This window comes from Photobacterium kagoshimensis (genome assembly GCF_050337045.1).
Classification (GTDB): Bacteria; Pseudomonadota; Gammaproteobacteria; order Enterobacterales; family Vibrionaceae; genus Photobacterium; species Photobacterium kagoshimensis.
This window is the reverse complement of the sequence record NZ_JAKJSO010000028.1, coordinates 1-55,284: the sequence shown is the minus strand read 5'-3', so window position 1 is coordinate 55,284 and position 55,284 is coordinate 1. Positions and strand designations below refer to the sequence as shown.

At 45.3% G+C, this 55,284-nt stretch carries 51 protein-coding genes, 10 tRNA genes and 1 rRNA gene; 42 read left to right on the top strand and 20 right to left on the bottom strand.

Annotation, left to right across the window (positions count from 1 at the left end; genetic code table 11):
• Positions 1-29 precede the first annotated feature (29 nt).
• The 8 genes from L4C35_RS21720 to L4C35_RS21685 all read left to right on the top strand — a co-directional run bounded on the left by L4C35_RS21720 (position 30) and on the right by L4C35_RS21685 (position 1,204).
• Positions 30-104 (top strand) — tRNA-Gln (locus L4C35_RS21720).
• Between the two features lie 52 nt (positions 105-156).
• Positions 157-241: transfer RNA gene (locus L4C35_RS21715), tRNA-Leu, on the top strand.
• Positions 242-361: 120 nt separating this feature from the next.
• A tRNA-Leu gene (locus tag L4C35_RS21710) sits at positions 362-446 on the top strand.
• Positions 447-511: 65 nt separating this feature from the next.
• Positions 512-586: transfer RNA gene (locus L4C35_RS21705), tRNA-Gln, on the top strand.
• A 52-nt stretch (positions 587-638) separates the two neighbouring features.
• A tRNA-Leu gene (locus L4C35_RS21700) sits at positions 639-723 on the top strand.
• A 121-nt stretch (positions 724-844) separates the two neighbouring features.
• Positions 845-929 (top strand) — tRNA-Leu (locus tag L4C35_RS21695).
• A gap of 63 nt (positions 930-992) precedes the next feature.
• Positions 993-1,067 (top strand) — tRNA-Gln (locus L4C35_RS21690).
• A 52-nt stretch (positions 1,068-1,119) separates the two neighbouring features.
• A tRNA-Leu gene (locus L4C35_RS21685) sits at positions 1,120-1,204 on the top strand.
• 293 nt (positions 1,205-1,497) lie between these two features.
• On the opposite strand, the gene L4C35_RS21680 is transcribed toward L4C35_RS21685, so the two are convergent.
• Positions 1,498-2,658, bottom strand: coding sequence for a 2-octaprenyl-3-methyl-6-methoxy-1,4-benzoquinol hydroxylase (locus tag L4C35_RS21680; RefSeq protein ID WP_428464845.1), 1,161 nt, complete (start codon positions 2,656-2,658; stop codon positions 1,498-1,500).
• A 247-nt stretch (positions 2,659-2,905) separates the two neighbouring features.
• On the opposite strand from L4C35_RS21680, the gene miaB reads away from it, so the two are divergent.
• The 6 genes from miaB (at position 2,906) to L4C35_RS21650 (ending at position 9,284) form a co-directional block, all read left to right on the top strand.
• The gene (gene miaB, locus L4C35_RS21675) at positions 2,906-4,330 is read left to right on the top strand and encodes a tRNA (N6-isopentenyl adenosine(37)-C2)-methylthiotransferase MiaB (RefSeq protein WP_428464844.1); all 1,425 of its coding nucleotides are present in this window, start codon (positions 2,906-2,908) and stop codon (positions 4,328-4,330) included.
• 92 nt (positions 4,331-4,422) lie between these two features.
• Complete coding sequence (locus tag L4C35_RS21670; RefSeq protein WP_428464843.1) at positions 4,423-5,505, top strand: PhoH family protein; 1,083 nt, start codon at positions 4,423-4,425, stop codon at positions 5,503-5,505.
• Positions 5,505-5,969 (top strand): rRNA maturation RNase YbeY, encoded by a 465-nt coding sequence (gene ybeY, locus L4C35_RS21665; RefSeq protein ID WP_428464842.1) that lies wholly within the window; start codon positions 5,505-5,507, stop codon positions 5,967-5,969. The genes L4C35_RS21670 and ybeY overlap by 1 nt, the downstream gene beginning before the upstream one ends.
• A 77-nt stretch (positions 5,970-6,046) precedes the next feature.
• Positions 6,047-6,919 carry a CNNM family magnesium/cobalt transport protein CorC gene (gene corC / locus L4C35_RS21660; RefSeq protein WP_428464841.1) on the top strand — a complete coding sequence of 291 codons (873 nt, stop codon included), beginning with the start codon at positions 6,047-6,049 and terminating at the stop codon, positions 6,917-6,919.
• A gap of 12 nt (positions 6,920-6,931) precedes the next feature.
• Positions 6,932-8,482: an apolipoprotein N-acyltransferase gene (lnt, locus tag L4C35_RS21655; RefSeq protein WP_428464847.1), complete on the top strand. Its 1,551-nt coding sequence runs from the start codon at positions 6,932-6,934 to the stop codon at positions 8,480-8,482.
• 88 nt (positions 8,483-8,570) lie between these two features.
• A complete protein-coding gene (locus L4C35_RS21650) occupies positions 8,571-9,284 on the top strand; it encodes a lipid-binding SYLF domain-containing protein (protein ID WP_428464840.1) in 714 nt (237 codons plus the stop codon).
• A gap of 55 nt (positions 9,285-9,339) precedes the next feature.
• On the opposite strand, the gene L4C35_RS21645 is transcribed toward L4C35_RS21650, so the two are convergent.
• Positions 9,340-9,822, bottom strand: a complete 483-nt coding sequence (locus L4C35_RS21645) for a zinc ribbon-containing protein (RefSeq protein ID WP_428464839.1) — start codon at positions 9,820-9,822, stop codon at positions 9,340-9,342.
• A 184-nt stretch (positions 9,823-10,006) separates the two neighbouring features.
• On the opposite strand from L4C35_RS21645, the gene leuS reads away from it, so the two are divergent.
• The 12 genes from leuS (at position 10,007) to lipA (ending at position 22,763) form a co-directional block, all read left to right on the top strand.
• Positions 10,007-12,583 (top strand): leucine--tRNA ligase, encoded by a 2,577-nt coding sequence (leuS, locus tag L4C35_RS21640; RefSeq protein ID WP_428464838.1) that lies wholly within the window; start codon positions 10,007-10,009, stop codon positions 12,581-12,583.
• Between the two features lie 148 nt (positions 12,584-12,731).
• Positions 12,732-13,415 carry an LPS-assembly lipoprotein LptE gene (locus L4C35_RS21635; RefSeq protein ID WP_428464846.1) on the top strand — a complete coding sequence of 228 codons (684 nt, stop codon included), beginning with the start codon at positions 12,732-12,734 and terminating at the stop codon, positions 13,413-13,415.
• A complete protein-coding gene (gene holA, locus L4C35_RS21630) occupies positions 13,412-14,443 on the top strand; it encodes a DNA polymerase III subunit delta (RefSeq protein ID WP_428464837.1) in 1,032 nt (343 codons plus the stop codon). Before L4C35_RS21635 ends, holA begins: the two co-directional genes overlap by 4 nt.
• Positions 14,444-14,550: 107 nt before the next feature.
• Positions 14,551-14,868 (top strand): ribosome silencing factor, encoded by a 318-nt coding sequence (gene rsfS, locus L4C35_RS21625; protein ID WP_428464836.1) that lies wholly within the window; start codon positions 14,551-14,553, stop codon positions 14,866-14,868.
• 6 nt (positions 14,869-14,874) lie between these two features.
• On the top strand, positions 14,875-15,345 hold the full coding sequence (rlmH, locus tag L4C35_RS21620; protein ID WP_048900731.1) for a 23S rRNA (pseudouridine(1915)-N(3))-methyltransferase RlmH: 471 nt from the start codon (positions 14,875-14,877) through the stop codon (positions 15,343-15,345).
• Between the two features lie 6 nt (positions 15,346-15,351).
• Entirely contained in the window at positions 15,352-17,283 is a 1,932-nt protein-coding gene (mrdA, locus tag L4C35_RS21615) for a penicillin-binding protein 2 (protein ID WP_428464835.1), read from the top strand.
• Positions 17,280-18,401: a peptidoglycan glycosyltransferase MrdB gene (gene mrdB, locus L4C35_RS21610; protein WP_428464834.1), complete on the top strand. Its 1,122-nt coding sequence runs from the start codon at positions 17,280-17,282 to the stop codon at positions 18,399-18,401. Before mrdA ends, mrdB begins: the two co-directional genes overlap by 4 nt.
• On the top strand, positions 18,402-19,205 hold the full coding sequence (locus L4C35_RS21605) for a septal ring lytic transglycosylase RlpA family protein (RefSeq protein WP_428464833.1): 804 nt from the start codon (positions 18,402-18,404) through the stop codon (positions 19,203-19,205). It begins immediately after the preceding gene.
• Between the two features lie 222 nt (positions 19,206-19,427).
• Positions 19,428-20,603 carry a serine hydrolase gene (locus L4C35_RS21600; protein ID WP_428464832.1) on the top strand — a complete coding sequence of 392 codons (1,176 nt, stop codon included), beginning with the start codon at positions 19,428-19,430 and terminating at the stop codon, positions 20,601-20,603.
• Between the two features lie 156 nt (positions 20,604-20,759).
• A complete protein-coding gene (gene ybeD / locus L4C35_RS21595; protein ID WP_428464831.1) occupies positions 20,760-21,035 on the top strand; it encodes a DUF493 family protein YbeD in 276 nt (91 codons plus the stop codon).
• Positions 21,036-21,144: 109 nt separating this feature from the next.
• Positions 21,145-21,789, top strand: a complete 645-nt coding sequence (gene lipB / locus L4C35_RS21590; protein WP_428464830.1) for a lipoyl(octanoyl) transferase LipB — start codon at positions 21,145-21,147, stop codon at positions 21,787-21,789.
• A 2-nt stretch (positions 21,790-21,791) separates the two neighbouring features.
• Complete coding sequence (gene lipA, locus L4C35_RS21585; protein ID WP_428464829.1) at positions 21,792-22,763, top strand: lipoyl synthase; 972 nt, start codon at positions 21,792-21,794, stop codon at positions 22,761-22,763.
• An 85-nt stretch (positions 22,764-22,848) separates the two neighbouring features.
• Here lipA and bamC read toward each other — a convergent pair whose 3' ends face one another.
• Both bamC and dapA read right to left on the bottom strand, forming a co-directional pair.
• Positions 22,849-23,880, bottom strand: coding sequence for an outer membrane protein assembly factor BamC (gene bamC, locus L4C35_RS21580; RefSeq protein WP_428464828.1), 1,032 nt, complete (start codon positions 23,878-23,880; stop codon positions 22,849-22,851).
• Positions 23,881-23,910: 30 nt separating this feature from the next.
• Positions 23,911-24,792 (bottom strand): 4-hydroxy-tetrahydrodipicolinate synthase, encoded by an 882-nt coding sequence (gene dapA / locus L4C35_RS21575; protein ID WP_428464827.1) that lies wholly within the window; start codon positions 24,790-24,792, stop codon positions 23,911-23,913.
• A gap of 182 nt (positions 24,793-24,974) precedes the next feature.
• Between dapA and L4C35_RS21570 the strand changes: the two genes are divergently transcribed.
• From L4C35_RS21570 to L4C35_RS21560, 3 genes are all read left to right on the top strand, one after another.
• Positions 24,975-25,514 (top strand): ACT domain-containing protein, encoded by a 540-nt coding sequence (locus tag L4C35_RS21570; RefSeq protein WP_428464826.1) that lies wholly within the window; start codon positions 24,975-24,977, stop codon positions 25,512-25,514.
• 9 nt (positions 25,515-25,523) lie between these two features.
• Positions 25,524-26,000 (top strand): thioredoxin-dependent thiol peroxidase, encoded by a 477-nt coding sequence (gene bcp / locus L4C35_RS21565; RefSeq protein ID WP_428464825.1) that lies wholly within the window; start codon positions 25,524-25,526, stop codon positions 25,998-26,000.
• A gap of 306 nt (positions 26,001-26,306) precedes the next feature.
• Positions 26,307-26,726, top strand: coding sequence for a MarR family winged helix-turn-helix transcriptional regulator (locus tag L4C35_RS21560; RefSeq protein ID WP_428464824.1), 420 nt, complete (start codon positions 26,307-26,309; stop codon positions 26,724-26,726).
• Between the two features lie 116 nt (positions 26,727-26,842).
• Here the strand turns inward: L4C35_RS21560 and L4C35_RS21555 are convergent, their stop codons facing one another.
• Entirely contained in the window at positions 26,843-27,916 is a 1,074-nt protein-coding gene (locus tag L4C35_RS21555) for an AI-2E family transporter (RefSeq protein WP_428464823.1), read from the bottom strand.
• Positions 27,917-27,924: 8 nt separating this feature from the next.
• Positions 27,925-28,155, bottom strand: coding sequence for a sulfurtransferase TusA family protein (locus tag L4C35_RS21550; RefSeq protein WP_048900717.1), 231 nt, complete (start codon positions 28,153-28,155; stop codon positions 27,925-27,927).
• 159 nt (positions 28,156-28,314) lie between these two features.
• Between L4C35_RS21550 and bepA the strand changes: the two genes are divergently transcribed.
• From bepA to L4C35_RS21530, 4 genes are all read left to right on the top strand, one after another.
• Positions 28,315-29,769: a beta-barrel assembly-enhancing protease gene (gene bepA / locus L4C35_RS21545; protein ID WP_428464822.1), complete on the top strand. Its 1,455-nt coding sequence runs from the start codon at positions 28,315-28,317 to the stop codon at positions 29,767-29,769.
• A 176-nt stretch (positions 29,770-29,945) separates the two neighbouring features.
• Complete coding sequence (gene arsC, locus L4C35_RS21540; RefSeq protein WP_428464821.1) at positions 29,946-30,296, top strand: arsenate reductase (glutaredoxin); 351 nt, start codon at positions 29,946-29,948, stop codon at positions 30,294-30,296.
• The gene (gene wrbA, locus L4C35_RS21535) at positions 30,296-30,874 is read left to right on the top strand and encodes an NAD(P)H:quinone oxidoreductase (protein ID WP_428464820.1); all 579 of its coding nucleotides are present in this window, start codon (positions 30,296-30,298) and stop codon (positions 30,872-30,874) included. Before arsC ends, wrbA begins: the two co-directional genes overlap by 1 nt.
• Before the next feature lie 86 nt (positions 30,875-30,960).
• On the top strand, positions 30,961-31,386 hold the full coding sequence (locus tag L4C35_RS21530; RefSeq protein WP_428464819.1) for a DUF2069 domain-containing protein: 426 nt from the start codon (positions 30,961-30,963) through the stop codon (positions 31,384-31,386).
• Between the two features lie 103 nt (positions 31,387-31,489).
• Here L4C35_RS21530 and L4C35_RS21525 read toward each other — a convergent pair whose 3' ends face one another.
• Positions 31,490-32,734 (bottom strand): DUF2066 domain-containing protein, encoded by a 1,245-nt coding sequence (locus tag L4C35_RS21525; protein ID WP_428464818.1) that lies wholly within the window; start codon positions 32,732-32,734, stop codon positions 31,490-31,492.
• Between the two features lie 346 nt (positions 32,735-33,080).
• Here L4C35_RS21525 and L4C35_RS21520 point away from each other — a divergent pair, with 346 nt between their 5' ends.
• Complete coding sequence (locus tag L4C35_RS21520; protein WP_428464817.1) at positions 33,081-34,331, top strand: uracil-xanthine permease family protein; 1,251 nt, start codon at positions 33,081-33,083, stop codon at positions 34,329-34,331.
• Between the two features lie 175 nt (positions 34,332-34,506).
• Here the strand turns inward: L4C35_RS21520 and upp are convergent, their stop codons facing one another.
• Both upp and L4C35_RS21510 read right to left on the bottom strand, forming a co-directional pair.
• Entirely contained in the window at positions 34,507-35,133 is a 627-nt protein-coding gene (gene upp / locus L4C35_RS21515) for a uracil phosphoribosyltransferase (protein WP_428464816.1), read from the bottom strand.
• Positions 35,134-35,284: 151 nt separating this feature from the next.
• Positions 35,285-35,500, bottom strand: coding sequence for a hypothetical protein (locus L4C35_RS21510; protein ID WP_428464815.1), 216 nt, complete (start codon positions 35,498-35,500; stop codon positions 35,285-35,287).
• 68 nt (positions 35,501-35,568) lie between these two features.
• On the opposite strand from L4C35_RS21510, the gene purM reads away from it, so the two are divergent.
• Together purM and purN are read left to right on the top strand one after the other, a co-directional pair.
• A complete protein-coding gene (gene purM, locus L4C35_RS21505; protein ID WP_428464814.1) occupies positions 35,569-36,609 on the top strand; it encodes a phosphoribosylformylglycinamidine cyclo-ligase in 1,041 nt (346 codons plus the stop codon).
• 12 nt (positions 36,610-36,621) lie between these two features.
• On the top strand, positions 36,622-37,266 hold the full coding sequence (purN, locus tag L4C35_RS21500; protein WP_428464813.1) for a phosphoribosylglycinamide formyltransferase: 645 nt from the start codon (positions 36,622-36,624) through the stop codon (positions 37,264-37,266).
• Positions 37,267-37,401: 135 nt separating this feature from the next.
• On the opposite strand, the gene L4C35_RS21495 is transcribed toward purN, so the two are convergent.
• The 3 genes from L4C35_RS21495 to dauA all read right to left on the bottom strand — a co-directional run bounded on the left by L4C35_RS21495 (position 37,402) and on the right by dauA (position 40,652).
• Positions 37,402-38,187: a class II glutamine amidotransferase gene (locus L4C35_RS21495; RefSeq protein ID WP_428464812.1), complete on the bottom strand. Its 786-nt coding sequence runs from the start codon at positions 38,185-38,187 to the stop codon at positions 37,402-37,404.
• Positions 38,188-38,280: 93 nt separating this feature from the next.
• Positions 38,281-38,862: a D-sedoheptulose 7-phosphate isomerase gene (lpcA, locus tag L4C35_RS21490; protein ID WP_428464811.1), complete on the bottom strand. Its 582-nt coding sequence runs from the start codon at positions 38,860-38,862 to the stop codon at positions 38,281-38,283.
• A 65-nt stretch (positions 38,863-38,927) separates the two neighbouring features.
• Complete coding sequence (gene dauA / locus L4C35_RS21485) at positions 38,928-40,652, bottom strand: C4-dicarboxylic acid transporter DauA (RefSeq protein ID WP_428464810.1); 1,725 nt, start codon at positions 40,650-40,652, stop codon at positions 38,928-38,930.
• A gap of 490 nt (positions 40,653-41,142) precedes the next feature.
• Here dauA and fadE point away from each other — a divergent pair, with 490 nt between their 5' ends.
• Complete coding sequence (fadE, locus tag L4C35_RS21480) at positions 41,143-43,596, top strand: acyl-CoA dehydrogenase FadE (RefSeq protein WP_428464809.1); 2,454 nt, start codon at positions 41,143-41,145, stop codon at positions 43,594-43,596.
• Between the two features lie 111 nt (positions 43,597-43,707).
• On the opposite strand, the gene L4C35_RS21475 is transcribed toward fadE, so the two are convergent.
• Together L4C35_RS21475 and dnaQ are read right to left on the bottom strand one after the other, a co-directional pair.
• Positions 43,708-44,976 carry a TIGR03503 family protein gene (locus L4C35_RS21475; protein WP_428464808.1) on the bottom strand — a complete coding sequence of 423 codons (1,269 nt, stop codon included), beginning with the start codon at positions 44,974-44,976 and terminating at the stop codon, positions 43,708-43,710.
• 7 nt (positions 44,977-44,983) lie between these two features.
• The gene (gene dnaQ / locus L4C35_RS21470; protein ID WP_428464807.1) at positions 44,984-45,706 is read right to left on the bottom strand and encodes a DNA polymerase III subunit epsilon; all 723 of its coding nucleotides are present in this window, start codon (positions 45,704-45,706) and stop codon (positions 44,984-44,986) included.
• 51 nt (positions 45,707-45,757) lie between these two features.
• Here dnaQ and rnhA point away from each other — a divergent pair, with 51 nt between their 5' ends.
• The gene (gene rnhA / locus L4C35_RS21465; RefSeq protein WP_428464806.1) at positions 45,758-46,222 is read left to right on the top strand and encodes a ribonuclease HI; all 465 of its coding nucleotides are present in this window, start codon (positions 45,758-45,760) and stop codon (positions 46,220-46,222) included.
• Positions 46,223-46,245: 23 nt separating this feature from the next.
• On the opposite strand, the gene L4C35_RS21460 is transcribed toward rnhA, so the two are convergent.
• Complete coding sequence (locus tag L4C35_RS21460; protein ID WP_428464805.1) at positions 46,246-46,956, bottom strand: methyltransferase domain-containing protein; 711 nt, start codon at positions 46,954-46,956, stop codon at positions 46,246-46,248.
• A gap of 39 nt (positions 46,957-46,995) precedes the next feature.
• On the opposite strand from L4C35_RS21460, the gene gloB reads away from it, so the two are divergent.
• From gloB to L4C35_RS21445, 3 genes are all read left to right on the top strand, one after another.
• On the top strand, positions 46,996-47,754 hold the full coding sequence (gene gloB, locus L4C35_RS21455) for a hydroxyacylglutathione hydrolase (protein ID WP_428464804.1): 759 nt from the start codon (positions 46,996-46,998) through the stop codon (positions 47,752-47,754).
• A gap of 70 nt (positions 47,755-47,824) precedes the next feature.
• Positions 47,825-49,393: a LysM peptidoglycan-binding domain-containing protein gene (locus tag L4C35_RS21450; protein WP_428464803.1), complete on the top strand. Its 1,569-nt coding sequence runs from the start codon at positions 47,825-47,827 to the stop codon at positions 49,391-49,393.
• Positions 49,390-50,079: a YIP1 family protein gene (locus tag L4C35_RS21445; RefSeq protein ID WP_428464802.1), complete on the top strand. Its 690-nt coding sequence runs from the start codon at positions 49,390-49,392 to the stop codon at positions 50,077-50,079. Before L4C35_RS21450 ends, L4C35_RS21445 begins: the two co-directional genes overlap by 4 nt.
• Here L4C35_RS21445 and L4C35_RS21440 read toward each other — a convergent pair.
• Together L4C35_RS21440 and L4C35_RS21435 are read right to left on the bottom strand one after the other, a co-directional pair.
• Entirely contained in the window at positions 50,042-50,923 is an 882-nt protein-coding gene (locus L4C35_RS21440; protein ID WP_428464801.1) for an endonuclease/exonuclease/phosphatase family protein, read from the bottom strand. The genes L4C35_RS21445 and L4C35_RS21440 overlap by 38 nt on opposite strands.
• 86 nt (positions 50,924-51,009) lie before the next feature.
• Positions 51,010-51,345 (bottom strand): DUF1904 domain-containing protein, encoded by a 336-nt coding sequence (locus L4C35_RS21435; protein WP_428464800.1) that lies wholly within the window; start codon positions 51,343-51,345, stop codon positions 51,010-51,012.
• Between the two features lie 485 nt (positions 51,346-51,830).
• Between L4C35_RS21435 and L4C35_RS21430 the strand changes: the two genes are divergently transcribed.
• Positions 51,831-53,678, top strand: a complete 1,848-nt coding sequence (locus L4C35_RS21430) for a sulfatase-like hydrolase/transferase (protein WP_428464799.1) — start codon at positions 51,831-51,833, stop codon at positions 53,676-53,678.
• Positions 53,679-54,731: 1,053 nt separating this feature from the next.
• On the opposite strand, the gene L4C35_RS21425 is transcribed toward L4C35_RS21430, so the two are convergent.
• The 3 genes from L4C35_RS21425 to rrf form a co-directional block, all read right to left on the bottom strand.
• A tRNA-Trp gene (locus L4C35_RS21425) sits at positions 54,732-54,808 on the bottom strand.
• 37 nt (positions 54,809-54,845) lie between these two features.
• Positions 54,846-54,922 (bottom strand) — tRNA-Asp (locus L4C35_RS21420).
• A gap of 67 nt (positions 54,923-54,989) precedes the next feature.
• A 5S ribosomal RNA gene (gene rrf / locus L4C35_RS21415) occupies positions 54,990-55,105 on the bottom strand.
• Positions 55,106-55,284 lie beyond the last annotated feature (179 nt).

The following is a 55,284-nucleotide window of genomic DNA, read 5'->3' as shown; positions in this document are numbered from 1 at the left end:
AATTCGTTCTCTTAATCGAGTAACGCTGTAGGGCTATCGCCAAGCGGTAAGGCAGCGGCTTTTGATGCCGCCATCCCCTGGTTCGAATCCAGGTAGCCCTGCCACCATTTAACTTAATGGTGTGCACAACGTAAGTTGATGAACATCTTTGAGTATGCGGACGTGGCGGAATTGGTAGACGCACCAGATTTAGGTTCTGGCGCCGMRAGGTGTGAGAGTTCAAGTCTCTCCGTCCGCACCATATTCTTCATTCACTTTATAAGTGCGTGAAGTAAAAAAGATCGTAATCATGCTAACCAATTGCAGATTATGTGACTAAGTAAGTTAGAGACAATTCGTTAAGCAATTAACGATATAAAATGCGGACGTGGCGGAATTGGTAGACGCACCAGATTTAGGTTCTGGCGCCGCGAGGTGTGAGAGTTCAAGTCTCTCCGTCCGCACCATTTTCTCTTAACTTATTTATTTCTCCTCGCCGAGAAAATTCGTTCTCTTAATCGAGTAACGCTGTAGGGCTATCGCCAAGCGGTAAGGCAGCGGCTTTTGATGCCGCCATCCCCTGGTTCGAATCCAGGTAGCCCTGCCACCATTTAACTTAATGGTGTGCACAACGTAAGTTGATGAACATCTTTGAGTATGCGGACGTGGCGGAATTGGTAGACGCACCAGATTTAGGTTCTGGCGCCGCAAGGTGTGAGAGTTCAAGTCTCTCCGTCCGCACCATATTCTTTGTACTCTTTCACTAGAGCTCAAAGTAAAAAAGATCATAATCACGCTCACCAATTGCAGATTATGTGACTTAATAAGTTAGAGACAATTCGTTAAGCAATTAACGATATAAAATGCGGACGTGGCGGAATTGGTAGACGCACCAGATTTAGGTTCTGGCGCCGCGAGGTGTGAGAGTTCAAGTCTCTCCGTCCGCACCATTTCTCTTAACTTATTCTTTCTCCTCGCCGAGAAAATTCGTTCTCTTAATCGAGTAACGCTGTAGGGCTATCGCCAAGCGGTAAGGCAGCGGCTTTTGATGCCGCCATCCCCTGGTTCGAATCCAGGTAGCCCTGCCACCATTTAACTTAATGGTGTGCACAACGTAAGTTGATGAACATCTTTGAGTATGCGGACGTGGCGGAATTGGTAGACGCACCAGATTTAGGTTCTGGCGCCGCAAGGTGTGAGAGTTCAAGTCTCTCCGTCCGCACCATCATTTAGAAACCCACCTTTTGGTGGGTTTTCTTTTGCCTGTTGCAAGCTAAAGATACAACTATCAATTGGTGATTAACCATTAATGATGTGTATCTTTTGCAGAAGACTTAGAGTGGCTTTCCACTCTTTTTACAACCTAAAAAATCGTATCTCTCTGGTTGTTAAGCCGAATGTTTTTAATAACATTCGGCTTTTTCTTTATCTGGCTATTAGTTCCCCCAAGAAATGGATATAAAAAAGACGAGCACTCAGGCTCGCCTCTTTCTGTAAAGTCGTTATTTTATGCGACAGTTACATTCCCATCGCATACTTCAATACTTGTTTTTTTATTGGGCCGGCTTTCTCTGCCACTTTCAAACCAATGTTACGAGCAATTTTCAGCGGCAATAAATCATTACTAAATGTGGTGTAGAAAAAGTCCATGCCTGTTTGCATGATCAGATTATCAGGACGACGACGGCGTTCATACTTCTTAAGTACCTCTTGCTCTGCCCAGCTTTTGCCCGCTTTCTCTACTTCATGCAACAATACATCGACATCTTTAAAACCGAGGTTAACCCCCTGACCGGCTAATGGATTGATTGTATGCGCGGCATCCCCTAATAGCACAACATTATCTTGGTAATACTGTTGAGCGTGACGGCGGGTTAACGGGAAGCTCCCCCAATTAACAACAGTAAACTCGCCCACTTCAGCAGGAAAGTGTAACGTCACTTCAACCGCAAGCTGCTCTGCTGTCATGGCTGACAGTTGCTTGATGCGCTGTGGGCTGTCGTACCACACCAGTGATCCTTGATGACCAACAAGAGGTAAGAACGAACGAGGGCCTTTAGGTGTAAACCACTGCCAGGTGATATCTTGTTGAGGTAACGCTGTTTTTATATTGATCAGCATACAATGCTGTCGGTAATCCCAGGCCGTGATACCAATCCCAGCTTGCTGACGCACCTGTGAGTTCGCGCCATCTGCGCCCACAAGTAACTTCGCTTGCAATTGACGACCATCGTCTAACGTGACGAGAACCCCATCAGCCACCTTCTCACTGTGTGTCATTCTGGTTGGGCATAGCAAAGTCAGGTTAGGGTAATCCGCAAACTGCTGCCAAAGACCAAGCTGAATCAAACGGTTTTCCACAATGAAGCCTAAACGATCCAGTTGCATCTCATCAGCGCTAAATCGCGTACGGCACTCAGGGTGATCCCAGGTTTCTAATCGCTTAAACGGGCACACACGCATCGCTTGAATGGCATCCCACGCCCCGAGTCGGCTCAATAATCCGACCGAGTTAGGCGAAATTGCCGACACCCGTAAATCCATCGGCTGGCTTGCATCAAATTGTTGGGGTTGTTGGCCTTCAAGCACTGCCACACGTAGGCCATATTGCGCCATACCAACAGCCGTTGCGGCCCCTACCATGCCGCCACCGGCAATCACTACATCAAACTGTTCCATACACTTATCTCATTGTTTGGCTGCTGATATTTTACCTTGCTAGAACCATAATGCGAGCATTCAACCTTGGCAACTGAACACAGGCCAAAAAACCACAATTTATTCGGGGTGGCGAGGATCTAGTCAGACACCAGATAAAGCAGTACAATACGCGGCTTGCTGGCGGTCCCGCTCTCAAATATGAGGCCTACCGCCTTTCGAGCAATGTTGAATGCAATAATTGAACACTACGAGCGAAGAGTTAGACATGGCGAAGAAACTGCTTATTAAAACCTGGGGCTGCCAGATGAACGAATACGATTCATCGAAAATGGCCGATCTTCTCAATGCCTCAAACGGCTTCGAGCTAACGGAAATCCCAGAAGAAGCAGATGTTCTGCTACTGAATACCTGCTCAATCCGTGAAAAGGCTCAAGAAAAAGTTTTCCACCAGCTAGGTCGTTGGAAAACCCTAAAAGATAAAAAACCTGATCTTGTGATTGGTGTAGGCGGTTGTGTAGCAACCCAAGAAGGCGATTCTATTCGCAAACGTGCACCATACGTTGATGTTATTTTTGGCCCACAAACCCTACACCGTTTGCCAGAAATGATTAAGCGTTCAGGTACCGATCACGCACCAGTTATGGATATTTCTTTCCCTGAAATTGAAAAATTCGATAACCTGCCTGAACCTCGCGCTGACGGTGCGACAGCTTTCGTTTCTATCATGGAAGGCTGTTCTAAATACTGTACTTACTGTGTTGTACCTTATACGCGCGGTGAAGAAGTTAGCCGTCCACTAGACGATGTGCTATTTGAAATCGCACAGCTTGCAGAGCAAGGCGTACGTGAAGTCAACCTACTGGGTCAAAACGTTAACGCATACCGTGGCGCAACCCACGACGATGAGCTTGCAACCTTTGCTGAACTATTACGTTTAGTGGCAGCCATTGATGGTATCGATCGTATTCGTTACACCACCAGCCACCCTATCGAGTTCACTGACGATATTATCGAAGTGTACAAAGATACACCTGAAGTGGTGAGCTTCCTTCACTTACCAGTACAAAGTGGTTCAGACCGCATTCTGGCTAACATGAAGCGCCCACATACTGCGATCGAGTACAAATCGAAAATCCGTAAGCTGCGTAAAGCGCGCCCGGATATTACGATCAGCTCTGATTTCATCGTGGCATTCCCAGGTGAAAGTGATCAAGACTTCCAAGATACCATGAAGCTGATCCGCGAAATTGATTTCGATATGAGCTTTAGCTTCATCTTCTCAGCACGTCCAGGTACGCCTGCTGCGGATTATCCGTGTGATCTTCCTGAAGAAGTGAAGAAAGAACGCTTGTATGAACTACAGCAACAGATCAATACTCAAGCTATGCGTTACTCACGTCAAATGCTAGGTACTGAACAACGTATCCTTGTTGAAGGCCCATCACGCAAAAACATCATGGAACTTCGCGGCCGTACCGAGAATAGCCGTGTTGTGAACTTTGAAGGTTCTGCTGAACTGATTGGTCAATTTGTTGATGTGAAAATTACGGATGTGTTCACAAACTCACTACGTGGTGAAGTCGTACGCACCGAAGCTGAAATGAATCTACGTATTGCTGTCTCTCCGACCGAGATGATGGAAAAAACACGTAAAGAAGATGAATTGGGTGTTGGCGTATATACTCCATAGTATATAGTGCGCGTCCTAAAGCTTGTCTTTAGGCCAATGCCCTGATAAGAAAGCCGCCCGTTGCTGTGGGCGGCTACAATGAGAGGCAAACCTTGAGCAAAATTATTACTGTTGAATTAAACCTGGAACCTATCGATAACCAGCGCCTTTCCAGCCTTTGCGGCCCTTTCGACGATAATATTAAACAACTAGAACGCCGTTTGGGTGTCGAAATCAACCATCGCAGCAGCCATTTCTCTGTTGTTGGCCAACCTCATACCGCCGACGCCGCTGCTGAAATACTGAAAAACCTATACGTCGATACCGCGCCTGTTCGCAATACGATTCCCGATATCGAACCAGACCAGATCCACCTTGCGATCAAAGAGTCAGGTGTATTAGAGCAAGCGACTGAGTCATCAATCCCTTACGGTAAAGAAATTAATATCAAAACCAAAAAGGGGATCATTAAGCCACGTACGCCAAACCAAGCGCAGTACATCGCTAACATGGTGACCCATGATATTACCTTTGGTGTTGGCCCTGCTGGTACAGGTAAAACCTACCTCGCAGTAGCCGCGGCTGTAGATGCGTTAGAACGCCAAGAGATCCGTCGTATCTTACTAACACGCCCTGCTGTTGAAGCGGGGGAAAAATTAGGTTTCTTACCAGGTGATTTAAGCCAGAAGGTCGATCCGTATTTACGACCACTGTATGACGCACTGTTTGAAATGCTAGGCTTTGAGCGCGTTGAAAAGTTAATTGAACGAAATGTGATTGAAGTTGCCCCATTAGCTTATATGCGTGGTCGTACTCTTAACGATGCCTTCATCATTTTGGATGAGAGCCAGAACACCACAGTGGAACAAATGAAAATGTTCCTAACGCGTATTGGTTTCAATTCTCGCGCGGTTATTACCGGTGATGTGACCCAAATCGATTTACCGCGTGGCGCCCGTTCAGGTTTACGTCATGCGATTGAAGTATTATCGGAAGTTGATGAAATCAGTTTTAACTTCTTCCAAGCTGACGACGTTGTCCGCCACCCTGTGGTTGCCCGTATTGTTCAGGCTTATGAAGTGTGGGAAACCGCCGATCAAAAGCAACGCAAACAAGCAGAACAACGCCGACGTGATGAACAAGCTGCACTGCTTGCAGCCGCGACACCAACAGTAGAACCAGAAAAGAGTAACTAATGGCTATTTATCTCGACCTGCAACATGCAACCGAAAATCAAGCAGGCTTACCAAGCGAAGCTGATTTTCAGCAATGGCTAGCTGCAGCTGTCACCCTATTTAAAGCCGATGCGGAAGTCACTATCCGCTTGGTTGACGAAGAAGAAAGCCATACGCTAAACCATGAGTACCGCGGTAAAGACAAATCAACCAATGTGTTGTCTTTCCCATTTGAAGCGCCTCCTGGTGTAGAGCTTGATCTGCTAGGTGACCTTATCATCTGCCGTCAGGTTGTTGAGAAAGAAGCAAAAGAGCAGAATAAACCGCTAAATGCCCACTGGGCACATATGGTTGTACACGGCAGTCTCCATCTGCTAGGTTATGACCATATTGATGACGAAGAAGCAGAAGAAATGGAAGCGCTGGAAACAGAAATCATGCAAAACATGGGATTTGCTGATCCTTACGCTGACGACAATCTGTAACTCGTTACACCAATCGCTATCCATCATTCAGATGGATAGCTACCGTGGCTTAGACCACTTAATTGACATGAAAAGTGATGAACGAAGATAACTCGCAAAATTCTGAAGGTCCGAGTAGAAAGTCCTTCTTTGAACGTATTGGCCAATTGTTTCAAGGTGAACCACAAAACCGAGAAGAACTGGTCGAGGTATTCCGCGATTCGGAAGAAAATGATTTGATTGACCACGACACCCGCGACATGCTCGAAGGTGTAATGGAGATAGCAGAAATGCGTGTGCGGGACATCATGATCCCACGCTCTCAAATGGTCACCATCGAACGTTCTCAGAAGCTTGAAGACCTTATTGATTTAATTGTTGATGCTCAACACTCACGCTACCCTGTGATCAGTGACGACAAAGACCATGTAGAAGGTATTCTACTGGCTAAAGATTTACTGCGTTACTTGATCCCAGACTCTGAACCTTTCGATATGGACAAAGTCCTCCGCCCTGCGGTGGTTGTGCCTGAAAGCAAACGAGTTGATCGTCTACTCAAAGAATTCCGCGAAGAACGCTATCACATGGCGATCGTTGTTGATGAATTTGGGGGGGTATCGGGTGTTATCACTATCGAAGATATTCTTGAGCAAATCGTTGGCGAAATCGAAGACGAATTCGACGATGAAGAAGAACAAGATATCCGTCAGCTAAGCAAACATACCTATTCGGTAAAAGCACTGGCGACCATCGAAGACTTTAACGACTTATTCCAAACCGCATTCTGTGATGACGAGGTCGACACTATCGGAGGCTTGGTGATGACCAGCTTTGGTCACTTACCTGCCCGTGGTGAAGTTGTTGAACTGGATGGTTACTCGTTTAAAGTTACGTCTGCTGACAACCGTCGCGTGATCCAGCTTCAAGTGACCATTCCTCATGAAGCGCATCAGCCAACGACGACAACTTAATAGTTCTAAATGATGAATAAAGCCTTTTTCATCTCCCTTGGGCGGCCTTTATTGGCCGCTTTTGCGGGAGCTTTAGCGACCTTATCGTTCGCACCTTATAATATCTGGCTTCTTGCCCCTGTATCACTCACTCTCTTTTTCTTACTGCTCCTCAATCAAACAGTTAAGCGATCTGCTGTTATCGGCTTTAGCTGGGGCTTAGGCTTGTTTGGGACGGGGATCAGCTGGGTCCATGTCAGCATAGATACTTTTGGTGGAATGCCAAAAATCGCCAGTGTCTTCCTCATGACCTCACTGATCAGCTATCTGGCACTCTATCCGCTGTTTTTTGGTGCGCTGTTCAACCGCTTTAATCGCGGTCGCCCTTTCCACCAGCTACTGCTAAGTGGGCCGGTATTATGGCTATTACTTGATTGGATTCGCGGCTGGGCATTTACTGGTTTCCCATGGCTATGGATGGGCTATGGTCAAATTGACTCTCCGCTTTCAGGCTTAGCTCCTATCTTTGGGGTAGAAGGGATCACGCTCGCTTTGGTGTTGATCAGTGCTGGTATTGCAGCGGCTATTTCGGCGAAAAACTGGAAACCATTGATGGTACCCGCCATCGTTACGGGCCTCGCTTGGGCGGCTCATGGTATTCAATGGGTGACACCCAATCCCGACAAAACGCTTGATGTTGCCTTAGTACAAGGGAATGTACCGCAAGAGCTAAAATGGCTTCCTAGCGAACGCTGGCCAACCTTGATGAAATACATCGATTTGACCCGCGAAAACTGGGATGCCGATTTAATCATTTGGCCTGAAGCTGCCATCCCTGCGCTTGAAGCACATCTGCCATCATTCTTACAAAACTTGGATGAAGTGGCGCGCAAAAATGACAGCACAGTGATCACTGGCGTGTTGGATCAAAAAGACAATGGCGAGTTTTTTAATAACATTCTGACGCTCGGTAAAAATAACGACGATGGTTACGATTACGATACGGCAACCCGCTACAGTAAATATCACCTACTGCCTTTCGGAGAGTTTGTTCCATTCGGTGATTTACTACGACCTATCGCGCCATTTTTTAACTTGCCGATGTCATCTTTTAGCCGTGGTGACTTTGTTCAGCCAAACTTAGAGGCCAATGGTTATCACCTTGCGCCTGCTTTATGTTATGAAGTCGCGTTTAGTGAACAAGTGCGCCAGAACGTTAATATTGATACCGATTTATTATTAACCCTATCGAATGATGCGTGGTTTGGCACCTCTATTGGTCCTTTCCAACACATGGAAATCGCACAAATGCGCTCACTTGAACTAGGTAAACCATTATTACGCGCTACCAATACCGGTGTGACGGCCGTGGTTGATCATATGGGACAAATTACCAAGCAGATCCCACAGTTTGAAACCGCAGTACTGCGCGCTAAAGTTACGCCAACAGATGGTCTAACGCCCTACACCAGCTTAGGGACTTGGCCGCTCTATGGCTATGTGTTGTGGTCACTGGCGTTATCTATGATCTTGATCCGCCGCCAACGTGGTGGATTTAGAGAGATCCAGACCGAACAACCTTAATAGCACCTTAAAAGACGAAGATTAACCCTTCGTCTTTTTTTTCATCTTGCTAAGATAGAAATAATTACCGCTGTAAAGGATGCCTGCCATGAAAACCGTTCACCGCCTCTTCACCATGTTTAGCGCACTAGCCCTACTTTGTATCGCAACGGGCTCTGTGGCTAAAGAAGACATCGATACCCGCGCTTCACTTGAACACTTTCAACAGGCACCGCAAACCCAGCCCTTCTTCGAGTCAGCATACGGCTACGCTATTTTCCCTTCAATTGGTAAAGGCGGTTTTTGGGTAGGCGGCGCATACGGCACTGGCACGGTTTATCAAGGCCAAACCATCACAGGTTTTGCCAAACTGTATCAAGTTTCGGTTGGGCTCCAATTTGGTGGACAATCATATAGCCAAATTATGTTTTTTCAGGATCAGCGATCTTACGAACGATTTGTTAGTGGCAGCTTTGAACTGGATGCTCAAGCCTCTGCTGTCGCCTTAACAGAAGGTGCGCAAGCACGGGCTGGCACCACTGGTGTTGGAGCGGGCTCAGGTAAAAACTTTGTCGAAGCCAATTATACAAATGGTATGGCAATTTTCACTTACGCCAAAGGCGGAATGATGATCGAAGCATCCTTAGCTGGGCAAAAATTTAGCTATGAACCAATCAGCGCGACCACAGAACAGGTCAAAGATCTCAATCAAAGGGATACAGACCAAGCCAAGCAAGGTGCTCCCGTCAGTGACCTGACATCACCTGTGGCAAGTGATAGCGATGAACCAACCGTTATTTTAGCGCCACCGTTAGAAAAGTAAGCATTAGGCTTAAAAAAGCGGGCACCACTGCCCGCTGACAGAAGAGATGAAACGATTAAGGCGCTAGCGGCTGGCGGGTAAATTGCTTGTGGCCACAGCGTATACAAGGTTCTAGGCGTTTCACATGGGTATATATTTGATGATGACCACAGTGCTCACAAACCAAATTACCCAAGCCGATGATCTCTCCCGCTTGATAAACACCCTGATGCTGGATATCGCCCATCACCTCGCGCCACTCTAATTGGGTTTTATCGGTAATTTCAGCCAAACCGCTCCAAATAGTTTCTGACACCGCCTGATAAAATGGGCTTTCATCAAAAGGCTCTGAACTTTCTTCTACGTTTTGACCAAATTCAGCCAAGTCACGCTTTAAATACGCCGAAATCAACGCTAGCTCATCTTTGGTCATATCACTGGCGGCTTGACGGTATTTTTCCGTGGTTTCAACCCATTGCTGAAGTTCCTCGGGGCTATGCTTCAAGGCTTCAGTGACTTTTTCAAGTAGTGCTTCATATTCTGCTTTTTGCTTCGCCATATGTACCTCCTCTCCTTGAACCGACAACACAAGTCGCCCAAAACACCGTATAAGACAGCGATAAAGCAACAATTAACTGTATCGAATGACCCTCAGCTATTGTTGACACCTTTACCTTTAGTTATTCTATGTCGATTATATTGAATGTGTTTGTACTCAACTCACAAAATCCTGGATGTCATCGATGCAAGAACAATATCGCCCACAGGACATTGAACAGAAAGTTCAAGAACACTGGGACAACAACAAGACCTTTGTTGTAAGTGAAGACCCTAATAAAGAAAAATTCTACTGTCTCTCCATGTTCCCGTACCCAAGCGGTCGACTGCACATGGGTCACGTTCGTAACTACACCATCGGTGATGTTGTTTCTCGTTACCAGCGTCTACAAGGCAAAAATGTGATGCAACCAATCGGTTGGGATGCATTCGGCCTACCTGCAGAGAACGCAGCAGTTAAAAACAACACTGCACCAGCACCATGGACTTACGAAAACATCGAGTACATGAAGAACCAGCTTAAAGCACTAGGCTTAGGCTACGATTGGGATCGTGAATTCGCAACCTGTACGCCTGAGTACTACCGTTGGGAACAAGAGTTCTTCACTAAGCTTTACAACAAAGGCCTAGTTTACAAGAAAACCTCTTCTGTAAACTGGTGTCCAAACGACCAAACTGTACTGGCTAACGAGCAAGTAGAAGACGGTTGTTGCTGGCGTTGTGATACCCCAGTAGAACAAAAGAAAATTCCTCAGTGGTTCATTAAGATCACTGAATACGCACAAGAGCTACTTGACGATCTAGACAACCTTGACGGTTGGCCTGACATGGTAAAAACCATGCAGCGCAACTGGATCGGCCGCTCTGAAGGTGTAGAGCTATCTTTCGCGGTTAACGGCGAAGAAGCACCACTAGAAGTGTACACAACACGTCCAGATACCCTTATGGGCGTATCTTACGTGGGTATTGCTGCTGGTCACCCTCTGGCAGAGAAAGCGTCTAAGAACAACCCTGAGCTTGCTGCATTCGTTGATGAATGCCGTAACACCAAAGTTGCTGAAGCTGAACTAGCAACAATGGAAAAGAAAGGCATGGATACTGGCCTAACGGCTATCCACCCGCTTAACGGTCGTGTTGTTCCCGTTTACGTGGCTAACTTCGTACTGATGGATTACGGCACAGGTGCGGTAATGGCGGTTCCAGCTCACGATCAACGTGACTACGAATTTGCGACTAAGTACGGCATCGACATCATCCCTGTAATCAAACCAGAAGACGGTTCTGAGCTAGATGTATCAGAAGCCGCATACACTGAAAAAGGTGTACTGTTTGATTCTGGCGAATTTGATGGCCTAACTTTCCAAGCCGCGTTCGATGCGATTGCAGCGAAACTGGAAGCGGAAGGTAAAGGTAAGAAGACAGTTAACTTCCGTCTACGTGACTGGGGTGTTTCTCGTCAACGTTACTGGGGTGCGCCAATCCCAATGGTAACAACGGAAGATGGTGAAGTTCACCCCGTTCCTGCTGATCAACTACCAGTGATTCTTCCAGAAGACGTGGTAATGGACGGCGTAACAAGTCCAATCAAAGCAGATAAAGAGTGGGCAAAAACGACCTTTAACGGCGAGCCAGCACTGCGTGAAACCGATACCTTCGATACCTTCATGGAGTCGTCTTGGTACTACGCGCGTTACTGTTCACCACAAGCTGACGATATTCTAGATCCTGAAAAAGCGAACTACTGGCTACCAGTAGACCAATACATTGGTGGTATCGAGCACGCTTGTATGCACCTACTGTACTCGCGCTTCTTCCACAAACTGCTACGTGACGCAGGTTACGTAACCTCTGACGAGCCGTTCAAGCAACTGCTATGTCAAGGTATGGTACTGGCTGATGCTTTCTACCACACTAATGACAAAGGCACCAAAGAGTGGATCGCACCAACGGATGTTGAAATCGAGCGTGATAGCAAAGGTCGCATCGAGAAAGCCGTCGATAACCAAGGCCGTGACGTAACGCACTCAGGCATGATCAAAATGTCTAAGTCGAAAAACAACGGTATCGACCCACAAGAGATGGTAGACAAGTACGGTGCAGATACCGTTCGTCTATTCATGATGTTTGCGTCACCTGCAGACATGACCCTTGAGTGGCAAGAGTCTGGCGTTGAAGGGGCTAACCGCTTCCTTAAACGTGTATGGAAATTGGTTAACGAGCATGCATCAAAAGGTGCTGCAGAAGCTGTTGATGTCTCTGCGCTATCTTCTGATCAAAAAGCACTACGCCGTGATGTTCACAAGACCATTGCAAAAGTAAGCGATGATATTGGCCGTCGTCAGACGTTCAATACTGCGATTGCTGCCATCATGGAACTGATGAACAAGCTAGCGAAAGCGTCTCAAGAATCAGTACAAGATCGTGCACTACTTGATGAAGCACTAAAAGCAGTCGTACGTATGCTTTACCCTATGACACCGCACATTTCTTACGAAATGTGGGAAGCGCTAGGTGAATCAGACGTTGATTCTGCAACATGGCCGACATTCGACGAAGCTGCGCTAATTGAAGATGAAAAGACCATCGTGGTGATGATCAACGGTAAATTGCGTGCAAAACTGACTGTTGCTGCTGACGCAACCGAAGAGCAAGTTAAAGAGCTTGGTCTTAACGATGAAAATGCCGTTAAATTCCTTGATGGCCTTACCATTCGTAAAGTGATTTACGTTCCTGGTAAGCTACTGAACATCGTTGCGAACTAAGTTCACAACCTGATGACAAACTATCCCCGCTCAGGCGGGGATATTTTTATCTAGCATCGCTATAGCAACTACCAGTCAATCTAGGTTCTAATCAGATTGATTTCCCGCTATAGTCGATAAGTTTTCACTCTACTTAGGAGCTAATTTGGTGAAGGCTTTCTTTTCTTTAAAAAGCACCCTTAGACTACTTTCAGTCGCCCTACTTTCTCTTACTGTGTCTGCTTGTGGCTTCCACCTTCGTGGCACCTACATGCTACCCGATGAAATCGCCAAACTATCACTGACTAGCTTCGACCAATACGGTCAACTAACTCGCTTGGTAAAATCACAGTTTAAACTGCATGGTATTGAAGCCGTGCCACCCTCTGCGACTGTGCCTAACCTTCACTTAATCAGTGAGAGCAACGGTGAGCGTACCCTGTCGCTCTACCAAAACAGCCGCGCGGCTGAATACGAACTGAATTACTCGGTACGCTACAGCATTACGATCCCTAACAAAGCCAGTAAAACCTTTTCAACCAAAGTCACCCGTACTTTCCTTGATAACCCATTAACGGCACTGGCAAAATCAGTTGAGCGCGACATGATCAAAGACGAAATGCGCCAACAAGCATCACGTCAGATCCTGCGCCAAATGGCTCGCTTAACGGCCACAATTGAAGCACTGGACGAGCAAGAACTCGAAGCGAAATTAGCTGAAATGGAAGATACTAAAGCAGAAGATATGCCCGCTACAGGTACCAACTCCAGCTATAACAGCACCAACACTGTGAATACAGAGGAAGTCAGCACAATTTCCCCTGCTGTCGAGGTAGGCACGAGCCAACCATGAGAGTTTACCCAGAACAACTGACGCAGCAGCTCAATAAAGGGCTGCGTCAAGCCTACTTATTATTTGGCAATGAACCGCTCCTAAAACAAGAGTGCGGTGACCAAATTAAACAAGTCGCGCAGCAACAAGGTTTCGATGAACGACATAGCTTCGCCATCGACCACCAACTGGATTGGAATCTAGTACTCGATTGCTGTAACGCAATGAGTCTTTTTGCTGCGCGCCAAATCATTGAACTTGAAATCCCTGAGTCCGGCCTTAACGTCAACCAGGCTAAGTCATTGGTTGAAATCTGCGATAGCTTGCACAGTGATATCCTGTTGCTGATCACAGGGCCTCGCCTCAATAAAAAACAAGAATCAGCCAAATGGTTTAAAGCGCTTGATAATCAAGGTTTATATCTGCCGTGTAACACACCCGATCCACGCCATTTACCACGCTTTATTCAAGCGCGTTGCCAGCAACTCGGCCTTAAAGCGGATCATGAGTCCGTACAAATGCTGGCCCAATGGCATGAAGGGAATATGCTGGCATTGGCGCAAAGCTTACAAAAACTCATTTTACTGTACCCTGATGGTGAGCTTAATCTTGTTCGTTTAGAAGAAGCATTAAGCCGCCACAACCATTACACACCGTTCCAATTGGTTGATGCCGTTTTAGCAGGGCAAGCCAAGCGTAGCCAGCGTGTATTACGCCAACTTGAAGGTGAAGGTATTGAGGCAACCATTATTTTGCGCACCCTACAGCGTGAGCTAACTCAGCTGTACAAGATGCAAGAAATGGGCAAAAAAGGCACACCGCTTAATCTTATTTTCGAGCAATTTCGTGTATGGCAAAGCCGACGCGAAATTTATATCGGCGCTCTTCATCGGCTACCTTATGCCAGAGTCGTCAGCTTGCTACGCTTATTAACCCAGCTTGAAATTCAAGTAAAAACAGATTTCGACACCAAACCTTGGCCAGCACTTAGCGCACTCTGTGCAGAGATGTGCGGGATAAGTACCCATACTGAACCAACACCTTTTTAGTACTTGTGTCGGATCAGGCAGTGCGTGTTATACTGCGCCGCTAAATTGTGACAGAGATCGATTTGTCGCAAACTTTTAATTTATTTTCACCAAATGAGGGGATTCCTTTGCAGGTTCAAGAACTACACGATTTTATTGTTGATAAAGTTGACGATATTAAAGCCCAAGACATCGTAACGATTGACGTACGTGGCAAGTCAAGCATCACTGACTTCATGGTTCTATGTACAGGTACATCAAACCGTCACGTATCTTCAATTGCAGATCACGTAAACAAAGAATCAAAACTGATTGATTTCCCTCCATTTGGTATCAGCGGCGAAGAAGATGGCCAATGGGTTATCGTAGATATGGGTAACGTTATGTTACATATCATGCAGGAAGATTCACGTAGCCTGTACCAACTGGAGAAGCTTTGGAGCTAATCAGTTATGAAGCTTCAATTGATTGCCGTTGGCACTAAAATGCCCAAGTGGGTTGAAGAAGGCTATAAAGAATATAGTCGTCGTTTTCCTAAAGATATGCCGCTGGAATTGATAGAGATTCCAGCAGGTAAACGTGGGAAAAATGCAGATATTGCCCGTATCTTGCAAAAAGAAGGCGAAGCAATGCTTGCCGCGGTTCCTAAAGGTAACCGCATTGTTACCTTGGATATTCCCGGTAAGCGCTGGGATACCGAACAACTGGCTGAGCAGCTAGAAAGCTGGAAGCTAGATGCACGCGACGTTTCCATTTTGATCGGTGGCCCTGAAGGGTTATCACCTGCTTGTAAAGCAGCGGCAGAGCAAAGTTGGTCGCTTTCACCGCTAACACTGCCACACCCAATGGTACGTGTGGTGATGGCTGAAAGTTTATATCGCGCGTGGAGCATCACCGCAAACCATCCTTACCACAGGGAATAAGTGTCAATGAGACGACAGCGTACCCAGATCCGCGACCATCGGGCTGAGTCGGCGCTCTTTTTTCGCCGTGCTCTTGTCTCATTTGTCGGCATTATCGTGCTGGTAGGCGTGCTGCTCACGAACTTGTATCACATTCAAGTGAGTGAGCATGACGACTATCAGACACGATCAAACGATAACCGTATTAAGGTTGTGCCTGTCGCGCCTAATCGCGGCATGATCTATGACCGCAATGGCATTTTACTGGCTGAAAACCGACCAGTTTATGCGCTTGAAATTACTAAAGAAAAAGTACCCAATATTGAGGACACCTTCACTCGCCTCAAGGTACTGATGGGTATTACCGACGACGATATTAGACGTTTTGAAAAAGAACGCCGCCATACCCGTCGTTTTAAATCTATCCCAATTAAAGGCCAGCTTACCGAAGCGCAAGTTGCCCTATTCACGGTTAATCAACACCGCTTCCCTGGTGTTGAAGTGAAAGCCTACCTCAAACGCTACTACCCTTACGGTGATGCGTTGACGCATGTACTCGGCTATGTCGCTAAAATTAATGATCGCGACCTTGAACGCCTTGAGCGTGACGACAAAATCAGTAACTACAAAGCAACTCGTGATATCGGCAAACTTGGTATTGAACGTTATTACGAAGATATGTTGCATGGTACGTCAGGCTATCAAGAAGTCGAAGTCAACAGTCGTGGTCGAATTATTCGTACACTCAAATATGTTCCGCCAATTCCGGGTAAAGACATCAAATTAAATCTTGATATCGACTTACAGCTATTTGTAAAAGAACAGCTTACCGTACGTAGCCAAGACCCAGAAACGGGCGAAGACATCGTAAAATACAAACGCGGCTCTATTGTGGTGATGGATCCTCGCGATTCAGCAGTTCTCGCGATGGTATCAAGCCCAAGTTACGATCCTAACTTGTTCGTACATGGCATTTCAGGGCCTAAATACCGTGCCTTATTGAATGACATTAATCGCCCACTGGTTAACCGCGTTACACTCGGTATTTATCCACCAGCATCAACGGTTAAGCCTATGATCGCAGTTGCAGCCTTAACCGAAGGCGTAGTGACTGAGCGTACTGTACGAAATGACCCTGGCTATTGGAAAATCCCGAACTCGAACAGTCGACCATTCCGTGACTGGAAGCGCTGGGGTCATGGCAAAGTCAATATCCACAAAGCCATTGAAGAGTCAGTGGATACTTACTTCTATCAAGTGGCTTACGATTTGGGTATCGACCGTTTATCAGCTTGGATGACTAAATTTGGCTACGGTGAATACACTGGTATTGATATTCATGAAGAAAGTAAAGCCAACATGCCAACCCGAGAATGGAAACAAGCCCGTTTCCGCCAACCTTGGTATCAAGGTGATACGATCCCGGTTGGTATTGGCCAAGGCTATTGGACTGCGACACCGTTGCAAATCGCCAAAGCCACCACAGTGTTAGTCAATAAAGGGATAGTTCGTGCACCGCACCTTCTGAAAGACATCGTCGATAATGAGGTCGAAAAGCCCGCGGTGTTTGATGAATATCCACCCATTACGGGCGTCGATGACGAAGACTGGGAAATTGCGAAAGATGGCATGAAACGCGTGCTATTTGGGGTCCGAGGTACGGCACGTCGTGCCTTCTATGGCGCTCAGTACAAAGCAGGCGGTAAATCTGGGTCTGCACAGGTGTTTGGTTTGGCTGAAGATGAAAAATACAATGCAGAAGAACTCGCAGAACACTTACGTGACCATGCACTTTTCACTGCATTTGCACCGTATGACAAACCTGAAGTTGTTGTCTCTATGGTATTAGAGAACGCAGGTGGTGGCTCATCTAACGGTGGACCAGTAGCACGGAAAATATTTGATCACATGCTACTAAAGCCACATAAAACAGCGTCGAGCACTGAGGTAACACAATGAGCATTATGGCCACCACAGGCAATAAACGAACCCTAAGTGATCGCTTACACCTCGATTTTCCATTACTGATGGGGATCTTGGCATTAATGTGTTTTGGGCTACTTGTAATGTACAGTGCCAGTGGCCAACACATTGAAATGATGGAACGCCAAGCAGTACGTATGGCGCTATCACTTTGCGTCATGTTTGTACTTGCACAGATAGCCCCTCGCCATTATGAAACCTGGGCCCCCTATCTGTTTGGCATCGGCTTGCTCTTATTGCTTGGGGTCTTGTTTTTTGGTGAAGCCTCAAAAGGGGCACAACGTTGGCTAAACCTTGGTTTTGTTCGCTTTCAGCCCTCAGAGCTTATCAAGCTGGCTGTGCCGCTAATGGTGGCACGATTTATAGGTAACAAGCCACTTCCCCCAAGCTTTCGTAATATCGTGATCGCCTTAGTGATGATCTTCGTCCCAACGATTCTCATCGCAAAGCAACCCGATCTTGGTACATCTATCTTGATTGCCGCATCCGGTATTTTTGTTTTATTCCTATCGGGGATCAGCTGGCGCATCATCTTCTCTGCTGGTGTACTATTAGGCGCGTTTATCCCAATTTTATGGTTCTTCCTGATGCGGGATTACCAACGTACGCGAGTACTGACCCTGTTTAACCCAGAGTCTGATCCTTTAGGTGCGGGCTACCACATTATTCAATCAAAAATCGCCATTGGCTCAGGTGGGCTCGTAGGTAAAGGGTGGTTGCATGGCACCCAATCACAACTGGAGTTTTTACCCGAGCGCCATACCGACTTCATTTTTGCGGTTATAGCCGAAGAATGGGGCTTAATCGGTGTTATGTGTTTATTAGCACTTTACCTCTACATTATTGGTCGAGGCTTATTACTGGCTAGCCGAGCGCAAACCGCATTTGGTCGTATGATGGCAGGCAGTATCGTCTTGAGCTTCTTCGTTTACGTTTTCGTTAATATCGGAATGGTCAGTGGTATTTTGCCCGTTGTTGGTGTACCGCTTCCATTGATCAGCTACGGTGGTACCTCAATGGTGACACTAATGGCAGGCTTTGGCATTCTGATGTCTATTCATACCCATAGAAAAATGTTGTCAAAGGCGACCTAAATGCGTGTTATCTCCTTACTTATTGTCTTAATGTTGGCAGGCTGTAGCTCTACTCCTAGTGAAGAGCGCTACGATATTGCTGATGATGTGGCACCAGAACAATCGCCGACGCTTGATCATATTGAAGATGCACAGCCTCGTTACGAACCTAAAAGCCTAGCGGGCAACAAAGATTACACGCTACGTGGTCAGCGTTACGAGATCGTCAAAGACCAAAAGGGCTTCACTCAAGAAGGCAATGCCTCTTGGTATGGTAAAAAATTCCACGGGCACAAAACCTCAAATGGTGAAGTCTATGACATGTACTCAATGACGGCGGCACACAAAACGCTACCGCTACCGAGCTATGTCAAAGTCACCAATACCAATAATGGTAAAACAGCCATTGTACGCGTGAACGATCGTGGGCCTTTCCATGAAGGGCGAATTATCGATCTCAGCATGGCTGCCGCTTCAAAACTTGATGTAATCAAGCACGGTACGGCACCGGTTAAAATTGAATTAATCACCATCGATAAGCCAGCTTCAAGCGAAGAATGGTACAGCGCAAACCCGAATCAGTATTTTGTTCAACTTGCCGCTGTTAGTAATGAAGAAAAAGCACAGAAAATTGCGGAGCAGTTGAAAACCCAATACCAAACCAAAGTGGATTTGATGAAGGTAGAAAAAACAGACATTTATCGTGTTCGTTTAGGCCCTTATATCGATCGTGATGAAGCCATTTCACAACGTGATAAGGCAAAATCACAGCAATATCCAAAAGCGTTTATTATTACCTCTCAACGATCTGTGGAACAAAAGTAACGTTTTACAATCAAACAATACTGGCTGGGCGTTTTCATTTCCTTGAAGGGATTTATTCCTGCCCAGCTGGTCAATATTACGGCCAATATAAAGGTCGCAAGTTTGTCTCTGTCAGTTTTTCGCTAATCCCACCGTAAGGAGCGATGTCAAAGGTGGTTGATTACTCTCAATCTGATATAGTGTGTCCAGTTTTTGACATCGCCCAATAAAGTTACATCAATCATGAAGAAATCTGCTGCAACTTTTCGATCAGTCGCTGCATCGGCTTTGATGCTGGCGTCGGTATCTGCCGTAGCGGCTCCTGCCGTTGTTCCTGAAGCACCACAAATTGCCGCTAAAGGCTATGTCCTAATGGATTACCATTCAGGCAAAGTACTTGCGGGTAACAAAGAATTTGTCCAAATTCCACCCGCTAGCTTAACCAAGATGATGACCAGCTATGTTATTGGTCAAGAAATTAAGCGCGGCAACATATCAATGGATGACACCGTTGTTGTCAGCAAAAATGCGTGGGCGAAAAACTTCCCAGGCTCATCAAAGATGTTCATTGAAGTCGGCAGTGAAGTCAAAGTCTCGGACCTTAACCGAGGTATCATTATTCAATCAGGCAACGATGCCTGTGTTGCTATGGCTGAGCACGTTGCCGGTTCTGAAGATTCGTTTGTTGATCTCATGAATGGATGGGCTGCCAATATAGGCATGGATAAAACCCACTTTGCCAATGTTCACGGCCTAGACAACAACAACCTATACACCACGCCGTATGACATGGCGTTACTTGGCCAAGCGTTAATTCGTGATGTGCCAGATGAGTTCGCCATCTACAAAGAAAAATCATTCACCTACAATGGCATCACCCAGTACAACCGTAACGGTTTATTGTGGGATAAAAGCCTCAACGTAGATGGTATGAAAACAGGTCATACTAACAATGCAGGTTACAGCCTAGTTAGTACCGCAACAGAAGGCAAAATGCGCCTGATTGCTGTTGTGATGGGAACAAAGAGCGCTAATGCACGAAAAGCTGAAAGTAAGAAATTACTTAACTACGGCTTCCGCTTCTTTGAAACTGTATCACCACACAAAGCGAATGAAACCTTCGTCTCAGAAAAAGTATGGATGGGCGATCGTAGCGAAGTCTCTTTAGGTGTTGATCAAGATACCTTTGTAACGCTTCCTCGCGGCCAAACTAAAGACTTGAAAGCCAGCTTTGTACTAGAGAAAGAGCTTAAAGCGCCAATTCAGAAAGGCGAAAAAGTCGGTACGCTTTACTACCGTGTTGGCGATGAAGATATTGCAGAATATCCACTGATTGCCCTGAATGATGTTAATGAAGGTAGCCTATTCAGCCGCTTGATTGATTACATCATGCTGCTATTCAAAGGCTGGTTAAGCTAAGTTTTCTTTCTGAAAACAAACAATTAAAAAGAGGTGGCTTATGCTGCCTCTTTTGCTATCTGGCACCTTATCTCGCGAAACTGGTAGTCGGTAGCAAGATCGGTATAATAGCTCGCCTGAAATTGAGTTATCCCTTGCGGAATCCTGGAGTACAGAATGCAACAACAAGAACAGCCTAAACTAAAAGATCTGCTTGAGTTCCCTTGTAAGTTTTCTTACAAGGTAATGGGTTTCAACAAACCTGAACTGCCGGATCTTGTAGTTGAAGTGATTCAACGTCACGCACCAGGCGACTACATCCCAACCGTTAAACCAAGCGGTAAAGGCACTTACAGCGCTGTTTCTGTCACAATTACAGCAACCTCTATCGAACAAGTTGAAATTCTTTACAAAGAATTAGGCGAGATCGATATCGTTCGCGTTGTTCTGTAACTCGCGGCACCGAATACCCCTACAAATTGGCGGCTGAAATTTCAGCCGCCAAGCTTTATAATGCCAACCAAGAATAGTTCGGCCTCGCCGATATGAATTGGGTGATACAGTGCAAAAACATCTCATTATTCGACACCTTGGACGCTGCGATTACGAACCAACATGGCAAGCCATGCACACGTTCACCGACGAGCGAACCCCTGAAACAACCGATGAAATTTGGTTAGTCGAACACAACCCTGTATTTACCCAAGGACAAGCTGGTAAAGCAGAGCACCTGCTAAATACGGGTGATATTCCTGTGGTTCAAAGTGATCGCGGTGGCCAAGTGACCTACCACGGTCCCGGCCAGCTGGTTGCGTATATCCTGATCGACTTACGTCGAAATAAATTGGGTGTACGTGATTTAGTCACACACATTGAAAATACAGTCATTCAAACGCTATCCCATTTCGGGGTAACGTCTAACGCCCGCCCTGATGCGCCGGGAGTATACGTAAATAACCAAAAAGTATGCTCACTCGGTCTACGTATTCGTCGCGGTTGCTCTTTTCATGGCCTGGCACTCAATATAAATATGGATTTGGCGCCCTTTCTACGTATTAACCCTTGTGGATACGCTGGAATGGAGATGACGCAACTTGCGTCGCTTAATGGCCCATCAGAACTGACGGAAGTTCAGCCAGTACTAGTCGAAGAGCTTGTAAAACTGCTCGATTACCAGAGCGTTGAGTGGATAACGGAAAGCAATTAATTATGAGCAAACCTATAAAAATCGAACAAGGCGTCAAATACCGTGATGCCGATAAGATGGCCCTAATTCCTGTACGTAATGTGGCAGAAGAAGAAGTGCCACAGGAAGTGCTGCGCAAACCTGAGTGGATGAAAATCAAGCTTCCGTCAGATAGCAAACGCATCCAAGAAATCAAGTCAGCAATGCGTAAAAACAAACTGCACTCAGTTTGTGAAGAAGCGTCTTGTCCGAACTTGGCAGAATGTTTCAACCACGGTACAGCCACCTTTATGATCTTAGGTGCTATCTGTACTCGTCGCTGCCCGTTCTGTGACGTTGCTCATGGCCGTCCATTACCACCCAATGCAGAAGAGCCAGCACACTTAGCGCAAACTATTGCTGATATGAAGCTTAAGTACGTGGTAGTGACATCTGTTGACCGTGATGATCTACGTGATGGCGGTGCTCAACACTTCGCTGATTGTACCCGTGAGATCCGTGCGAAAAATCCATCAATCCACATTGAAACTCTGGTCCCTGATTTCCGTGGCCGTATGGATCGCGCACTTGAGATCCTACGTGATAACCCACCTAACGTTTTCAACCACAACTTGGAAACAGCGCCACGCTTGTACCGTAAAGCACGTCCTGGCGCGAACTACCAATGGTCTTTAGATCTATTGAAGAAGTTCAAAGAAATGCACCCAGAAGTGCCGACGAAGTCTGGCGTAATGATGGGCTTAGGCGAAACTAAAGAAGAAATCATTCAAGTATTGAAAGATCTTCGTGCTCACGGTGTGACTATGCTGACCTTGGGGCAATACCTTGCGCCAAGTCGTCATCACCTACCCGTTGAGCGCTATGTGCCGCCTTCTGAGTTTGATGAACTAAAAGAGATTGCATTAGAGCTTGGTTTTACCCACGCTGCGTGTGGTCCATTTGTTCGCTCTTCTTACCATGCCGACATGCAGGCTCAAGGTATTGAAGTAAAATAATTCCATGTGAATTATCGCGACAATAAAAAACCGCTTTCGGCGCAAGCCTTAAGCGGTTTTTTTATTTCGAATATTCGATTAACTGTTAGCTTTTACGGTTACTCGATTCAATTGCTTTACCAAATACTGGCGCCATGCTTTCTAGCGCACGCTCTGTAATTGGCTTACCATCTGAATCGGTGACGCTGAGTGAGGTACGGTTACCCAAATCACCTAATTGCAGCTTATAGGTCGAATCATCAAGCGCTATCGGCTTAACGCCAAGATCGGTCCAGAACTGATCATCTGGTGAGCGGAATTTCACTTCAACAATACCTTGCGAACGGTTACGGCCTTCAACGGTGAAGCCTAACTCATCAAGCAATGACGGTAAGCGTTCCCAGAACACGTTATACGGCGCACGTGCAATAATGACAGGCAGACCGCTGCGATCTTGTCCCATGGTAATTGGGATTTGTTTCACCAACTCTTGAGCACGTAGGCGTGCTTCTTCACGCACTTTCGCATCATAGCGCGACGTCACCAAATTAGTCATCAAGATGCTGTAACGCTCTTTATTGATCACCGAGACAGGTTCGTTTTTCTCACCTTCTCGCCAATCAACCAGCGTAATTTGGTAACTGTTATCGCCAACCTTATCCGATTTTTCGATCACATAACGGCTACTAACCTGTGTTTCGTCATCTTCATTGGTCCAAGAAACCCACTCGGTTTCTAAGCGATTTGCGGTTTGTTCACGTAATGCGATGCCTTTTTCTGTCAGCATAGTTTGCGTTAATGACCAAACACCCGCTAACTCCTCGCTATTTGCCAATACCAAAGTGATACCATCGGCATTTTTAACAACACGGGCACCAGGGATCAATGCCAGCACTTGCTGTGGTGAGCGAATATCAACGCCCGCGCCAATTTCACCGGCAAACGCTTGAGTAGGGATCGCATACTCATTCGTAGCATAAGGCTCTGTACCTTCAGGCAATACCCAATTGCTTAATGGTTTAGTTTCAAGATAGGTAAAATCTTGATTTGCCTGACGACGTCGCTCTTCACTACCCGAACAGGCTGCCAAGCTGGCAACCATTAAAGTCGTTAGTACGAACCTGTGTTTAGAATTCATTAATGCTCCTGCGCTCCTACGCGTTGCAAACTATTGCAGCACACCGCTCTCTTGCAATGCTTCAACCACTTTAGGTTGTGCTGACTCACTTAATACGGTTAATGGCAGACGTAAATCACCCAGCTCAATCAAACCTAGTTTGTGAGCTGCCCATTTAACAGGGATCGGGTTAGATTCGATAAATAAGTTTTTATGTAAGCTCATTAAACGTGCATTGATTTCACGTGCAGCCTCAAACTGGCCTTCTCGTGCCAATTTAAACATTTTCGCCATATCAGCCGCCGCAACGTTTGCCGTAACTGAAATCACGCCATGACCGCCACGCTCGACAAACTCTAACCCAGTAGCATCATCGCCGCTTAGTTGGATAAAGTCTTCGCCACAAAGTTCCCTAATCTGCTGAACACGGTCTAAATCAGCCGTTGCATCCTTAATACCCACGATATTGTCGATTTTTGCTAAACGCGCAACCGTCTCGGGTAATAGGTCAACCGCAGTACGACCAGGTACATTATAAAGAATTTGTGGAAGATCTGTGGCTTCAGCAATCGCTTTGTAATGTAGATATAAACCTTCTTGCGTCGGTTTATTGTAATAAGGGGTGACACTCAAACAACCCGCAACACCAGTACCAATAAAGAGTTTGCTAAATGTAATGGCTTCGTGCGTTGCATTTGCGCCAGTTCCTGCAATAACAGGAATTCGACCGTTGGCAAGCTCAATCGTCTTAACAACCACTTTTACGTGCTCATCAACCGTTAATGTGGCTGATTCACCCGTAGTACCAACAGATACAATTGCATCTGTGCCTGCTGCAATATGATATTCCACCAAATTTGCAAGGCTAGTGTAATCCACTTCGCCCGCTTCATCCATTGGCGTGACTAGCGCAACCATGCTTCCTGAAAACATGTCCATCTCCCCTGTATATATATAGCTTCATGGTACGATTGAGTGAATATAAACTCAAGCACGAGCGTAGGTAAAAGTACTATCTTGACAATAACTTGATAAGAAGTTGCTAGCGATGTCAGTTATCCCTGCTTAATACCTGTGCTACCATGCTGGAAAGATAACAATACGATGTAGAGAATATGGAACATTACCTAGTTATTACTGCAGTTGGTACGGATCGTCCAGGCATCTCAGATGAAGTGACTCACCTGGTTACTCAGTGTGGCTGTAACATCATAGATAGCCGTATTGCTCTGTTTGGCCATGAATTTACCCTTATTATGCTATTGTCTGGCAATGGCAATGCCATCTCGCGCGTGGAAGCGACGCTACCACTCAAAGCCCAAGAGCATGAGTTGCTCACTGTGATGAAGCGAACCTCTAAACATAAATCACGCTCGTTTTCATACACCGCCGATTTTCATATCGAAGCGGATGATATGCCAGGACTCATCGGCCAATTCACCCATTTTCTTGCCGCTCGGAAAGTCGATATTGCCTCGTTAAGCGCCCACACTCACGAAGCCTGCGATGCCAATAGTAGTGATCGTTTATTTATTCAGATCAGTACCAATATTCCCGAGGGTTGCAACCTCATGACATTACAAGAAGAATTCGAAGCCCTCTGCACCGATTTACTGGTGACAGGCACTGTCAATTTTGTTGGCCATAATCAATAAGGAAGCACCATGAATACGTTGACCGCAGGCACTTCAGCCCCTGCTTTCACTCTATTAAACCAAGACAACGAGTCTGTTAGCTTAACGGACTTTAAAGGCAAAAAAGTCTTGGCTTATTTTTATCCCAAAGCCATGACACCAGGCTGTACCGTTCAAGCTTGTGGCTTGCGTGATAGCAAGGCTGAATTAGATGCGCACAATGTGGTTGTACTGGGGATCAGTATCGATCCTGTCAAACGTCTGCCTAAATTTATCGAACGCGATAACTTAAACTTCACCTTACTGTCCGATGAAGACCATGCCGTAGCCGATCAATTCGGAGTCTGGGGTGAAAAAAAATTCATGGGCAAAATATATGACGGACTTCATCGTCAAAGCTTTTTAATCAATGAAGAAGGTGTGATTGAACACGTTTTCAATAAATTCAAAACAAAAGATCACCATGAAGTCGTACTTAACTACTTAAATGAACAAGCTAACGCGTAATACATTATCGCAATAATGTTTCGTTCGATGCCTACGTCGCTCACCGTAGGCATTTTTATTTTTAGGCTTATAACACCCTTAATTCAACGCCTGACCATACCTCACAGCAATCAAAAGCCGACACAATTCGACTCTCATCACTTAATCTATAAAAATCATAAATAAAATCTTGCTCAACAAGCTAACTCTCAGATATAACTCACCCTAGTTTGAAATAAAACCAATTGAGACTAATGCCGTTAATTAACAAGCTAGAGTGATTTGAGCATTAATGGGGTTGGTATAATAATATTAAGGATGATATTAATGAATGATACGCTACTCGGGTTGATCTGGAACACCTCTCGCGCAGTACAGAACAAGGCTCAAAATACCGTTGGTCTGGTCTCGTCTGAACTTAACGCCGAGCAAATATTGATGCTGATGCTGCTGAAAGAAGAAGATGGTTTACGCCCAATCGATATTGCTGAGCGACTAATGCGCTCAAAAAGCTCAGTTACCAGTATAATCAAAACAGCGCAGCGTCATGGTCTAGTTGCCACACGCCCTCACCCACTGAAAGGCAACTCTAAGTGTGTGCACCTGACAAAAAAAGGGGTGCTAATGTGCGACTCGGCAGGGAATAATATCCATTCACTTCTGGCTGAAATCCCTCAAGGTTTGACTGAAAAAGAAGTCGAGACCTGTCGTAAAGTGCTGGAAGTGACCCTCAATTGCTACCGTTAATTCCAATGACATTCATTAGCCTAGCAAAGTATTGCACTGACAATAGCGAGCACTAACCATAAAAAAATGGCGCATCGAAATGCGCCATTTTTGTCTCTAGCATTACCGCCCTATCACTAAGGTTGCTCTACCAACTCTTCGGTTTCCGTGGCAGAGAAAGCACTCCAAACGGCTTTAACCAGTGTTGCTAATGGGATAGCAAAGAAGACGCCCCAGAATCCCCAAAGGCCACCAAACACCAATACTGCGATAATAATTGCCACAGGGTGCAGGTTAACGGCCTCTGAGAATAAAATCGGCACAAGCACGTTACCATCTAAGGCCTGAATAATGCCGTAAGCGACTAATAGCCACCAGAAGTCAGGCGAAATCCCCCACTGAAACAGGCCAACCATCGCCACAGGAATCGTCACGGCTGCCGCACCAATATAAGGGATCAGTACCGAGAACCCGACCAATACCGCAAGCAAGAGGCCATAACGTAGATCCAAGATCACGAATGTCAGGTAGCTGATCGAGCCGACAATCAAGATCTCTGTCACTTTACCGCGAATGTAGTTCGAGATCTGCTGGTTCATCTCTGCGCCAACTTTACTGGCAAGACGGCGGTTCTTTGGCAACACAGTTCCTAAGATAGACAACATTTCTTGTTTATCTTTCAGTAAGAAAAAGACCAGTAAGGGTACCAAAATAAGGTAAACACCCAACGCTGCTAGGCTCACAAGTGAGGCTAACGAGCCTTTCACTACACTTTCACCCATACCCAATACTTTCTCTCGCAAAGTATTCATAAAAGTATCAACCTGATGAGGCTGTACAAAGTCAGGGTAACGAGAAGGCAACGACGACACGTAGCTTTGTAAATCATTAAACATGGTCGGTACATCAGACATCAAGTTGCCAATCTGATGCCAGATCGTAGGTACAAGACCAAAGACTGCCATCACCATTAATCCGACAAAGATCAATAAGACGACACTGACAGAAAGTGAACGAGGTAAACCTAGCTTGTTCAAGCGCGCCACAGGCCACTCAAGTAAATAGGCTAAAACAATGGCCACCAATAACGGCGCGATCAAATTCCCTAAGAAATAAATCGTTAAAAAGCCACCCACAAGGATAACCACCAGACTGGCTGAGTCTGGGTCTGAAAAACGTCGCTTATACCAGCGATTAAACATATCGAGCATAACTGTCTCTATCTTTGCATTTTGGTGACAAAAAGAATCAATGACTGCGGAGAGTCACTCTGTATTTCAATAGCATAACCATTATTGATTAAGTATCGGGGAATATCTTGTCTCGCGCCTGAATCAGAAACATGAATTTCCAGCTTTTGTCCCAAACTCAATGCGTTAACCGCTCTTTTGGCTAATAATAGCGCCATAGGGCAACGTTCAGTCATCAAATTAAGCAATTGCGTTTCCATTCCAGTGTGCTGACAGTTATTATCCATTCACGCATTGTAAATGACATCAGCTCGACAAAAAAGAAACCTGTACGGTGTTCTATTGTCTTATTGCTAATAGTCCCTGTTTTTCCTGGGCTAGTCCCAACAATTCAGACCAAAGGCGATTGTATTATTTCTATGTCCCGATTGAAGAAAGCCCCAGCTTATTTACTGATCACAGCATTATTGAGTAGCAGCTTGCCTATTCATGCTGAGACGTTTAACAGCTTACCAGAAATTGGTACGACTGCGGCTTCAACCCTTACAATAGAAAAAGAGCTAGAGTATGGCGATGCCTACATGCGCATGCTGCGTGCAAGCCGCCCGATCATCAGCGATCCGCTTTTAGCCGATTACGTCCAAGATTTAGGTCACCGTTTAGTGGCCAATGCCAACGATGTGCGTACCCCGTTCAATTTTTTCCTGATCCAAAACCGTGAAATCAACGCTTTTGCCTTCTTTGGTGGCTATGTTGCCCTTCACAGCGGTTTATTTTTATATGCCAAATCAGAAAGTGAATTTGCTTCGGTTGTGGCGCACGAAATCGCACACATTACTCAACGTCACTTAGCGCGGAGTATGGAAGACCAAGCCAAAAAGTCGCCTGCTACTATGGCAGCCATGATTGGCTCTCTCATGCTGGCTATTGCCTCACCAGAAGCGGGAATGGCGGCTTTACACGCAACAACAGCCGCATCCGTGCAAGGTCAGATCAACTACACCCGCAGCAATGAAAAAGAAGCCGACCGCATCGGTATCGCGACCTTGGCTAAATCAGGCTTTGATGTCCAAGCAATGCCACGTTTCTTTGGCCGCCTTGCTGATCAATACCGTTACGCCAGTAAACCACCCGCGATGCTACTGACTCACCCCTTACCTGAAGATCGAATTTCAGATACCCGTAGCCGTGCTAATCAATTCCCTGCACGCCGCGTAGAACCCTCGGATCGTTATCTACTTGCTCGCTCACGGATTGTGGCACGTTTTGCAGGGTTAGAAAGCGAAGCCGCCTTAGATTGGTTTGACCGTAAGTTGAAAAAAGCGAAGGGCCAACAAAAAATCGCCTTAGATTATGGTAAAGCTCTCGTCTTAATAGATACCGGCAAGTACGAGCAAGCACATGCCTTACTTGATCCTTTGCTTGTCGCTGAACCCAATAACCGTTTTTTCATTGATTCAGCGACCGACCTCGACATCGGTGAGAAAAAATATGATAGCGCGATCAGTCGCCTACAAAGTGCATTAAAGCAAAGTCCAGAACAAAAAGTATTACGCTTAAACCTTGCTCATGCCTATCAAGAAGCAGGAAAGGTCGATGACAGCCTGTCGGTATTATTGCGCTACACCTACGATAATCCGAAAGATACCAATGGCTGGTACATGCTTGCTCAAGCGCAAGGTGAAAAAGGCAACCGTGCCGCGGAGCTCGCTGCCCGTGCGGAATTACTCGCACTACGTGGGCTGTGGGATAAAGCGATTAAAAACTACATTCAAGCAAGCCAGTTGGTTGAAGTAAATTCGCTCGATCAAGCACGTTACGATGCCAGGATCGATCAATTACGCTTATCGCGTGAGAAATTTGCAGCACTCTAAATCGATAAAACCCTCATAACCTTTGATGCAAGCTATCGCGATAACCGATCCCGCGTGATCGCGATAGCAAAGCCACTGACACACGCCTTTCAATACCCCTGTATTCCCTTACAATGAAGAATAACTCCCACTTCGCTCAACACGTTACGGGAGGCTCAAAATAAAATGGAGAAATTATGTCTATCTCAATTTACCACAACCCTCGCTGTTCAAAGAGCCGTGAAACGTTAGCGCTACTTGAAGAGAAAGGCGTTACCCCAAACATCATCAAATACTTAGAACAAACCCCAACCGCGGCTGAGCTTGAAGTTCTTCTAAAACAGCTAGGCTTTGATTCTGCCCGCCAGATGATGCGTACTAAAGAAGCGGTTTATAAAGAATTAGCGCTGGGCGAAGCCTCAGTGACTGAAGCGCAACTGTTTACAGCGATGACGGAAAACCCAAAATTGATCGAACGCCCAATTGTTGTCAATGGCGATAAAGCGGCCCTTGGTCGCCCACCAGAGCAAGTATTGGATATTCTTTAATGCATTCTATATTGGTGCTGTATTACAGCCGTCATGGCAACACGCGACAGCTAGCGCGTCAGATAGCCCGTGGCATCGAGCAAGTCGATGGCTGTGAAGCGGTATTAAGAACAGTGCCAGACATTAATGAACAAGGGCTGCAAACGCAGCCCCCTCTTGATGGTGATCCTTGGGTTAGCCAACAAGACCTACAGACGTGTTGCGGGTTGGCATTAGGTAGCCCAGTGCGTTTCGGTAATATGGCAGCACCGCTCAAACACTTTATTGATTCCACCAGCGCCCAATGGCTGTCAGGTACCCTAATAGGGAAACCTGCGAGTCTCTTTACGTCATCATCGTCAATGCATGGCGGTCAAGAGACCACCTTGCAATCCATGATGTTGCCATTACTTCATCACGGCATGCTCGTCCTTGGTATTCCGTATTCGGAGCCGCAACTGCACACCACAACGCATGGTGGTACACCCTATGGCGCTTCTCACTTGAACCAGGGGGCTGGATTACATCAAGATGAAATGTCATTGGCACAAGCGTTAGGCAAACGTCTGGCACAAACGGCGAAGAAACTCGCGGAATAAGTACGTAGTGAGCTCAGTCAATATACCGACTTCGCAAGCGACTTTCGCCACAAAACGGATCATCGAGATTAACAAGGAAGGTGTTCATGATCGCAATGCAGCCCTTAACCCAAAACCTACGTTACTTTGCACTAACCAGTAACCTGAGCTTATTGCTGTGGGTGGCGCTATGGCAAGGTGTCATTTCGCCACACCCTCACCTTAATAACATCGTTATTATGATCATGTGGGTATTCCCGCTGCTATTACCGTTAAAAGGAATACTAGAAGCGAAACCTTATACCCATGCATGGGCAAATTTCATTTTGATGTTTTATTTTCTGCATGCGCTGACCATTCTATGGGTAGAACCTGCAGAGCGCTGGCTCGCCACCGTTGAGCTTGTGATTACATCTTGTGCCTTTGTTGGCAATATCATTTTTGCCCGCCAACGCGGCCGAGAGCTAGGCACAAAACTGCCGCGCCTATCGCAAGTTGAAAAAGAAGAACGCGCACGGCATCAAGACAAGTAACACCGAAATCCACACAAAATAAAACGGCTACATCATCACAATGTAGCCGTTTCTTTTATACTCTCTACCTTGTTCTCTCAGTACCTAAGCACAACACTAATGATTATGGCTGCCAATAGAACTGATTGTCAGCCGACACCGCTGATGGCATCACCACTTCAGAAGATGTAGGTTGAACAAGATTGCTTTGCGCGGGTGTTGTCTCTGCTGGCAAGTTTGTACCATCGCCGACAATCACAGTATTTGTGGTGACATCGTCATTTGAACGCGTCACATCTAGATTGTCGCTGGTTCCACTAGCATCCATATCATCACCAGCCAAAGCCTGACCTGTGTAGCTCCCCTCAGAAACCTGACTAATACGACGATCTAACAAAAGTTCGCGTTTGAAGGCCTCTTCTGTTGTCAGCAAGTTCACCCCAAATAGCGCCTGATCAGCATGTAAACGCTGCACATCCACCGATGCCACTGAGCTCAAGCTTGTGAGCATACGTTCAAGCGTGAAAAAGTCTTCTGTTGTCTGAATGTTAGCAACACTAATGCTAAATAAACCTCGGCTTTCACCGCCAAGCTGCACTGCGTATTTTGCCGCGAGTTGATCGGCGATTTGATTCACCATATCACGGGTTGCGGCCACAAGTTCGCCACTTACCTGACCTTCCTTCGGCGCCACTTGTGATGCCACTAAACGATCGGCCGACTGCTCAAAAAGCTGCCAAGAAAGTGAAACATTACTACCTTCTTCACGAGCACGCACAATCAAGATAGCTTCAGGGTTATAACGCAAACTGGCATTGGCAACAGGTTCGACAAAACCACCCCATAAATCAGGCACGCTCACTGCGGTAATATCTTCAAAGTCACCAATTGGCATTAACACCGGTACACCACGTTGATTCGCCGCGTTGTGCATTTCCGTTTGCAGTGGGTTACTGGTTTGATCCCACACAATTTCACGCTCACGATTATTTTCTTTTACCAACCAAACTAAAACCGCAGGGCGTTGATCGCTCCATAAGGTTGCATTGGCTTGGGTTAATAAATTATGAATTTGCACACGATCGAAGGTCATGTCTAAGGTCTGCTGACCATTTAGCGAGCCAACCCCAAATTGACTGATGTACAGGCTCGAGTTCGTAAGTGCTTTACGAATGACCTCGTTGTCGACCACTTTACTTTGGCCAGATACTTTTATCAGCACCTGTTCTAAGCCTTGCTGACGGGCAGTTTGTTCCGATTGCTTATCAGTATCAGGAAGTACAACCTGAGCCTGATACAAGTTGTTCACTGTGGCGGCATTCAAAGGCAACGCCAATAACGCCAACATAAAAAAAACAAAACGCAGCATAGAAAACTCATTCATCATCTAGATATGTTCCGATCATAAGGTGATTTGCCTATCAGCAGCAACCTCTTAGCCCCGATATCGTGACAGATTTTAGTCAATCTTCATGTTTTTATACCTTTGCGCCTTAATCTCGTCCTCTCAGCAGCAAAATATCGACGAAACCTACAAAACCAAAGGAAAGTTTCGCATGGCTTACAACAATAAGAGAACCCTCTAACAAAAGGGTTCTATCCATGGCAGTGATAAGAAAAACTCTATTTCAAAGCATAGGTAATCGTTTGCTGCTGTGATAGGATTGCGCGATTTTATTTTTAGAAAACCAAAATTAGACAAGGTGGGTGAAAAAATGATGCAGGTACTCCAAGGCGCACAAATGTTATTTGTCGCATTCGGTGCATTAGTGCTGGTTCCGTTACTGACGGGCCTCGACCCCAATGTCGCTCTGTTTGGTGCTGGTATTGGTACCCTTCTTTTCCAAGTCGTTACCAAACGTTCTGTTCCTATCTTCCTCGCGTCATCCTTCGCTTTTATTGCTCCTATTATGTACGGTATCCAAACTTGGGGCGTCGCTAGCACCATGGGTGGCCTCATGATGGCGGGTATTGTATACGTTCTTATGGGTGTTGTGATTAAAGTCCGCGGTGTGGGTATCATCCATAAATTACTGCCTCCTGTTGTGGTTGGCCCAGTAATCATGGTGATTGGTTTAGGTTTAGCACCAGCCGCAGTCAACATGGCGGTAGGTAAAAGTGGTGACGGCGGTATTCAACTGGTTAATGGTGATGCCGCTATTTGGATTTCAGCAGCCTCTTTATTAACAACTATCGCCTTTAGTGTTTTTGCCAAAGGTTTCTTCAAACTGATGCCTATCATGGCGGGGGTCGTAGCTGGCTATTGTGTGAGCTTAGGCTTCGGTGTCGTTGATTTTACTCCCGTTGTACAAGCTAGCTGGTTAGCAATGCCTAACTTTACCTTCCCTGAATTCAACATCAATGCAGTGTTATTCATGATCCCAGTCGCTATCGCACCTGCGGTAGAGCACGTTGGTGATATGTTAGCTATTTCTAATGTTACGGGTAAAGATTACCTTAAAAAGCCTGGCTTACACCGCACAATGGCAGGCGACGGAATCGCAACCATTGCTGCATCTATGTTTGGCGCGCCACCCAATACCACTTACTCTGAAGTTACCGGCGCAGTCATGCTAACCAAGGCTTTTAACCCTATAATCATGACATGGGCAGCCGTAACGGCACTGGTACTGGCATTTGTCGGTAAACTGGGTGCAGTACTACAAACCATTCCAGTCCCTGTTATGGGCGGTATCATGATTTTACTGTTCGGTTCAATTGCAACAGTCGGTCTTAATACCCTAATTAAAAACCAAGTCGACCTACACAAAGCACGTAATCTTGTGATTGTGGCGGTAACCTTGGTATTTGGTATTGGCGGTATGGCCTTTGGTATCGGCGAGTTCAGCCTTCAAGGTGTGAGCTTATGCGGTATTGTCGCGATCTTACTGAACCTAGTGCTACCCAACGACCTTGGTGAATCGCACGTTGTCGATAATGCACAAATTGATGGTATTGAAAAATAATCATCATTAGCATAAACAAAAACGGCAACCTCAGTGGTTGCCGTTTTTATTTGATCTTTGAATCTAATGTGAATACCGCCAGAGAGGAGAATTGGCGTAAAGCGACTACATGACAAGATCAAAAAAGCCGAACATATATACGTTCGGCTTTTCATTATGTGTAAATCAATTCGGCTTATTTAGTACCGAAGATTTTATCACCCGCATCACCAAGACCCGGAACGATGTAACCTTTATCGTTCAGTTTCTCATCAATCGCAGCCGTGTAAAGCTCTACGTCTGGGTGTGCTTTTTCTAGTGCAGCAATACCTTCAGGTGCAGCAACAAGTACTAGTACTTTAAATGACTTACAGCCTTTCTCTTTAAGAAGATCAAGCGTTGCAATCATAGAACCGCCAGTTGCTAGCATTGGATCAACAACCAGTGCGATACGCTCATCAATGTTTGATGCTAGTTTGTTGAAGTAAGGTACAGGCTCTAATGTTTCTTCATCACGGTAGATACCCACAACGCTGATACGTGCACTTGGCATGTGCTCAAGTACGCCGTCCATCATACCAAGGCCAGCACGTAGAATTGGCACAACCGTTACTTTTTTACCTTTCAGTTGATCGATTTCTGCTGGGCCATTCCAACCTTCAATCGTCACTTTTTCCGTTTCGAAGTCTGCCGTTGCTTCATAAGTCAGCAAGCTACCAACTTCCGTTGCTAATTCACGGAAACGCTTAGTGCTGATATCACCTTCACGCATAAGGCCAATCTTATGTTTAACCAGTGGGTGTTTTACCTCAACGACTTTCATCTGTGACTCCTAACAACAAAAAAAATATAAAATCGATCTATTGTACACGATACCCCTGTAAATTTTAGCGACTCATTCACTTAAATACGCTTTTTTTGCGTGTTTGTTGCTTCTTTAAGCAAACGTTTGTCTAAGCACGTGGGCTCTCTTATCATTCAGTGGCTACTCGCTTCACGACTGTAAGGTCATTTTTAAATTCGTCGGCCATTGCTCTACGCTTTTTTTCACCACAGATCTGCACCATAGAACCAGCGCTTAAAATACCACCAATATTCGTCGCGATTTCGCAAACTAAAAATATTGACGCAAACGTTTCCCTTTCCGCCGCGACTGCTGTTATCATACCCACGATTTCAGCTTCAGCCACATTAAATAATCGCCTAAATCAGTACGATTATTTAATGTGTTTGGTGTACATACCGTGAGGAAACTCTTGTGAGCGGCAATAATTCTTCTCTTAGTTACAAAGATGCTGGTGTTGATATCGATGCGGGTAATGCGTTGGTTGATCGTATTAAAGGTGTGGTTAAGCGCACTCGTCGCCCTGAAGTAATGGGCGGTATTGGTGGTTTTGGTGCTTTGTGTTCCCTACCTACCAAATATAAAGAGCCAGTATTGGTATCAGGCACCGATGGCGTAGGGACAAAACTACGTTTAGCGATGGATCTGAAACAACACGATACTATTGGTATCGACTTAGTTGCTATGTGTGTGAACGACCTTATCGTTCAAGGTGCAGAGCCGCTATTCTTCCTTGATTACTACGCAACAGGCAAACTCGATATCGATACAGCAGCAGCTGTTGTTGCCGGTATTGGCGAAGGTTGCGTACAGTCTGGTTGTTCATTGATTGGTGGCGAAACGGCAGAGATGCCAGGCATGTACCACGGCGAAGATTACGACGTTGCTGGCTTCTGTGTTGGTGTTGCTGAAAAATCTGAAGTTATCGATGGTACTAAAGTAAAAGCTGGCGATGCGCTAATCGCAGTTGGCTCAAGTGGCCCACACTCGAACGGTTACTCATTAATCCGTAAGATCATCGAAGTTTCAAATGCTGATCTAAACGAAGAATTAGAAGGTAAATCATTAGCAGAACACCTGCTTACACCAACTAAAATCTACGTAAAATCAACGCTAAAGATGATGGAAAGCTGCGATGTTCACGCAATTTCACACATCACAGGTGGTGGCTTCTGGGAAAACATCCCTCGCGTATTACCTGAAGGTACTAAAGCGGTTGTTGATGGCTCAAGCTGGCAGTGGCCTTCAATCTTTAACTGGCTACAACAGGCCGGTAATGTTGAAACTTACGAAATGTACCGTACTTTCAACTGTGGTGTTGGCCTCGTGATTGCTCTTCCTCAAGAGCAAGCAGCACAAGCCATCGAGATCCTAAAAGCTGAAGGCGAAAACGCTTGGCTACTAGGTGAGATTGCCAACGTTGAAGCTGGCGAAGAGCAGGTCGAAATTAAGTAAGGCGATACGGCAATGAAAAATATCGTTGTCCTGATCTCAGGAAATGGCTCGAACCTTCAAGCAATTTTAGACGCTTGTGAAAATGGCACAATTGCGAACGCGAATGTCGCAGCCGTGCTATCTAACAAAGCGGATGCTTATGGTTTAGAGCGAGCTCGACAAGCCAATGTCGATGCTTTACATCTCTCTGCTGCTGACTTTAGCGATAGAGAAACCTTTGATAAGGCGATGATCACTAAAATCGATGCCTATCAACCTGATCTTATTATACTTGCTGGTTTTATGCGGATCCTAAGTCGTGACTTTGTTCGTCACTATCAAGGGAAGATGATTAACATTCATCCCTCGCTATTACCTAAATACCCTGGGCTTCACACACATCAGCGTGCACTGGATGCTGGTGATACTGAACATGGTACAAGTGTTCACTTCGTCACGGAAGAGCTCGACGGAGGCCCGGTTATTTTACAAGCTAAAGTGCCTATTTTTGCTGATGATCGCGTGGAGGATATTTTCTCTCGCGTCCAAGAGCAAGAACATCGCATCTACCCACTTGTCGCGCATTGGTTTATCAATGAACGCCTAGCCATGGTGGATGGTCAAGCCGCTTTGGATGGTAATACCTTAGCTTTGCACGGTTATGCCACTGACGATTAGTGCCCATTAAGATCGTTGGGGGTATAACCTCTCGCTAAACGACAAGCAATAAAAAACGCAGCCAATGTAAATTGACTGCGTTTTTTTATGTATCGTGTAAGGCTTTCAATGTGTTGAGCAACAGATCAAATGTGTTTACTGCGGTGATACTTGGTGGAAAATCTGCTCACCAAAGTGAAAAACATTCATTTCCCCTGCCACCATTTTGTGCCAATTTTCATCATTGGTCAGCGGCTGAGTTGCAACAACAGTCACCACATCATTCGGTGTCGTTTCCTGATTAAAGTCGATAGTCACATCTTCATCAATCAATGATGCTTGACCAAAGGGTGCTCGACGAGTGATCCAATGCAAATTATTGGTGCAGTAAGTCACCACATCATCACCATCACTCAATAGCATGTTGTACACACCCAGCTTACGAAGCTCATCGCAGCACAGTGCCATGAAGCCATACAGCTCATCAGTGTCTGTTGGGCGCTGAGGAAATTTAGCGTCAAGTTGGTTCAGTAACCAACAAAAAGCCATTTCACTGTCTGTATCACCCACGGGCTGAAAACGGCCTGTCGCTAGCGATTGATAATCCGTCAATTGGCCATTGTGAGCAAACGTCCAATAACGCCCCCACAACTCCCGCGTAAAAGGGTGCGTATTTTCTAAACACACACCACCACGGTTAGCCTGACGAATATGACTCACTACAGCGCAGCTCTTTATTGGGTATTCTTGTACCAACTCAGCAATACGTGATTTACAGCTTGGGTTAGGATCTTTAAACGTACGAAAGCCTTTCCCTTCATAAAACGTTATCCCCCAGCCATCGCGGTGCGGGCCGGTATTCCCGCCACGTTGCATCAAGCCTGTAAAGCTGAAGCAAATATCGGTTGGCACATTGGCGCTCATGCCAAGCAATTCACACATATTCCTGTATGCCCTTTATTAAACGCTAAACGTAATCATTCTTCACATAAGGTTAGTTGTACCTGCTCAGCCAACTAACCTCAAGTAAAAGGATTATTCAGCGACCATTTCCTTTTCAACCAGCATGATCAAGATATGAATGATCTTAATATGTACTTCTTGAATACGATCAGCAAAGCCAAAGTGTGGAACGCGAATTTCAACATCCGCAAGACCCGCCATTTTACCGCCGTCTTTACCCGTCAGCGCGATCACTTTCATGCCTTTAGCATGAGCGGCTTCAATCGCTTTTAAAATATTGCCTGAATTACCTGAGGTTGATAGACCAAACAATACATCACCCGTTGAGCCAACAGCTTCAAGGTAACGTGAAAATACATGGTCGTAACCAAAATCGTTACTTACACACGACAGATGACTTGGATCAGAAATCGCAATACCAGGGTAGCCAGGACGATTTTCACGGTAACGACCTGTCAATTCCTCTGCAAAGTGCATAGCGTCACAGTGAGAACCACCATTACCACATGACAATACTTTCCCGCCCTGCTTGAAAGACGCAGCCAATAACTTAGCAGCCGCTTCAATGTCGGCCATATTTTTGTCATCACTTAGAAAGCGGTTTAATACGTCAGCAGCTTCGGTTAGCTCTGCACGAATAAGATCTTGGTACATAGGCTATTCTCTTATTATTCGTTAATACGCGCTAAAACAAGGGACGCCTTACGTCCCTTGCACTATTACGCGCCAGTATCAGCAGTGTACAAAGAAACAGTCGAGGGTGTCGACTCCTGAACCGAGACATTGTCAGCGTTTTGCGCTAATTGCTGACGTAATGCTGCAACATCCGCCACTAGCGCAATATTTTCGCCCGCCAAGACACCCGCATTGGTTAGTTTTACTGCCACGTGAGGGGCTACACCATAAAAATACACCGGGTAATCACGAATACGGTCTACCGCATTTTCCAAGGCATGGATCGCAGTAATATCGATAGTGGTTACGTCTGTAAAATCCAAGACCACGGCGCGTGTATCGCTTAACGCATTATCAATCACAGCGAAGGCTTTTTCACTTGCCGCAAAAAATAACGGGCCATTAATATCATACACCACCACATCATCACCTAACTCTAAGTGTTGGTGAGATTGGCTAACAGAAACCGTTGTCAGGCTCGCAATGCGTTGAATAAACAGCACACCTGCAAGTAATAAGCCCACGACGACGGCAACCACCATATCGAATACTACGGTTAAGCTGAAACAGGTCAACAAAACCGCGACGTCACGGCGTGGGGCAACTTTTAGTGTATGAACAAAGTGCGGCGCTTCCGACATATTCCACGCAACCATAATCAGCAGACCCGCCAAGGCGCTCATCGGCACGTAAGACAGAGCAGGCGCCAGTACGATCATGGCCGCTAACACAAATAACGCATGCACAATGGCTGACAATGGCGAGAAACCACCAGCACGAATGTTAGTCGCGGTACGTGCAATAGCTGCAGTCGCTGGAATACCACCAAAAAATGGTACGACCATATTCGCTAGGCCTTGCCCAACTAGCTCTGCATCTGGGTTATGCTTTTTCCCTGTCATACCATCCGCGACAACGGCACACAGTAGCGACTCAATACAACCTAGCATGGCAATAGTGAATGCCGCTGGTAATAAATCCACCACCAGCGCCCAGTTCATGCCATCTTCGCCCCAAGGCAGAATAAATTGCGGTAGCACCTGAGGAATACCTTGGCCAATCAGATCACCAATTTGATATTGGAATTTCTCACCCAATAAGCCAACGTGTGCCCCTGTCATGTTATTCACAATTAAAGCAATAACAGTACCAGTTACTAATGCCACCACATGCGGTGGAATACGTGTTTTTAATTTCGCCCAACCAATAAAGATAGCAATGGTGGCAAAACCTACTGCGGCATCGGCACCGTTAATGGTGGGTAATGCCTGTGCGTAAGCCATGACTTTTTCAGGGAAATGCACCGCGTTAGTCGCAACATGCAGGCCCAGTAAGTCTTTCAATTGCAAGAAGGCAATCACCAAACCAATGCCCGCAGTAAAGCCCGTTGTAACTGGGTATGGCACATACGCCACCAGCTGACCAAGACGCAGTAAGCCCATTAACACCAGAATCATGCCCGACATCAAGGTCGCCAGCATCAAGCCAGATAAACCGTACTGTTGGGTAATTGGCAACAAAATAACGACAAACGCTGCTGTTGGCCCCGTAATATTAAAACGAGACCCACCAAATAATGCAGCCAGTAAACCAGCGACAATAACCGTATAAAGACCATGTTGCGGCGGAACGCCCACAGCAATCGCCAATGCCATCCCCAATGGAATAGCTACAACACCTACGGTAATACCCGCAATTAAATCAGCACGAATTTTGGAGAAAGAAAAGCCTTCCGCCCACGCTTGTCGCAAAGCATGAAATAACAACACAACGAGCTCCTGCTATTAAGCAACAGATTCAACAGAAATAGCTGTCAACCCGAAAGAGGGATTCCGGCGGGCATGTGTCAGTCGGAGTTCGGGTAAGGCAACAAATAAAGGTGGATATTGTCACTGAGGATGAGCAGCCAAAACCAACCTATGAACACGCTTAAGCAAGGAAGCATGAAGGTCTGACTAAATAACAAACAGCTCAGGAACGTGAGCAATATCACAAGATATGCGTATGTTAGACCTATTTATTTTTTTAGCAAGGTCAAAAATGCATCTTACTGATCTTAGTCAACCCCAGTAATAGCAAGGGCTTCACAACCTCTGGTTATGTAACTGTTCACTTTCAGAGCAGAAAAGTATTTTACATTTCATTAAAAAAGCACTTACAATTATCACAAGTGGTAAGACCTCTTACCTAGCATAAAACGTACCTACAACGACATACATAATTAAAAAATTAGTCGCACCAAGATTAAGGAGAATCACCATGGTCACTTTTGTGTACCTGCTCGGTCTGATCGGTTTAATCGGGTTACTCGCCTACCATCGCGCGAACCTACGTACCTTCACGCTTGCTATTGCCGCAGGTCTCGCCATTGGCACCGTGCTCAATGTTACAGGGCAATTTAGCTGGCTCATTTTCTTAGCCCTTGCTATTCCTTTGAACATCCCATCGGTGCGTAAGCAACTGCTCAGCAAACCCGCTTTAGGCATGTTTAAAAAAGTGATGCCTGAAATGTCTCGTACTGAAAAAGAAGCTATTGATGCCGGTACGGTATGGTGGGAGGCTGATTTATTTCGCGGCGCGCCAGATTGGAACAAAATGCATGACATCCCCGCACCCCGTTTAAGTGCCGAGGAAAAAGCCTTTCTTGACGGCCCTGTTAACGAAGTATGCCGCATGACCAATGACTACCAGATCACCCATGAACTGGCTGATCTCCCCCCTGAGATTTGGCAATACCTAAAAGAGCACAAGTTCTTCGCCATGATCATCAAGAAAGAATATGGTGGGTTAGATTTTTCAGCCTACGCACAATCTCTCGTCCTGCAAAAACTGACCGGTGTGTCAGGTGTGCTTTCTTCGACGGTTGGTGTCCCTAACTCTTTAGGCCCAGGTGAGCTGCTGCAACACTACGGCACAGAAGATCAGAAAAACCACTACTTACCCCGCCTAGCAGAAGGTAAAGAAATCCCTTGTTTCGCACTGACCAGCCCTGAAGCGGGCTCTGATGCAGGCTCTATCCCTGATTTTGGTATCGTTAAAAAAGGGATGTGGCAAGGTGAAGAAGTACTCGGAATGGAGTTAACGTGGAACAAACGCTATATCACACTGGCACCTGTTGCGACTGTGCTTGGTCTCGCTTTTAAATTGTTCGATCCTGAGCATCATCTCGGTGATGAAGAAGAGCTCGGTATCACCTGTGCCCTTATTCCAACCGATATTCACGGCATCAAAATTGGTCGTCGCCATTTCCCGCTCAATGTACCGTTCCAAAATGGGCCGACTCAAGGTGAAAAAGTTTTTGTCCCGATTAGCTTCATCATTGGTGGCCAAGAGATGGCAGGCCAAGGCTGGCGTATGCTGGTGGAGTGTTTGTCGGTAGGACGTGGTATCACCTTACCGTCAAACGCCACTGGCGGCCTAAAAACAGCAGCGTTAGCAACAGGGGCGTATGCGCGTATTCGCCGCCAGTTCAAATTACCAATCGGTAAAATGGAAGGTATTGAAGAACCACTGGCGCGTATTGCAGGTAACACTTATGTGATGGATGCCGCCAGTAGCCTGACTGTCGCAGGTATCGACCTTGGTGAGAAACCCTCAGTGATCTCAGCCATCGTCAAATATCACTGTACCCACCGCAGCCAGCAAAGCGTGATTGACGCAATGGACATCGCAGGCGGTAAAGGTATCTGTATGGGGCCGAGTAACTTCCTCGCTCGTGGCTACCAAGGTGCGCCTATCGCTGTAACGGTAGAAGGCGCTAACATTCTGACGCGTTCGATGATCATCTTTGGTCAAGGGGCGATCCGCTGTCACCCTTACGTGCTTGCAGAAATGAATGCTGCTTACAACGATAACGAAGAGCAAGCACTTAATGAGTTTGATAACTCACTGTTTGGCCATGTCGGCTTTGTGATCAGTAATGTGGTGCGTTCATTCTGGCTGGGCGTAACTGATGGCCGAGGTTCTAATACCCCACGCAAAGATCAAACAGCCCGTTATTATCAACAACTCAATCGCTATAGTGCCAACCTTGCACTACTTGCAGATATATCCATGGTTGTTTTAGGCGGTTCACTGAAACGTAAAGAGCGTCTTTCAGCACGATTAGGCGATGTATTGAGTCAGCTCTACCTTGCTTCCGCTACGCTGAAACGCTTTAGCGAAGAGGGCGAGAAAAAAGACGACCTACCATTAGTTCACTGGGGTATGCAAGATTCGCTCTACCAAACAGAACAGGCATTGGACCAATTTTTACGTAATTTCCCAAATCGTCCTGTCGCTGGCTTACTGCGTATCGTGCTCTTCCCGATGGGGCTGGGTCGTCAAAAACCAACCGATAAGCTCGACCATAAAGTCGCTCGTATTTTACAAACACCTTGTGAAAGCCGTAGCCGCTTAGGTCGTGGGCAATTCTTCGAAGCCGTTGAAAATAATGCAGCAGGCATGATGGAAAAAGCACTGAAAGATATTTTAGCTGCTGAGCCTATCTACGATCGCGTTTGCCAGGCTGCAGGTAAAAAGTACCCCTTCATGCAACTGGGTAAATTGGCAGATACAGGGCTAAGCCTCAATGCGATTAACGAGCAAGAAGCAGACCTATTACGTAAAGCTGAAGAAGGCCGATTACGCACGATTAATGTGGATGATTTTGACCCACAAGAGCTTGCAGCAGCACCGTTACAAGCTGATAAGACGATGGGGAATGCCGCATAAGGCAGTTTGTATCTCATCTCGAAGTAACAGTAACGTAGGATCCAAAAAGGGAAGCTTCGGCTTCCCTTTTTATGCTGAGAACAAGGCTAACCTCATTAATTAACCTACAGACTAAGCTGATTTAACCTCTTCTTCGGGATCTTCGTTTTCTACGTCATCCAGTGCTTTGGCTATCACTTTTTTCGTTTTCCACTTACGCCAAATAAAGCCACCAGCCACCACCAAGACAACCAATAAGATGTTACTCCCCATGATCACCTTTATCGCCTTTGAGCGAGCTAAAGCCTGCTCTGCGGCTAATCGTGCATCTTCCTCTGCTTGTGCTTTAAGTTGCTGTTGATGACGAAAATCTTCTAAGTTTCGATCCAGTTGTAACTCAGCTTGTATCGCGAAATGTTTCTTTGGCAAACCAAAAATCAGCTCGCGATTATTTAATAAGTCTGTCGCGTATAGCCATCCCGACCACCCATACTGTCCCGGTTCACCAAGGTTTGGGATTGTGAACTTTAACCCTTCTTGATCACCTGTGGCATGGCCTTGCGTGATAGTTGATTTGCCTTCAGGATCAATCTGTTCAATATGGGCAGCTAAAGACCCTGGTACAATTGCCCCCATCTCCGGCGTCACAACAAATTGATGCGGCTCTATTTGATCGCGACCTTGAATAAAGTCTGCAGTTAAAGGCGGTGGGTAGATTAAAACCTGCTGTTCAAATGTTCGCAAAAAGATGCCATTTTGCGATGACACGCGTGCTCGATATTTACCCGGCTGGATATCGACTGGCAGTGCAACGGTAAACACACCATCGCCTGGGTATTCATCAAAACCAATACCATCATCGGTAAACTCCCCTAAAATAACCGGGCTTGGACGGGACTTTTCAGGCAGCGCTTCAGGGTTTTCAACGTATTCTAAAAATTCAACTTGAAGTTTTACACGATCAAGAAAATCACGAGAAGTCAGTAATTGATCACCTTGCAGTAAGCGAGCTGTAAACTTAAGGGTTTCTGATTGATAAAGGCGCGACGGTAAGTCATCAATATCTAAACGAAGATCCGATAACACATCAATTTTGTTTTTAGGCGTCACTCGCCCGACGGCCTGCCATGGCCCTGGCATTGGGTTTTCGATAGAAATAATATCGACGCCCTGCTCTTCATACCACGACACATTCTTAGGGTGACGCCACGCATAATATTTCGTGCCATCAGGGCGAACCAGCACGACAGAGTTACTCTCTTTGTCGCGCTTCACCATAAAAGAAACTTGCTCAACGGTAGGATCAACTCGAAAGCGGTTATCAAGCCATGACATCTGCGTATTTTCTTGCGCCCAAGAAAATATCGGTAGAAATAGCAGCAATATCAATAACCGTGGCATACATCTCCTACTGGCGCCACATCGGGTCACCTTTGATCACATCTAAACGTTCTTCGTGCGCTTTTAATTCATCGGCAGATGCACGGATAACCTTTAATGTTTTGCGACCAGAAGCTAAGCGTTTGATGACTTTTTCGACACCATCCTCATTGTTGCTATCCGCACTTAATGCAAGAGAGGTTTGTCCACCCGTCATCATTAAGTAAACGTCAGCAAGGATCTCGGCATCGAGCAATGCGCCGTGAAGCGTACGGTGTGAGTTATCAATACCGTAACGCGAACATAAGATATCTAGATTATTTCGCTTACCAGGAAATAGCTTTTTCGCCATATCCAAGGTATCTGTAACCTTACAAAAATCTTCTGTCTTCCCTATCGATGGGTCGAGCTTACTGAACTCATAGTCCATAAAGCCGATATCGAAGGGCGCGTTATGAGCGACAAGTTCGGCCCCTTGGATGAAATCCATGAACTCTTGGTGGATCTCACCATAAGTCGGCTTATCTAATAAGAATTCATCGGTAATACCGTGAACACCGACCGCCTCTTCATCGATAGCACGATCCGGTTTGATATAAACGTGGAAGGTGTTACCCGTGAATTTGCGGTTGATGATTTCAACAGCGCCAATTTCAACAATACGGTGACCCTCATAGTGTGGGCCCGTCATATTCATACCTGTTGTTTCGGTATCGAAGACAATAATTCGGTGATCAGTAGCTTTTTTCATAATGGCGATTGTGTCAGACTCAAGTTTTCTCTAAGACGCATACTATCAAATATGACCAAGCAGGTAGACATTTTCACAGATGGATCGTGTTTAGGTAATCCAGGACCTGGTGGTTACGGGACGGTTTTACGCTATAAGCAACACGAAAAAGAACTTTCCGCTGGCTATTTCATGACAACAAACAACCGCATGGAGCTACTAGCAGCCATCGTCGGATTAGCCAGCCTCAAAGAACCGTGCATGGTCGATTTAACCACCGATAGCCAATATGTTCGCCAAGGCATTACGCAATGGATCCATAACTGGAAAAAACGTGGCTGGCAAACTGCGGATAAGAAACCAGTAAAAAATGCCGATTTATGGCAGCAACTGGATATTGAAACCCAACGCCATACCGTGAATTGGCACTGGGTCAAGGGGCACGCTGGACACCCTGAAAATGAACGTTGTGATGATTTAGCACGCGCAGCGGCTGAATCGCCAACGCAGCCAGATGAAGGCTATCAAGCAACTTAAAAAATACGATTCTGCGACAAAGACTAATTAACCCGCAACGGTGTAAGTTGGCGTCTTAATTTCCAAGTGGGTTTAATCGGCTTCAATGGGTAGGTACGCTTACGTGCCACAATAAAATATAACCCTCCCAACGATGGGAAGTGTTCTGATAAGGCACTTTCCGCCCACGCTGAACATGCTAGATGCTGAGTGGCTGGTAATACTGCAAATTTATCGCTATACACCACTTCATAATTCAACACGCCAAGCCAGTCTTTTACTCGCATCGGCATAAACATCTGCCCATTCCACGGGTATTTCTTGCGATTCCAAGGTAACAAGCCCTTTACGCCGAGCCAGCTTACTGGATTTGATCCCGTTAAAATCAAATAACCATCATCAACCATAACGCGATCAACTTCACGCAACAAACGGTGAGGATCATTACAATAATCAAGCTGGTGAGCAAGCAAACAAGTATCAAATGATTTTTTTAAAAAAGGTAAGTGCTGCGTATCTGCAATGACGTTATGTAACGGATTATACTGATCAATACATACCTGATGTTGGATGTTACAATGCCCACTAGCGAGTTCACAACTGAGCCCTCCAAGTTTCAGCATATGATAGCCAAACAGTTTTGGGCACCACTCATCAAGGTGTGCCTGTAGCTGCTTCGCCATCCATTCGCCATGCTTCACTTGTGACCAAGTGTATGGCGCTTCAATATGTTTTAATGTCCGCGCTGGCTTCATATGTATTGCTCAATACCTTAAAGGTTGGAGACAAATTTAATGCTAACGATTCAAAGCATACCTGCATTTAATGACAATTACATCTGGCTAATTCACAGTCAAGATAATCATTGTGTGGTTGTCGATCCCGGTGATGCCACCCCTGTTATCAAGGTATTAGAAGAGCAACAACTCACCTTAGATGCCATCCTAATTACGCATCACCATCATGATCATATTGGTGGAATAAGCGAACTCAAGCGTTATGCACCACAATGCAACATCGTAGGGCCAGCCAATGAGCCAATCCCTGGGATTTCGCAATCCGTCTCTGATGGCGACCAAGTGGAACTTTTTGGTGAGCGTTTTATGGTACTTGGTTTACCAGGACACACACTTGGACATGTCGCCTATGTGGGTGATGAAAAGCTTTTCTGTGGTGATACTCTCTTCTCTGCAGGTTGTGGCCGTTTATTTGAAGGCTCGCCTGAACAAATGTTTAACTCACTCCAAAAGCTTGCGGCACTGCCTGACGAAACCGAAGTCTATTGTGCCCATGAATATACCTCGAGTAATTTATCTTTTGCTTTGGTCGCTGAGCAAACCAATCCACACTTACAACGCTACCGTGAAGAGGTAAGCCGTAAGCGAGCGCAAGGAATTAGCACCATTCCTTCGACCATGGGACAAGAAAAATTAATTAATCCTTTCTTACGCTGTGATCAACCGAATATCAAAAAAAGCGTTGCTGATAAAGCAGTTAATGATAGTGACCTTGAAACCTTCGCCGCGCTGCGTCGTTGGAAAGACGAATTTTGACCTGTGTCACTTGTCACTAAGGTGGTTGGACAAGTATTATCACCAACCATTTTGGCTTTAGGCAGGAACAATGAAGTCCCGATTTTTTTTAGCAAGTGCGCTATTTCTGGCTGGTTGCCAATTAACAAATACAGTAGAAGAACAAGCAAACACAAACCAAGAGCCCAAAGAGGCTTCAACGCAAGTCAAACCTGCGAAGACGGTTGTCACTCCTCCTATTGTCAAACCAGAAATCAAAGTGATCTCGCCACAAGAACAAGAAGACTTGTGGCTTCGTATTGGTATGCAAATTGATACCGATGCTATCCCTGAAAATAAAGATGTTCGACGCTACCGTAACTGGTATTTAAAGCATCCCAATCACCTTGAAACTGTCGCAAAACGTGCAGAGCCCTTCTTATACTTAATCGTTGAGGCCGTTGAAGAGCGCGATCTTCCACTTGAACTTGCACTTTTACCTATCGTTGAAAGTTCATTTGACCAATTTGCCTACTCGCACGGTCGTGCGGCGGGTCTTTGGCAAATTACGCCCCCGACAGGCCGTAGCTTTGGCCTAGAGCAAAACTGGTGGTACGACGGTCGCCGTGATGTTGTAGAGTCAACACGAGCTGCTCTAGACCTTCTCGAGTACCTTAACCGTAAATTTGATGGTAACTGGCAGCATGCACTTGCCGCTTACAACACAGGTGAAGGTCGAGTATTCCGCGCTATTCGCAACAACAAAGCAGCAGGTAAACCAACCGACTTTTGGTCACTGAGCTTACCAAAAGAAACCAGTGGCTATGTCCCTAAGCTCTATGCCGTTGCTGATGTGATTAAAAACCAGAAAAAGTATGGTTTATCTATCCCTATGGTAGCCAATAAGCCAGCAGTGGCCGTGGTTAAACCTGGCATTCAAATGGATTTAGGCATGGCGGCACGTTATGCCGGCATCAAGACCGCTGATTTACAGAAGCTGAATCCAGCCTATAACTCTTGGGCGACATCACCCGATAACAATAACGACCTATTACTGCCTATTAATAAGGTGGCTCGCTTTAATAAACAATTTGCTGCGAGTAATCACCAAGGCATGAAGGTTGTTCGCTATAAAGTGAAATCTGGTGACTCTCTAAGTGTGTTAGCAAAGCGTAATCACACCTCAGTGAAGCAGATCCAGCGTGCAAACAATATGAGTAACACTAACATTCGTGTTGGTAAGCACATCCTGATCCCTGTTGCACTACAAGATGGTGAAAGTAGCGAGCTATCAGCAGCACTTCAGCAAGTTCGTAGCCAAAGCAGTCATGGCGGTGGCTATCGTACTATCTACAAGGTCAAATCAGGTGATAGCTTGTGGACCATTGCTCGTAAGCAGAATGTCTCTATTGATCAATTAACCAAATGGAATGGTTTAAGCAAAAAGAAAACACTGCGTGTCGGTCAGAAATTAACGATTTGGAAAGACAGTAACGACGGCGAAATCATCCGTACGGTTTACTACAAAATCCGCCAAGGTGATAACCTAAGTACAATTGCAAAACGTTATAAAGTCAAAGTCTCAGACGTAGTGAAATGGAACCAACTTGGTGGCCAAAAATACCTAAAACCAGGCCAACAACTCAAACTGTATGTTGATGTGACTAAGGTAAGCGTATGAGCCCGTCTAAAAACCCACTCGTAGCATTGGTTGATATTTTCCGTTCACCTATCGACTGTTTTGCAGCTGTTCATGAACGTCCTAAGTGGTCATGGTTAGCGTACCTGCTGATCATGTTTGGCTCTGTCATTATGTGGGGCGCCTATTTCAACAATGTTGATTTGCCCTGGTTACAGCAAGTACTGACAGCGCAGCTAAGCAATGTTGATCATGAAGTCCAGCAAGCCTGGCTCACCAAAGAAGTACTGCTTGCCGGTGAAGTGTTCAGTGACCTTGTTGGGCGTACCGCGGTACTATTCATCTTAGCGCTATGGTTAAACCTTGCGACGAAAGGTAGCCAGTACACGATCAGTTTTGGCAAATGGCTAGCAGCATCATGCTTTATCATGATGCCATCAGTTATAGGCGATCTTGCCAGCTACATTAACATTATGTTTAATCCAGCAAACATACTGCCAAATGCAGCTGACTTGAACAGCTTAAACGGCTTACTTAAGTTACCGTTAAATAATCCATGGTCGCCTTTCATGACGACCATGCCATTGTTAGCACCTTGGTATATTGCACTTACCTATGCGGCTGTTGGCGCATGGACAGACTTTGATCGTGCCAAAGCTATCATAGTTGCAGCACTACCTTGGTTGCTGGTTATTGTTGTTTGGCCACTGATGATCGCATTAGCTTAACCTTAAAGCTCGCGATAATTGGATTGTGATCGGAGGCATCTGTTAATGGTGCCTCCGCTTTTATAAGTGACAAACCTCGGTAGTAAAGATGGTCTAACGGCTGACCAAGTACTTTGATCCGTTGATCATTGCCCAGCTCTATCTCTCGTAACCCTAGCCTTCCCGTTATCGCCTCAACAATATCCACTCTCGCCTGACGCCAACTATTAAAGTCGCCAGCTAAAATCATAGGGCCAGAGTGCGTTGCTAATACACGTTCAAGCTTCGCCATCTGAATTTCATACTCATCAACACCTAAGGTAAAGTTCACACCGTGTAAATTAACCACGGCCAGTTCTTGGCCATTAGATAACAGATAACGCGCAAAAAGTGCTGATTTAGGTAATTGTAGCCACGGCTCCATCGACAAGTAAGCACAGGTTTTATTTGCACTCGCACCAGATAAGTTCATAACGCCAGCGGATGTATCAAGGAACTTGAAAGCATTTGCCATTGTCACTTGCCAAGATGTATTACGCAGATAATCCGCTAACCCCGCTGTAAGATTTGCCTCTTGCAACAATACTAACTGGCTACCAGCACTGTATTCTTGTAATGCTGTTTGCCAATTGTCTCTTTGCTGCTTATAAATATTCCACACAGTCACATGTAATTTACCATCAACATCAAGCGGCAAAACGTTCTGTTTCGTGATGCAATTATAGGAATACTTAGGCATTACTGTTTTAATATTGGTCGCCAATTCTGGGGTTTGTGTCACCTTAAATGACCATTCAGTAAAACCAACGGTACCCGCTGCCAGTAGAACACCTGTGACAATTAAAATTCGAATATAACGCGCCATTTTACCTCCAATAAAAAAGCATAAGTTCTCACTTATGCTTTATCTAACAGTAGCGTCACTTATCGACGTATCTTACCGCGCACCTATTAATAATGCTCGCCATTATCATAATAAGCACTTGGTGTTAGCGCAGTAAAAATAACAGCGACATCTTGGCTCTCGTTTGTCATCGCCTGACGGACAAGTGTCGTCAGATGTACAGCAACAGCATCTTGTACCTCTTGGCCACGATCAAACCAAAAGACTTCGACAAAAGGATATGCTTGAGAAACCTTACCGTCAAAAACAAAAGTTGAAGGGATATGTTCTATCGTAAAATCTTCTCGTGGGCAATTCATCAATGGCTGTAACGCATCAACAAGCTGAGTGGAGATCGCTTGAACATGTTGCGCATCGATTGCACGAAAACGAAGGTGAGGCATAGTCGTTCCAGTTTTTATATATGAAAATCACAAGATAGCACCTCCTATGCTTTTTCCACACTAACTTTAGGCAATCATCATTGTTTATTTTGTTAAGCTCCCCTTCCAACAATAAAACAACGATCAATGTACTGACTCCAACGATGATATGTTTTGTAAACCAGAAAGCGTTAAATACTCAAAGTACTAACAACATTCCCTCATAGTGCCAACGCCGTTAGAAAAACATCGACTCAAGCGATAAATAAACATTAGATGCATATGAAATAGAGTAAGTACTTTTATTCACTCAATAATCATCCAATTAAAAAGCGATAGTTATTGTTTTTGTCAGTGGTGTAATAAAGTAATACTCACTAAGTCATTAATACTCAAAGATGAAATAAATAGAGTTTTCTTACTTTAAAAGCTGATTTATGCACCTAACAATGAATATTTCGTGCTAGGATTATCGCTTTTAATAAATATGTTACTTAGGTATTCATATGAAAGAAAACGATAACATCAGCTTTCTATTAAACCCTCTTCAGCAAGTGATAATTAACCTAAAAGAAACCTATAACACATTTTTATTTAGTGGCTTACTAACGATTGTCATTGCTTTATCTTACGCTACCATGTCTTTTGATACTATTGGTATAATAGATACTATCTATTTGTATAGCATACCTCTTTATTATTACACTCTAGTTTTATTAATTCCCATATTTTGCTCTGTACTTCACATATGGAGAGCAGGGGTTTACTTATCTTTAAGTTTAAAATCTATATTAGACCTATTCCTTTTAACTAACTTAGCGGTTTTCAAGGTTTATAACTTCCATATTGACATTGTATTTTTAGAAATGGTCATTAAGGATTTTAAAGGGTTTGGATTCTCTTTTGGGGCTTTATTATTAGCAGGCGTAGTAACTGCAATTGTGTTTGTTTTTAATTTCTTCCCGATATTGATTAACAACAAAGATCGTAAAACCCTATTAATAAACATGCTTGCATTGGCTATATTTATTATCAATCAGACCATTCACGCCGTTGCTTTTTATTACAACACCACCAATATAACAAGCCATACCCCGGTATTCCCTTACTACTATCCAACAACATCACATGGACTGGTAAGCGATATATCTGAAGTCATACCTAATATAGATTATCAAACTAATACTGATAACATAGGTTTCAACCTAGATTACCCAAAAAAAGAACTGAAATTTAAAGATGTAGCAGACAGAAAGAACATTCTTCTCGTCGTCCTTGAAAGTTGGAGATTTGATAGCTTAACCCCTGATGTTATGCCAAATATGTATCAGTTTTCAAAACTAGCAACAAACTATACTAACCACTACAGCAGTGGGAATGTGACTGTATCAGGATTATTTGGATTGTTTTCTGGTTTGCATCCCACATATTTAACGTATGCTCAATCTCAACCATTACAAAACCAAAGCTTACTTACAAGGCGTCTAGGTGAATTAAATTATGATATTGATATTTATACATCAACAAACTTAGAGCGATTTAATCTTAAGCCTATTTTTTTTGGTGAAATTAATGATGATAATTACCACTATATAGATGAGGGCCGCCCGTTCGAAAATGATAAAGCTTTAAATGAAACATTAATCTCCTCCTTATCAGAGCAATCTATTGCACCTTGGTTTAAGTTTATTTTCTATAATTCTTCACATAGTTTTTATGACTACCCTAAAAATAATGAAAAATACACTCCTGTCGCAGGGAATGAGTCAGCCTTTTTAAATAACAATAAAGAATCTATCGCCGCAGTATTTAACAAATATAAAAACTCACTACACTATATTGATACATTATTTGAATCTATAGAAAATAAGCTTCGTGAAACAGGGCAACTTGAAAATACCGTTATTATTATTACAGGTGATCACGCTGAAGAATTTAATGATAATAAAGTTGGCCACTGGGGGCATGGTTCAAACTATAGCAAATACCAATCAAAAGTACCGTTAATAATTTATCATCCAAAAAATAAATCACAAAGCGAAGAAGCTAAGACAACAACACACGTAGATATTGCTCCAACCTTATTAAAAAACTATTTAGGCGTTCAAGATGATGTCAACTCGTTTAGCTCTGGCATTGATATATTAGATACTAACAAACCTGATGATAAACGTTCATTCATTATAACCAGCTATAAAGACACCGGATACTTTATTGAAAATAAAATATACTCAAATGGCGTTATTTACTCACATTACAATGTAGATAGTGTCATGAGAAAAATAAGCGAAGTAGATACTCAAGCTATACTTAAATTAAAACAAGAATCTATAGAATTTATATCTACACCATAAATCAATTAAATTATTTTACTCTAAAATAAAGAACGGCCTCTATATTGTAAGTCGTTCTTGTGTATCAAATAACTGAGAAATAGATTCAACAACAGCACTCATTTTCCTGAATAAGACTATCAACACATCACCTCCACACACCAGAAACGAAAAAGGCGCCAGCATTTCTGCTAGCGCCTTAAAGATGGCAGGGGTGGAGAGATCCGAACGCCCAACACGCGCTGATTGTCGATATCGGTGAATCCGCTGCTTGAGCACTAAACGCTAGAAACGAAAAAGGCGCCAGCATTTCTGCTAGAGCCTTAAAGATGGCAGGGGTGGAGAGAGCCGAACGCCCAACACGCGCTGATTGTCGATATCGGTGAATCCGCGGCTTGAGTGCTAAACGCTAGAAACGAAAAAGGCGCCAGCATTTCTGCTAGCGCCTTAAAGATGGCAGGAGTGGAGAGATTCGAACGCCCAGCACGCGCTGATTGTCGATATCGGTGAATCCGCCGCTTGAGCACTAAACGCTAGAAACGAAAAAGGCGCCAGCATTTCTGCTAGCGCCTTAAAGATGGCAGGGGTGGAGAGAGCCGAACTCCCAACACGCGCTGATTGTCGATATCGGTGAATCAGCTGCTTGAGCACTAAACGCTAGAAACGAAAAAGGCGCCAGCATTTCTGCTAGCGCCTTAAAGATGGCAGGGGTGGAGAGAGCCGAACGCCCAGCACGCGCTGATTGTCGATATCGGTGAATCCGCTGCTTGAGCACTAGACGCTAGAAACGAAAAAGGCGCCAGCATTTCTGCTAGCGCCTTAAAGATGGCAAGGGTGGAGAGATCCGAACACCCAGCACGCGCTGATTGTCGATATCGGTGAATCCGCTGCTTGAGCACTAAACGCTAGAAACGAAAAAGGCGCCAGCATTTCTGCTAGCGCCTTAAAGATGGCAGGGGTGGAGAGATCCGAACGCCCAACACGCGCTGATTTTCGATATCGGTGAATCCGCTGCTTGAGCACTAAACGCTAGAAACGAAAAAGGCTCCAGCATTTCTGCTAGAGCCTTAAAGATGGCAGGGGTGGAGAGATTCGAACTCCCAACACGCGGATTTGGAATCCGCTGCTCTGCCAATTGGAGCTACACCCCTATTAGTTATTTTAAAGACTTAACTCTGTCTGAATAAGTGGCGGAGCGGACGGGACTCGAACCCGCGACCCCCGGCGTGACAGGCCGGTATTCTAACCAACTGAACTACCGCTCCACACGGTGATAAACAGTTGCCTGTCTATCCGATATTCACCGTTCAAGAATGAATATCTAAATTTGAAGCCTGGCGATGACCTACTCTCACATGGGGAGACCCCACACTACCATCGGCGCTATTACGTTTCACTACTGAGTTCGGCATGGGATCAGGTGGGTCCATAATGCTATGGTCGCCAAGCAAATTCGGGTTATTCACCGCCATCAGGCGATAAATACAATCTGGGAAAATCTAACTAGTTTCAATATCGTTCTTAACACGCATTCAAGCGTTTATGGAGTCCGTAAAACCCCTTGGGTGTTGTATGGTTAAGCCTCACGGGCAATTAGTACAGGTTAGCTCAATGCCTCGCACTCGCA

Excerpts from the sequence above, each read along its gene's own strand:
- upp (WP_428464816.1), bottom strand. The coding sequence starts at position 35,133 with ATGAAAGTCGTTGAGGTAAAACACCCACTGGTTAAACATAAGATTGGC.
- L4C35_RS21680 (WP_428464845.1), bottom strand. The coding sequence starts at position 2,658 with ATGGAACAGTTTGATGTAGTGATTGCCGGTGGCGGCATGGTAGGGGCC.
- ybeY (WP_428464842.1), top strand. The coding sequence starts at position 5,505 with ATGGCTATTTATCTCGACCTGCAACATGCAACCGAAAATCAAGCAGGC.
- L4C35_RS21475 (WP_428464808.1), bottom strand. The coding sequence starts at position 44,976 with ATGCCACGGTTATTGATATTGCTGCTATTTCTACCGATATTTTCTTGG.
- holA (WP_428464837.1), top strand. The coding sequence starts at position 13,412 with ATGAGAGTTTACCCAGAACAACTGACGCAGCAGCTCAATAAAGGGCTG.
- arsC (WP_428464821.1), top strand. The coding sequence starts at position 29,946 with ATGTCTATCTCAATTTACCACAACCCTCGCTGTTCAAAGAGCCGTGAA.
- L4C35_RS21520 (WP_428464817.1), top strand. The coding sequence starts at position 33,081 with ATGATGCAGGTACTCCAAGGCGCACAAATGTTATTTGTCGCATTCGGT.
- bamC (WP_428464828.1), bottom strand. The coding sequence starts at position 23,880 with ATGAATTCTAAACACAGGTTCGTACTAACGACTTTAATGGTTGCCAGC.
- L4C35_RS21430 (WP_428464799.1), top strand. The coding sequence starts at position 51,831 with ATGAAAGAAAACGATAACATCAGCTTTCTATTAAACCCTCTTCAGCAA.
- lpcA (WP_428464811.1), bottom strand. The coding sequence starts at position 38,862 with ATGTACCAAGATCTTATTCGTGCAGAGCTAACCGAAGCTGCTGACGTA.
- ybeD (WP_428464831.1), top strand. The coding sequence starts at position 20,760 with ATGCAACAACAAGAACAGCCTAAACTAAAAGATCTGCTTGAGTTCCCT.
- dnaQ (WP_428464807.1), bottom strand. The coding sequence starts at position 45,706 with ATGAAAAAAGCTACTGATCACCGAATTATTGTCTTCGATACCGAAACA.
- L4C35_RS21440 (WP_428464801.1), bottom strand. The coding sequence starts at position 50,923 with ATGGCGCGTTATATTCGAATTTTAATTGTCACAGGTGTTCTACTGGCA.
- mrdB (WP_428464834.1), top strand. The coding sequence starts at position 17,280 with ATGAGCATTATGGCCACCACAGGCAATAAACGAACCCTAAGTGATCGC.
- L4C35_RS21460 (WP_428464805.1), bottom strand. The coding sequence starts at position 46,956 with ATGAAGCCAGCGCGGACATTAAAACATATTGAAGCGCCATACACTTGG.
- rnhA (WP_428464806.1), top strand. The coding sequence starts at position 45,758 with ATGACCAAGCAGGTAGACATTTTCACAGATGGATCGTGTTTAGGTAAT.
- L4C35_RS21645 (WP_428464839.1), bottom strand. The coding sequence starts at position 9,822 with ATGGCGAAGCAAAAAGCAGAATATGAAGCACTACTTGAAAAAGTCACT.
- L4C35_RS21450 (WP_428464803.1), top strand. The coding sequence starts at position 47,825 with ATGAAGTCCCGATTTTTTTTAGCAAGTGCGCTATTTCTGGCTGGTTGC.
- L4C35_RS21555 (WP_428464823.1), bottom strand. The coding sequence starts at position 27,916 with ATGCTCGATATGTTTAATCGCTGGTATAAGCGACGTTTTTCAGACCCA.
- L4C35_RS21435 (WP_428464800.1), bottom strand. The coding sequence starts at position 51,345 with ATGCCTCACCTTCGTTTTCGTGCAATCGATGCGCAACATGTTCAAGCG.
- leuS (WP_428464838.1), top strand. The coding sequence starts at position 10,007 with ATGCAAGAACAATATCGCCCACAGGACATTGAACAGAAAGTTCAAGAA.
- wrbA (WP_428464820.1), top strand. The coding sequence starts at position 30,296 with ATGCATTCTATATTGGTGCTGTATTACAGCCGTCATGGCAACACGCGA.
- corC (WP_428464841.1), top strand. The coding sequence starts at position 6,047 with ATGAACGAAGATAACTCGCAAAATTCTGAAGGTCCGAGTAGAAAGTCC.
- lipA (WP_428464829.1), top strand. The coding sequence starts at position 21,792 with ATGAGCAAACCTATAAAAATCGAACAAGGCGTCAAATACCGTGATGCC.
- lnt (WP_428464847.1), top strand. The coding sequence starts at position 6,932 with ATGAATAAAGCCTTTTTCATCTCCCTTGGGCGGCCTTTATTGGCCGCT.
- L4C35_RS21530 (WP_428464819.1), top strand. The coding sequence starts at position 30,961 with ATGATCGCAATGCAGCCCTTAACCCAAAACCTACGTTACTTTGCACTA.
- mrdA (WP_428464835.1), top strand. The coding sequence starts at position 15,352 with ATGAGACGACAGCGTACCCAGATCCGCGACCATCGGGCTGAGTCGGCG.
- L4C35_RS21525 (WP_428464818.1), bottom strand. The coding sequence starts at position 32,734 with ATGCTGCGTTTTGTTTTTTTTATGTTGGCGTTATTGGCGTTGCCTTTG.
- bcp (WP_428464825.1), top strand. The coding sequence starts at position 25,524 with ATGAATACGTTGACCGCAGGCACTTCAGCCCCTGCTTTCACTCTATTA.
- L4C35_RS21445 (WP_428464802.1), top strand. The coding sequence starts at position 49,390 with ATGAGCCCGTCTAAAAACCCACTCGTAGCATTGGTTGATATTTTCCGT.
- bepA (WP_428464822.1), top strand. The coding sequence starts at position 28,315 with ATGTCCCGATTGAAGAAAGCCCCAGCTTATTTACTGATCACAGCATTA.
- L4C35_RS21550 (WP_048900717.1), bottom strand. The coding sequence starts at position 28,155 with ATGGAAACGCAATTGCTTAATTTGATGACTGAACGTTGCCCTATGGCG.
- L4C35_RS21495 (WP_428464812.1), bottom strand. The coding sequence starts at position 38,187 with ATGTGTGAATTGCTTGGCATGAGCGCCAATGTGCCAACCGATATTTGC.
- L4C35_RS21560 (WP_428464824.1), top strand. The coding sequence starts at position 26,307 with ATGAATGATACGCTACTCGGGTTGATCTGGAACACCTCTCGCGCAGTA.
- miaB (WP_428464844.1), top strand. The coding sequence starts at position 2,906 with ATGGCGAAGAAACTGCTTATTAAAACCTGGGGCTGCCAGATGAACGAA.
- rlmH (WP_048900731.1), top strand. The coding sequence starts at position 14,875 with ATGAAGCTTCAATTGATTGCCGTTGGCACTAAAATGCCCAAGTGGGTT.
- L4C35_RS21600 (WP_428464832.1), top strand. The coding sequence starts at position 19,428 with ATGAAGAAATCTGCTGCAACTTTTCGATCAGTCGCTGCATCGGCTTTG.
- L4C35_RS21605 (WP_428464833.1), top strand. The coding sequence starts at position 18,402 with ATGCGTGTTATCTCCTTACTTATTGTCTTAATGTTGGCAGGCTGTAGC.
- dapA (WP_428464827.1), bottom strand. The coding sequence starts at position 24,792 with ATGTTTTCAGGAAGCATGGTTGCGCTAGTCACGCCAATGGATGAAGCG.
- purN (WP_428464813.1), top strand. The coding sequence starts at position 36,622 with ATGAAAAATATCGTTGTCCTGATCTCAGGAAATGGCTCGAACCTTCAA.
- gloB (WP_428464804.1), top strand. The coding sequence starts at position 46,996 with ATGCTAACGATTCAAAGCATACCTGCATTTAATGACAATTACATCTGG.
- L4C35_RS21650 (WP_428464840.1), top strand. The coding sequence starts at position 8,571 with ATGAAAACCGTTCACCGCCTCTTCACCATGTTTAGCGCACTAGCCCTA.
- fadE (WP_428464809.1), top strand. The coding sequence starts at position 41,143 with ATGGTCACTTTTGTGTACCTGCTCGGTCTGATCGGTTTAATCGGGTTA.
- L4C35_RS21570 (WP_428464826.1), top strand. The coding sequence starts at position 24,975 with ATGGAACATTACCTAGTTATTACTGCAGTTGGTACGGATCGTCCAGGC.